The organism is Nocardia sp. NPDC005978 (assembly GCF_040614455.1).
In the GTDB taxonomy this organism is placed as follows: Bacteria; Actinomycetota; Actinomycetes; order Mycobacteriales; family Mycobacteriaceae; genus Nocardia.
On the sequence record NZ_JBEXUS010000064.1, the window covers coordinates 1 to 45722 of the forward strand.

Below are 45722 nucleotides of genomic sequence, written 5' to 3' on the forward strand. Positions count from 1 at the left end.
CAACCGCACTCCGCTGGTTCTCGTTATCCAGGCTGCTCTCCCTGCGGGGGCTGGGACCGCAGCGAGACCCCCGACCGATCCCCGCTGGTTCTCGCCATCCAGTCGTCTGTCAACGCAACCAGCTACCCATCCCGCCGATAACCCGAAACCCGGCAACGCATCCACAAATCTCGGTCCCGCCTATCAGCCCGGTAGCGCTGAGACCGCAATATCAACGACCCGCCGACGGCGATCAACGACTACCCACCCGAACCCGAGCCCCGCCACACACTCACTCCCAAGCGAACCGAGGCTGGTCGTAGTGGTCGACCCGAGTATGACGGTGCCGCAACACCACTTCACGAAACTGATAGAGGATCGCAGCGGTAGGCGCATGAAGATGCCCCCCGAGCAGAGGAAGCTTGATCGCCGGGTTGTCAGAGCCCGGAATATCCGTGAATCGAGGCTCGACGTCCAATTCAGACATCGGGATCCAGTGCAGCACAGCCACTTCGGCTGGGTCGGGAATAGGAACCGGGGAATTCTCGGCCCAAGCCACCACCGGCGTCATGATGTAGCCGGACCGGGTCGGATAGTCGTCGAGCAGCCCGAGAACCGCGGAGTCGGGAAGAAGCACACCGAGCTCCTCGTGCAGCTCACGCAGTGCCGCCGCTATCGCGTCCTCGCCGGGATCGAGTTTGCCGCCGGGCAGTGCGAATTGACCGGCGTGTGCGCGGAGACTCGGCGATCGCTCGGTCAGCCAGATTCCCTGTTGCCCGTCCTGCTCCACGATCGCGATCAACACTGCTGCGGGCCGCCGGCCATCCGCTGCGATGGACCGTCGCGGAAATGTGCGCAATGCTTCGCCCACTTCGGCTCGCAGCTGGTCAGCGGGCACATCGCTCCAGCGGTATCCGCAACTGTCCTCTTCGACCGGCACCAGCCGAACCTAATTCCCGCTGCCACTCACCGTCAACGCACGTCCCACTCCCGCGATTCATCGCGCACCAGTGCCGAACGTGGCGCACGACGATGGCACTCCGTGATGTGTGGCGATTCGCGGCACAACTCGCCCCGCCAGGGAGTCCGACCGCAGACACACGGCTGAGCCTGTACCCCTGCGCACCACACTGATTCGGCCCCGACGCGGCTACCTCCGGACAGTCCGTGCGAAGTCGCGTCAAGTGCGAACGGAGATCCGGGGGCGCGACGTGCCGGGGTGGTCGGTGCGGGGAGCGAAGGTTGGGGTGATGCTGGTGGGGCAACGGGACGGAATGCGGAGAGGGAGTGGCGGGATGTCGGTGGAGACTGTCGATGCGGTTGTGGTGGGGATGGGACCGGGTGGGGAGGATGTCGCCGCTCGGTTGGCCCGCGGTGGGTTGAATGTCGTGGGAGTCGAAGGACGGTTGGTGGGCGGTGAGTGTCCCTACTTCGCCTGTGTGCCCACCAAGATCATGGTTCGGGCGGCGGACGTGCTGGCCGAGGCCGGGCGGGTGAACGAGCTTGCGGGGGAAGCCGTTGTGAAGCCCGAGTGGGGGCCGGTGGCGGCTCGGATTCGGGATGAAGCCACTGATAATTGGGATGATTCGGCCGCGGTTGAGCGGTTCGAGAAGGCGGGTGGGACCTTCGTCCGGGGGTGGGGCAGGATTTCCGCGCCCGGGGAGGTGACCGTGGCGACCGAGCAGGGGGAGCGAGTTTTCCGGGCTCGGGCTGTCGTGCTCAATCCGGGAACGGCGCCGGCGGTGCCGCCGCTGCCGGGGCTGGCGGATACGCCCTATTGGACCAATCGCGAAGCCGTGCGGGTTACCGAATTGCCCGCATCGCTGATTGTGCTGGGTGGTGGGCCGGTCGGCTCCGAGTTCGCGCAATTGTTCGCGCGGTTCGGGGTTCGGGTCACCATCGTCGTGCCCAAAAGGCTGGTGCCGCAGGATGAACCGGAAGCGAGTGCACTGCTGGCGGAGGTATTCGAGGCCGAGGGCATCACCGTGCGCAGTGGTGCGCGCGCCGCGGGTGTCGAGTACGACGGGCATGAATTCACCGTCACTATGAGCGAAGGCGAACCGGTGCGGGGGGAGCGGTTGCTGGTCGCCACGGGACGGCGGACGGACTTCGCCGCGTTGGGCATCGGCGTGCTCGGGCTGGACGAACAAGCGAAGTCGATCGACGTCGATGAGCGCATGCGGGCTGCCGATGGGCTCTGGGTGATCGGCGATGTCGCCGGGCACGGGGCCTTTACACATATGTCGATGTATCAGGCGCGGATCGCGGCGGCCGATATTCTCGGTGAGTCCGGCGAGACCGCTCAGTATCGGGCGGTGCCGCGGGTGACCTTCACCGATCCCGAGGTCGGATCGGTCGGACTGACCGAAGAACAGGCGCGAGCGGCGGGTTTGACCGTCCGCGTCGGAAAGTACGACATCCCCGCCAGCACGCGCGGCTGGATTCACAAGGTCGGCAACGAGGGCTTCATCAAACTCGTCGAGGATGCCGATCGCGGTGTGCTCGTCGGCGCGACGTCCATGGGTCCCACCGGTGGTGAAGTGCTCTCCGCTCTCACGCTCGCCGTGCACGCTGAGGTCCCGACCAGCACTCTCCGCACCATGATCTACGCATATCCGACATTTCACCGCGCTATCGAAGCCGCACTCGATGCACTCCCGTCGAGTTAGGCATCAATTCGCAATCGTTGATGTTCAAGGGCAGGTAAAAGCGGGATCCTGAGATACATCGATGGTCCGAGGAAACTGGCGGTGGACATATGCGAATCTCGGAGATACTGCGTCGAAAAGGACCCGGCGTCATCACGATCGCACCCGATGCGAGCGTGCGCGAACTGCTGCGGGTACTGGCGGTACACAATGTGGGCGCGGTGGTGGTCTCCGCGGACGGTGTGGTCCTGACCGGCATAGCCTCCGAGCGCGATGTCGTGCGGCGACTACACCTCGCTGGTGCGGGGCTACTCGAGCAGCCGGTCTCGGCGATCATGACCGCCGTCGTGCACACCTGTTCCCCCGACGATCGCGTGGAAACGCTCAACGCGACCATGACCGAGCACCGCATTCGACATCTGCCGGTCGTGGCCGATGGCCGGATGGTCGGGGTGGTCAGCATCGGCGATGTGGTCAAGAACCAGATCTCCGAGTTGGAGAACGAACGCGAGCACCTGGTGCGCTACCTGCACGGATGAGTCACGGCAGTCCGTGCGCCGCCTCGGCGAGCGTACGGACTCCGGTGGCGATGTCGGCCGCGGCCGCGAAATCCAGGCGCAGTTCCAGATCCGCCGAGTCGGCCGGTCCGTCGTAATGCGTGATGCCACCACCGGTGATCACGTAGTGCAGTGTCGTCTCCCCGATGTGCACCGTGACGATTCCCTCCGGAAGCTGTTCGGCCACAGCGCGTCCCAGTGGCAGGGCGAACCAGTGCGCTCGCACGGCATCGGTGGCCCGGCGCTCGCCCAGCAGTGGTGCGCCCCACTGCGACAGCGCGTCGAGTGCCGGTCGCAGTGCCGCACCGGATTCGGTCAGCTCGTACAGCGCGGTCCCCGCGCGCGGCCCGACGCGCCGGCGCACGAGAATCTCGTCGCGCTCCAATTCCTTGAGCCGGGCCGCGAGCATATCGGTGCTGATACCCGGTAGATCCGCGAACAGATCGCTGTATCTGCGCGGGCCCGAACACAGTTCGCGAACCACCAGCAGACTCCAGCGGTCGCCCACGAGTTCGAGGGCGCGGCTGACCGCGCAGTAGTGGTCGTAGCTTCGACGTGGCACGCTTCCACTGTAACCACTCGCTTGGAAATTCCAAGTGCAAACTTGGAAAATCCAAGTAAGGTGTGTGACAAGCGCATCGAGAAGGGACGTCCATGCAGGTCAAGCAGTCGAGCAAGCTCGCGGGTGTGTCATATGAGATCCGCGGACCGGTCGCGGAGCATGCCGCGCGGCTCGAGGCCGAGGGTCATCACGTGGTGAAGCTCAATACCGGCAATCCGTTGCCCTTCGGCTTCGAGGCACCCGCGGATCTGCTGCAGGACATGGTCCGCAACCTGCCGGTTTCCAGCGGTTACTCCTCCTCGAAGGGACTGCTGTCCCCCCGCCGCGCGGTGGTGCAGTACTACCAGACCCTCGGGCTCGAGGGCGTGGACGTCGAAGACGTGTACCTGGGCAACGGCGTCTCCGAACTGATCATGATGGCCATGACCGCGCTGCTGGAGAACGGCGATGAAGTCCTCGTTCCCGCACCGGATTTCCCGCTCTGGACCGCGGCCACCGCGCTCAACGGCGGCCGGGCCGTGCACTACATCTGCGATGAGTCCTCGGACTGGTTCCCGGATGTGGCCGATATCGAATCCAAGATCACCGATCGGACGCGGGCGCTGGTGCTGATCAACCCGAACAATCCGACCGGCGCGGTGTACTCACCCGAGGTGCTGCGCGAGATCCTCGAGGTGGCCCGCCGCCACAATCTCGTGGTCTTCTCCGACGAGATCTACGACAAGATCCTGTACGACGGCCTGAACCACACCTGCACCGCGACCCTGGCCCCCGATCTGCTGGTGCTCACCTTCTCGGGTCTGTCCAAGTCCTACCGCGCGGCCGGTTTCCGCTCGGGCTGGCTCGTCGTATCCGGTCCCACCGAGCACGCTCAGAATTACCTCGAGGGCCTGACCATGCTCGCGGGCCTGCGCCTGTGCGCGAATGTCCCTGCCCAGCAGGCGATTCAGGCCGCACTCGGCGGGCACCAGAGCATCTTCGACCTCACCCGGCCCGGCGGCCGGCTGCACGAGCAGCGCGACCGCGCGTGGGAGGCGCTGAACGCCATTCCCGGTGTCTCGTGCGTGAAGCCCAAGGGTGCGCTGTACGCGTTCCCGCGCATCGACCGCTCGATGTACCCCATTCACAACGACGAGCAGTTCGTGCTCGACCTGCTGTTGCAGGAGAAGATCCACATCGTGCAGGGCACCGGCTTCAATTGGCCCGAGCCCGACCACTTCCGGATCGTCACCCTGCCGCACGCGGACGATCTCGAGGCGTTCATCGAACGCATCGGGCGGTTCCTGGCGACCTACCGTCAGTGACGGGCCACGGGCGTTCTCACCGCTCCCGGCCGAGCCCGCGTTCGCGGGACCGTTCCCGGCGGCGCACGCGCCAAGGGCCGTAGACGCGTTCGGGCTCAACGGCTCTGGTGGTCGCGGAGTTCATCTGCAACACCCGGAGTCCCGGATCGGCGGTGGGATCGTCCACCACCGATTCGACCCGGCGATCCGGGGGCGGGGCGGTGCGATAGCCGGCCGCGTTCACCGCCCGCATCGCCTGTTCCAGCACCTCCATCAGCTCGCGGCCCGCACTGCCGGAGAAATCGTTGGCCCATAATTTGCGCAGCTCGTCGGCGAATCGCAGGCGTAGTAGATACGCCTCGTGCGAATCCCTGACCAGCTCCGCCGCTCGAATGATCGCCCACAGATCCCCAGCGTCATAAGACATTGCACTACCCGCCTTCGCCGGCCGCTCCCTACACGGCCGACTCCCACCCTATGGGGTCGCACCGACAGGGCCGGAAAAAGATTTCGAGAAAAGTTTCCGAGATAGGTAGAAGACGCGAAACCGGCTCCGACCGATAGGTGACAACAGCTTCACCACATCGCGAGGAGCCCATCATGAGCACCACCGTCAACACCTTCTTCTGGTTCGATGCCAACGTCGGGGAGGCCGCCGATTTCTACGTCGCCGCGATTCCGAACTCTGCCGTCACCTCCTCCACCCCCGGCCCGGACGGCTCGCCGTTCGTGGTGACCCTCGAGCTCGCCGGGCACTCGATCACGCTGCTCAACGGCGGACCCGGCCACCCGCTCAACGATTCGGCGTCCGTGCAGGTCATCGTGGAGACCCAGGAGGAGGTCGATCGACTGTGGGACGCGCTGACCTCCGGCGGCGGCGAGCCCGGCCCCTGCGGCTGGCTGACCGACAAGTACGGGCTCAGCTGGCAGGTGGTCCCGTCCGCGCTGTTCACCCTGATGTCGGGTGAACCGGCTCGGAGCATGGCGGTCAACACGACGATGCGCACCATGTCCAAGCTCGATATCAAGACCTTGCAGGACGCGTACGACAACGCGTAACCGGATCGGGGCACGGTGGTCGGTGCGGGCGTGCTGCCCGCACCGCACCCGCCGGCGATCGGTGTCGCCGCCGGCTGTCGTTCGGCCGCGTTCTAGAGTGAACGATCGTGGGCCCCGGCGAACTCGAGAATTTGCGATCCGCGCTGTCGTGCGTGTACCTCAAGCTCGAGGCCGAGACGATCACGGAACCCGACGTCGTCGAGTTGCAGACGCGCGCCGAGGTTTTGGAGGGGGAGATCGGCGCGATTCTGGACGCGGAGGTCATCGAGCGCCTGGGGGAGCGCCCACGCGGTGCGCCGTCGCCTTCGAGCGATTCGGCTGACACATTGTTCTGAAATCGCTCGACGGGCCGAATTCGTTCGCCCGAGATCGATTTTCGTGCCCGGACGCGGACCCGCTCAGGCGGGCGAATCCTCGTCCAGCGCTTCGATGAGCGTGCCCAGCGAGGACAGCAGCGTCCGGCGCTGCTCGGGCTCGAGCCGATCCATGGCGGCCGCGAAGCGCTGGATCCGCGCCGAGGTCAGGCCCGTCACCAGATCGTGCGCCGCCGGGGTCGCCGAGAGCAGTTGGGCGCGGCCGTCTTCCGGATCCGCGTCCCGGGTGAGGTAGCCCGACTTCTCCAGACTGGTCACCACCCGCGACATCGTGGGCGCGCTGACGCGCTCGACACCGGCCAGATCGCTGAGCCGCATGGGCCCGGATCGAGCGAGGGAGGCCAGCGCGGACGCGGCGCCGGGGCTGAGCGCGCCCAGATCCCCGGAATGCCGCAGCAATCGCAGCAGACGGCCGATCGTGTGGTAGAGATCGGCGGCCTCGCCGAGCTGCTCGGTGTCCGCGGCACTGAGTTCGGTGTCGGCGATACCGGAATGCGCGGACAGCGTGGCCTCCTCGATCATGGGGTCAGATTCCCGCGCGGTCGGCTGCGCGGAGTTCGGCGGCTTCCGCGGGAGCGTTCCCGTTGCCGGCGAACCACGATGCCACCGCGCCGATCAGCATCATAAGTGCCGCGCCGAGGAAGACGACCACCAGTCCGGAGTGGAACGGGCCCGAGATCAGGTTGGGGAAGAACTCCTGACCGGTCAGGACTTCGGTCTGCACGCCCGGATGTTCGAGGGTGCCGCTCGGGCCGAGCAGTTCCTCGATCGGGTTGTACCCCAGGAACGCCGCGAACAGGCTGCCGACCGGGGGCAGGCCGCCCGCGTCGGCGGCGACCTCCGGGGACACGCCCTGCGCCTGGAGTCCGGAGTCGAGCGCGCCGGGCAGCGGCGAGGACAGGCCGACGACCATGAGGGAGAAGAAGATTCCCATGGACAGCGCCATACCGCCGTTGAGCAGTGTGGCGCGAATGCCCGAGGCCACACCGCGCTGGTCCGCGGGCACCGCGTTCATGACCGCGGCGGTGTTGGGCGAGGTGAACAGGCCCGAGCCCAGGCCGTTGAGCAGGATGATGCCCGCGAAGACCCAGTAGTTGAAGTTGACCGGGATCACGACCAGCAGCACGAAGGTCAGCGCCATCACCGACATGCCCAGCGTCGCGAACGAGCGCGCGCCGTAGCGGTCCGACAGCCAGCCCGAAACCGGTCCCGCCGCAAGGAATCCCAGGGTCAGCGGAAGCATGTAGATGCCCGCCCACAGCGGGGTGACCTCGTAGTCGAAGCCGTGCAGCGGCAGCCAGATGCCCTGCAACCACATGATGAGCATGAACTGCAGCCCGCCGCGCCCGATCGAGGCCATGAGCCCGGCGACGTTGCCCAATCCGAAAGCGCGCGAACGGAACAGCGAGAGCTGGAACATGGGCGCGTCGACCTTGCTCTCGATCACGCAGAACAGTGCCAGCAGCGCGAAACCGCCGAGCACGGAACCGATCACCCACGGATTGCCCCAGCCGGTGTTCGAATCCCCGTACGGCTGAATGCCGTAGGTGATGCCGGTGAGCAGGGCGGTCAGGCCGAGCGCGAAGGTGAGGGTGCCGGGCAGGTCCAGCTTTCCGGGCGTGCGCTGACCGATGTCGTGCAGCGCGCGGTACGACCAGATGGCGCCGACGATGGCGAACGGCACGCTCACCCAGAACACGGCCTTCCAGTGCCATTCCGAGAGCAGGCCGCCGATCACCAGTCCGAGGAACGAACCCGCCACCGCCGCAACCTGGTTGATGCCCAGTGCGAAGCCGCGGCGCTCGACCGGGAACGCGTCGGTGAGGATCGCCGCCGAGTTGGCCATCAGCATGGCGCCGCCGACGCCCTGCACCACGCGCCAGCCGATCAGCCACAGCGCGCCCGCGTCATGGGTGAACGGCACCAGCGACAGCGCGACCGCCGAGATCGCGAACACGACGAATCCGAGGTTGTAGATCCGCACGCGCCCGTACATGTCCCCGAGTCGCCCGAACAGCACCACGAGCACCGCGGATACCAGCAGGAAGCCCATGAGCAGCCACAGCAGGTAGCCCACGTTCCCCGGCGAGAGCGGATTCAGGTCCACGCCGCGGAAGATCGCGGGCAGCGAGATGATGACGATCGAGGAGTTGATGGTGACCATCAACATGCCCAGCGTGGTGTTGGCCAGCGCCACCCACTTGTACCGCGGATGGTCATGGTCCATCCGCCGCCGCCGGCGGATCGTCTGAACATCACCGGTGTCGAGCTCGGTGGTGGTGGCGGACACAACGCCTCCCGAAGAGATAGCAGTACGAACAACTCGTTCAATATAGTTGTTAGTTGCTAACTAACCAATTCGAACGGCGCACGACGTGGTGGCCCGGACCGCGAATGATCGGCGCGACCGGCCCCGATACCGGGGATGAGCTGCGAGCGGGGGATGATTCGGGGCATGGGATCGGTGACGGTGAGCGGCGGGTACGTGCGGCGGGCGGTGCTCGATCGCGACGGGGTGCCCTCGTTCGAGGCGTATCCGTTCGCGCTGCCGGTGGTGCGCGGTCTGGTCGAGCTGGAGCTGCACCCCCGGGTGACGTTTCTGGTGGGGGAGAACGGCAGCGGGAAGTCGACACTGCTCGAGGCGATCGCGACGGCCTGGGGGTTCAACCCGGAGGGCGGCACGCGGAACTTCAATTTCTCCACACGGGGATCACATTCGGAGTTGCACGAATACCTGCGGCTGGTGAAGGCCGTGCACAAGCCGCGGGACGGGTTCTTCCTGCGGGCGGAGAGCTTCTTCAACGTCGCCACGAACATCGAGGACATGGATCGGGAGCCCGCGAGCGCGCCACCGCTGATCGATTCCTACGGCGGGGTCTCGCTACACGAGCAGTCCCACGGCGAATCGTTCTTCTCGCTCATGCTGCATCGCTTCGGCGGGGACGGACTCTACGTGCTGGACGAGCCGGAGGCGGCGTTGTCGCCGAGCCGGCAGCTGGCGATGATCGCGCGGATGCACGAGCTGGTGCGGGCGCGCTCGCAGTTCCTGATCGCCACCCATTCGCCGATCCTGATGGCCTATCCCGACGCCTGGATCTATCAGATCGGCGAGGACGGGTTCGAGCGGGTGGAATACGAGGACACCGAGCACTACCGGGTGACGCGGTCGTTTCTGGAGAATCCCGGCAAGTATCTCGACGAACTGCTGGACTGAGGCGCGCCGGCGCCCGATCCGTTCGGGCGCTTGGCTTTTCGGCGATCAGGTGGTCTTGCGGATGATCAGCTCCGGGGTCAGCAGGGTGTTGGACGCCGTCTGATTCTCGCTCTGGATCAGCGAGCGCAGCAGTTCGGCGGCGCGCCGGCCGGAGTCGGCGAAATGCTGGCGGATGGTGGTGAGGTCGAGCGCTTCGGCCAGTGGGCCGTCGTCGAACCCCGCCACGGCGATATCGGCGGGGGCCCGGAGTCCGGCGTCACGCAGGCCCGCGAGGAAGCCCGCGGCCAGGACGTCGTGATGGGCGACCACGGCGGTCGGGCGGTCCGATCGGCTCGCCACCTCGGCGGCGAGTGCCCGCGCGGCGTCGAAAGTGTTGTGCGGCAAGGTCAGTTCCTCGACCGCGTGCGCGTCGCCGCCCAACGCGCGGATGAAACCGCGCCGGCGGAGTTGGCCGGGGGAGACGTAGTCCGTCGAGCGCTGGGGTTCGTGCAGATAGCCCAGGCGTTCGTGGCCATGATCGCGCAGGTGGGCGGCGATCAGATATCCGGCGTGCTCGTCGTTGAAGGCGACGGTGCTGAACGCGGGGTGCACCGAGTCCACCAGTACGGTGGGCGGCCCCCAGCGCCGCAGCCGGTCCGCGCCCTGCTCGCCGAGCGGCACGCCCATGATCAGCAGCCCGTCGACGTCCCCGCGCACGGGCAGCGTCTCGAGCAGCGGCGAACTCGCTTCGGCGGCCGACGGGCTGTCCAGCACCACGACCTCGACGTCGTCGGGGCCGAAGGTCTCGAGAATCCCGATCAGGCGGGTGCGGTAGGTCTCGTAGCTGCTGAAGGGCGCGAGTACCGCGATCCGGCCGGTGCGGCGCTTGGCACGCTCGGAAGCCGTTGCGCCCGGGCGGTAACCGAGTTCGCCGGCGATGCCGATGATGCGGTCGCGGGTGGCGGAACTGACACGGTCGGGGTGGTTGAGCGCGAGGGACACCGTGGAGATGCTGACACCGGCCGCCTGGGCTACCTGGTAGATCGTCACGCTCGAATTCCCCACGTTCTCACCCTAATCCATCGTCGACGTGCGGCCGGTACGACCGTTGACTATTGCGCCGATCACACTTTAAAGTACTTCGTAGAAGCACTTCGATGGAGGACTCGATGTCAGATTACCTGGCACGCGCCCGCGCCGCGGGCTGCGAGCCCGCCGTGTCGGACTGGCTCGCGACGGTGTACGCGACCAGGAGCTCACTGCCGCAGCCGCCGCCGGACGACTGGATCGGCCGGCGCACGGTCGCCCGCGAGATCTCGGACATCCTCGCGGCCCGGTTCACCGCGCCGGGTCCGGCCGCGTGCGAGGTCACCCGTCACCGCGTGCCCACCCGGGCCGGGCAGATCACCGTGGTCCACTACCGGCCGCCGACGGCGCGACCGCGCATGGCGCACCTGATCTTCCACGGGGGCGGGTTCGTGCTGGGCAGCGTGGACGAGGACATCAACAACCGGGTGTGCCGGACCCGCGCCCTGGCCGCGGGCGTGGACTTCTTCGATGTCGACTACCGGCTCGCGCCCGAGCACAAGTTCCCCGCCGCCCTTGAGGACTGCCTGGACGTTCTGCACTGGCTGCGCGCGAACGCGGCCGAATTCGGCTTCGAGACCGACCGGATCGGCGTCGGGGGCATCTCGGCGGGCGGCAATCTCGCCGCCATGGTCGCGGTGCACGCCCGCGACCTGGGCGTGCCGCTGGACCATCAGATTCTCGAGGTACCGGCCACGGACCTGCACATCGAGCGGGACGAATCCTTCCTCGCCTACGCCGAACTGAACGATCTGGGCGGGGATTTCACCGCACTGCGGGCGGCGTACCTCGGCGCGGATCACTCGCCGGTCGGCCCGGCGGCGCCCGCCGAGGTGGCGGACCTGTCGAATCTCGCACCCGCCCTGGTGATCACCGCCGAACTCGACCCCCTGCGCGACAGCGGGGAGGCGTACGCGGCGGCGCTGGCCGCGGCCGGGGTGCCCGTGCGGCACTGGCGCGCACCCGGTCATCTGCACGGCAGCGGGACGCTGACGCTCACCTCCCCGACCGCGCGCGCCTGGCAGGACCTAGCCGTCGAGTTCCTGCGCAGCCGCGCGATCCAGCCCGCATCGACCCATCCCTGATCGGAGCCACCATGCCCCTCGACGCCAATCTCGTTCGCGCACTGACCGAACTCGGTGTCCCGCTGCCCGAACCCACCGATGACCCGGTGAAACAGCGCACGCGCGCCTACGAATTCGAGGAGGCGGTGTTCCCGGCGCTCGGCCTGCCCGGACCGCGGGTGCCCATCCACGACCATGTCGTGCCCGTGCCGGGCTACCCGGATGTGCCGGTCCGGCTGTTCTACCCGCGGGAACCCGCCAGCGGTTCGGCGCTGCCGGTCTGCCTGTTCTTCTACGGCGGCGGCTTCAGCCAGGGCGGGCTGCATCATGCGGGCGTGGCGGCCCAATGTGCCCGGCGCGCCGCCGAAGCCGGGGTGATCGTCGCGGCGGTCTCGTACGCCCTCGCCCCCGAGCATCCCTATCCCACCGCCCTGGAACAGGGGTACGCGGCACTCGAGTGGGTGGTGCGCGAGGCGAGCGCGCTCGGGGCCGACGCGACGCGGATCGGGGTGTCGGGACAGTCCTCGGGCGGGAATCTCGCGGCCGCGCTGACCCTGCTCAATCGCGACCGCGGCGGGTACCCGCTGGCGCTGCAGATTCTCGAGGTGCCCTTCCTGGATCTGACCGACGACCCGGGCGAACGCGATCTCGGCGAGGTCACCGCGGAGCTGATCGCGGACCTGGCTCGGCTGCTGCGGTGGTATCTGCCGGAGGGCGCCGACCGTCGCGACCCGTACGTATCCCCGCTGCGGGCAACGGATTTCACCGGCCTGCCCCCGGCCTACATCGTCACCGCCGAATGCGATCCGATCCGCGGCGACGGCGAGCGCTACGCCGCCGCCCTCGCGAACGCCGGAATCCCGGCGTCGGCGCTACAGCTGATCGGCCTGCCGCACAACGGCGGACTGTTCGAGCGGGCCTCGCTCACCGCCCGCTCGGCGGGCCAGGCCATCGTCGCGGCGCTGCGCACCCTGCACGACTGAATCACCGGCTCGCACAACGGAAGACAATGATGTCCGACACCGACCTGACCGCGGCGACCAGCGTCGCCTTCCCGGGCAGGAAGCAATCCCCGCTGTTCCTGCCGACGCTGGTGCTGGCGTATTTCGGCGCGGCCCTGGCCGCGCTGTCGGCCGGGTTCGTCAGCATCCCGCTGCGTTTGGCCGCCCTGGCTCCCGAGCACAAGTCCCAGCTGCTGTCGCTGACGGTGGCCGCCGGCGGCATCGTGATCATGGTGGTCTCGGCGCCGCTCGGGCGGATCAGCGACGTCAGCACCGCGCGGGCGGGGATGCGACGGCCCTTCATCCTCGGCGGCGCGGTGGTCAGTACGCTCGGCATGCTCGTGCTGGCCTTCGCGCCCGGTGTTCTCGCGATTCTGCTCGGCTGGGCCATCGCGCAGGCCGGTTTCGGCGCGACCACCATGGCGCTGAACGCGCTACTGGCCGAACAGATTCCGTCGACCATCCGGGCGCGGGTGGCCGCGGCGTTCGGTATGAGCACCGGACTGGCTCCCGCAGTGGGCAGTTGGCTGGTGGGGGCGCTGCCGGGCGATCCCGCGTACTGGTTCGGCGTGCCCGCCGCGTTCGCGCTGGCCGCCAACGTCGCGATGTTCGCGGTGTTGCGCGACATCGTGCGCACCGAACCGGTGGCGCTGAGCCGGCGGAGTCTGCTGGGCAGCTACTGGATCAACCCGGTGCGACACCGGGACTTCGCGTGGGCGTGGGTGTGCCGCCTACTGGTCACGCTCGCCCTGGTTTCTGTGGCGACCTACCTGCTGTATCTGCTCACCGATCGCCTCGGGCTCTCCGAGGCCGAGGCGACCCGGGCCCAGGGCGCGGTGATCGGCGCGATGTTCGCGGCGAGCGTGGTCACCAGCGTGCTGTTCAGCTGGCTGTCCGACCGCACCGGCCGGCGCAAGCCGATCGTGTACTCCTCGGCGCTGTGCACCGCGTTCGGCCTGCTGGTGACCATGTTCGCGCACGATCTGACCGTGTTCACCGTCGGCGTGACCCTGGTGGGGATCGGGCAGGGCGCGTTCGCCTGCGTCGACGTGGCGATGATGACCGAGCTGCTGCCGGACTCCTCGGACGCGGGGACCGGGCTGGCGGTGATCGCGCTGTCCTATCAGCTGCCCCAACTGCTGCTGCCGGTGGTGGCGACGCCGCTGCTGGCCATCGGCGGATCCGGGCCGAACTACACCGCGCTCTTCCTGGGGTCGGTGCTCGCCGCCGTCCTCGGCGGACTCGCCGTGCTGCCGATCAAGTCCGTGCGCTGAGCGCGCGGCCCGAGCAATCTCTTTCTCGTAGCAAGGAATACACCATGGATGAGTCCGCTGATCGCCTGCCGCGCCGCCGCCGGGCCCTGTTGAGTGCCGCGCTGGGCGCGGGTATCGCGGTGGCCTGTGCGCCGGTGTCGGCGGCACCCGCTGCCGCGGCCGCGGTGATCACCGCCCAGCACTGGCTGACCCCGCGCACCGTGCAACTGACGGTCGCCACCGATGCGTTCGCCGCGCCCGTCCCGGTGGAGGTGACGTTCCCCGCCGGCTACGAACCGGGCGGTGCGCGCCGCTGGCCGGTCACCTACTACCTGGCCGGAACCGCGCACGACGAGGCCACCTTCCGGGCGATCTACGACGGGGAGACCATCACCGCCGACTACCCCTCCCTGGTGGTCTCCCCGCGCGGTGACGCCGGATTCTGGTCCGATTGGCTCGACGGCAGCGCGAAATACGAGACGTTCGTGATCGATCAGCTGATACCGCTCATCGACGCGAGCTTCGCCACCCACGCCGATCGCGCCCACCGCGCGATCATGGGGGAGTCCATGGGCGGCGCGGGCACCCTGCTACTCGCTGCGCGGCATCCCGACGAATTCGCCGCCGCCGCAAGCCTGTCCGGCGCGGCCGACACCAACATGCCCGACACCTGGAACGTGGTCTCGATCGCGCCGGCGCTGCAGGGCGCGGCTCCCGACGCCATCTACGGCCCGCGCGCGAGCCAGGAGATCCGCTGGCGCGGGCACAATCCCGCCGATCTGGCGAGCAACCTGGCCGGGGTCGACCTCCAGCTCTACACCGGCAACGGGGTTTACGACCCGGCGCACGGGGAGACACAGGTCGAAGCCTCGGTCGGGTGCGCGCTGGAGAGCGCGGCGATTCACGGACCGAGCGTGAGCACGCACGAGCGCATGCTGGAGTTGGGAATCGCACACGAGTGGGTCGAACTGCCCTGGGGTTGCCACGGTGTGGCGCTGTTCCAATACGAGATGCGAGCCGCCATAACGCGATTCGAGGAGCTGTTCGCCGACCCGGCGGCGGTCCCGGAGTCCTTCGACTACCGCTCGATCGAACCGGCCTTCGAGGTCTGGGGCTGGGACGTGCGCACCGATCCCGCCCGGGCGGCCCAGTTCCTGGATCTGCACGAGGTGAGCGCACGCGGGCTGCGGCTCACCGGCAGTGGCACGACCACGGTCACGACCCCGCCGCTGTTCGCCAAGCGAGCAGCGGTCACCGTCACGGTCGACGGAATCCGGTCCCTCGTGACCCCCGATGCCGAAGGCCGCGTGACGGTCTCGGTGGATCTGGGCCCTGCCGATCGGCAACAGCAGTACACGCCGGGCGCAGTGGCCAGCGCGCGCACCGCCGAGGTGTCGTTCGAAGGCTGAGAGCGGGAGTGCACTCGCGTCGGCGGGTGGAACGCTGGGCCGCCCCGTGCGCACGGCGACCTCGGCGGCCGCGTGCGGGCTGTTCGACGCGGCGTGCCCTCCGGGCGCGCGGGTACGCCGAGTATCGAGCACATGCCTACCGCACCACGGTTGTGGCCGCCGCCGGTTACAGATCCCGGGTGCTGCCGAACGCCGTCCGCAACGACGAACAACTCGTTCGGACGCCTGCCCGTCCCGCACCGATCGGTGTTGTCCCGCACAGGGTCAGCGCGGGTGCGGGAGACGAGCCATAGCTCACCGCCCGTCGAGCAGGGTGCGTGTGACCATCGCGGGGCGATTCAGGGCCGGCGGTGGGTGCGGGTTAGGGTGGGCGGCATGGTGACGCCCGAGGCGAATGAGATGGGGGCTCGCGGTCACGCCGCCGGCCCCCGCAACGACTGAGTACTTGAATCGCGTTCCGCGGCAACTTGCCGCGGGGCGATCGTGCGCACCTTCGGGTCCCGGCCGCGGTGACGAGACGTCTTCCTGTCGTTCTCTCACTTCGGAGTTCTCGATGCCTGTTTTCCTCTACCTGCTTGCCGTGGCGGTATTCGCCATGGGCACTTCCGAATTCATGCTCGCGGGCCTGGTGCCCGACATCGCCGCGACACTCGACGTGTCGATCGGTGCGGCGGGGCTGCTCACGTCGGCGTTCGCCGTCGGCATGGTTGTGGGCGCGCCGCTGATGGCCGCGCTCGCACGCCGTGCCCGCGCCCGGACGACACTGCTGTTCTTCGTATTGCTCTTCGCCGCGGCGCATCTCGTGGGTGCGCTCACGACGAGTTTCGGGGTGCTGCTGGGGACGCGTGTGATCGCGGCGCTGGCCAACGCCGGATTTCTCGCCGTCGCGTTGAGCACCGCCGCCGCACTGGTGGCCGCTGATCGGAAGGGCCGCGCGCTGGCGGTTCTACTGTCCGGCACCACACTGGCCACCGTCGCCGGGGCCCCGGGTGGCGCGCTGCTCGGGGCGTTGCTCGGCTACCGAGCTACGTTCTGGGCGATCGCGCTGCTCTGCGTGCCCGCCGCGTACGGCATCGTCCGGGGAATCCCCGCCGATGCGGGAGCCGCGGACAACGCGACCGCACCGTCCCTGCGCGACGAGATCGGCGAGTTGGCCCGGCCCGGACTGCTACTGGTCATCGTCCTCGGCGCGCTGGTCAATGCCGCGACCTTCGCCACGTTCACGTTCCTGGCCCCGATCGTCACCGGCACGGCCGGGCTGGGCGAACTGTGGGTTCCGGTGGCGCTGACGCTGTTCGGCCTGGGCTCGTTCGCCGGTGTCACCGTGGCCGGACGCATCTCGGATCGCCGGCCCGGCAAGGTGATCGCGTTCGGCGGCCCGGCGCTGCTGCTCGGCTGGATCGCACTGGGCGTCCTGGCCGCGCAGCCGGCGGCGCTGCTGAGTCTGGTGTTCGTCCAGGGGGCGCTGGCCTTCGCGGTCGGCAGCACCCTGATCGCGCGCGTGCTCTACGCGGCCGAGAACGCACCCACCATGGGCGGGTCGTACGCGACGGCCGCGCTCAACATCGGCGCCGCGGGTGGCCCCGCGGTGGCCGCGGCGACCCTCGGCGCGGGTGAACTCGGCCCCGTGTGGGTGAGCGGCCTCCTGATGGCGATAGCGCTCGTCATCGCGCTGCCGCTGCTGCGGGTCGTCGCGCCCCGAGCTGTTCCGGCGCCGCGCTGATCCCGAGCACGCACGCGTCCCCGATCCGGTTCCGGCACACCGGGACAACGTATCGGCGTCAGTTCCCGGACGGCGCGGCGCAGATGTTCACCGGCGGAACCCCGGCGAAACGGTCTGCGATGTAAGGCATTCCGGCGGCGAGGGCGGCCAGCCCGGCGGCAACGTGGTCGAGGCCGGCGTACTCGCGAACTTCCACCGGCGCCCCGCCGGCACAGAGGGTGCGTGCCAGGCTGCGCTGGTCCTCGGCCAGGGCGACCCCGTCCCCGATGCCGTCGCTGTTGCCGAAGGCGATGAGCATCGGGAACCGGGGCGTGCCGACGGTGCCCATGACGAGCGCGCCGGTCATGTCGGTCAGGGGCGAGAAGCGGTGGTAGTCGGCGTATTCGGGGGCGAAGAGCGACCGCATCTCGATCACCGGCAGCGCCTGCGCCTCGAGGGCGCACAGGTCGGCCGCACGCGCCATGATCTGTGTTCCGTACGGCGACAGGTAGGGCGTGAGGTCCACTTCGAAGCCCCGGCTGATGCCGGTGAGCACCAGCGGCAGCACTTTCGACCACACGGGCGTGCCGTCGATGTAGTCGATGGTGTGCAGGAAGTTCACCGGCAGTCCGCCTTCCACCGCGCCCACGATGCGCAGCTCCGGCGCGTACCGGGCCGCGAGTTCGGCGGCGAACTGGGTCGCGAGGCCGCCGCCGGAGAAGCCCAGCAGCGCAACGGGTGTGGCACCGGGGGCGACGTCCAGGACCTGTTCGGCCGCCCGGATGCCGTCGAGGGTGCCGTAGCCGGATTCGTGCCCCGCCCCGTAGTGCAGGCCGGTCCCTTCGTAATCCGCTGTCACCACGGAATATCCGGCCGCCAGGGCCGCGGTGAGCACCGCGTGGTCCAGCCCCGGCGGGCCGAAAGCCGTGGCGTAGGAAGGATTGCACCGCGAGCTGAGCGCGTCGTATGCCGCCTGATACGAGACCAGGCGGGGCGCGCCGCCGGCTCCGAGCGGGCGCACGATCAGCGCGGCGGTCACCGCCGGTCGGCCCAGCTGATCGGTGGTGCGATACAGCGCCTGGGTCGCGGCGCCGGGCAGGGCGGCGCTCACCTGCCGGGTGCGCAGGACGGCGCCGGGTGCCATGTCCGCGAGCGCGCCGTCGTATCGATAGAACGAATCCTCGGCGGGCAGCGGGGGCTGGACCGCGGGGGGCGGCTGGGCGGCGGCGACGGCCGAGGCGGTCAGGGGCAGCGCGGCCAGCAGCGCGCAGAGGGCGAGCTTTCGCATGAAGGGGAAGAGTCCTAGCGGTCGATCGAAGAGCTTCTACGAAGAACTTTAGACACCTCGCTCTCGATTTCGCGGCCGATTGCCGAAGCTCGGATCGAAGTCCGGCAAAGTCAGTAGAGACCGGTCGGTTCGGAGTTAGGCTGAGCGGGAGCTGAGCACGTATCCAGCGGACCCGGACGGAGCGCGTTATGGGATACCGGCGGAGTTTGGGGGCATTGTTGCTGGCCGCGGGGCTGGCGGCCGCGGCGGGATGCGGGACGTCGAGCGAGTCGGCCGCCGAGCCCGATTACGCGGCGACACTGCGGCCGATCATCGAGAAACTGATGCGGGACAACGCTATTCCCGGGGCTGCGGTGGTGATCCGATCACCGTCGGACGGCGATTGGACCGCCACGTTCGGTACCGGGACGATCGGCGAGAACGACCCGATCACCGTGGACGATCACTATCGCATCGGCAGCAATACCAAGACGATGACCGTGACCGTGCTCCTGCAACTGGCGCAGGAGGGCAAACTCGCACTGGACGATCCGATCGCGAAATACGTGCCCGACGTGCCCGGCGGCGATCGGATCACCCTCGCCCAATTGGCCGAGATGCGCAGCGGGCTGTACAGCTACACCTTCGATCCGGACTTCAACGCCGCACTGGACGCGGACCCGCGCCGGGTCTGGACGCCGCGGCAACTGCTGGACATCGCCTTCGCGCACCCGGCCAATTTCGAGCCCGGCGCGCGCTTCGAATACTCCAACACCAACACCATCCTGCTCGGGCTGGTCATCGAGCAGGTGACGAAAACCGCTGTGGCGGAGAGTTTCCGAACCCGCATCTTCGAACCGCTGAACCTGCGGAACACCAGTTTCCCGGCCGCGAACGACGACGCGATCCCGGATCCGCACCCGCGGGGCTATGCCTTCGGCACCAATGTCTCGACCATCGACACCTACGCGCTGCCGCCGGATCAGCAGGCGGCCGCCGTCGCCGGAACGCTGCTGCCCACCGATCAGACCGTCGCGAGCCCGTCCTGGGCGTGGACCGCGGGCGCGGCGATCGGCACCGTCGACGACATGGCCACCTATGTGAAAGCGCTCGCCGACGGCGGACTGCTCGACGCGCGCATGCAGCAGACCCGGCTCGACAGCATCGAGCCGATCGACCCCGCCAATCCCGGTGTCGCGGGCTACGGCTTGGGCATCGTCCGGTTCGGCGAACACCTGCTCGGCCACGACGGGCAGATTCCGGGCTTCATGACGTTCATGGGTCACGACCCCGACGCCGATCGCACCATCGTGATCGCCACGAATCTGGCGGCGGTGCCTGCCGGGGAAGGTTCGGCGCTCGTTCTGGTCAAGGGCATCCTGCCGACGTTCTACGGCGCGAACGCGGTCGGTGGCCACGATCCGGCGCGTCCCTCGCCGGGCCCGAGCGGGTCGTCGGAGCCCGTGCCCACGACGCGTTAGGCAGGGGCGGTTCGCCACGGCGACACGAGGAACCCCGTTCGGCGCATCGCTTCGCGCCCCGGGGTCCGGGTCGACGAGGGCCGAACCGACCCGCTCACCGGGCACTCGTGCCCCGAGTTATCGGGGCGGTCGAGGACGAACACGCAGCCGGGCCGGGATGTCGCGGACGACTTCGTGGGTGATCAGGGCGTCCGGCGGGCTCGCTCACAGTAGGGTTCGCACTCGGAACAGGACCGTGAGGAGAACAGATGCCCGCCGGGTGGATTCGAGTCGTGCTGAGTGTGTCGCTGCTGGCCGCGGGAGCGGTCGCGGCGGCGCCGGCCGCGAGCGCGACGGGGCCCGAGGCCGCACCGGGGCTGGAACGGTACTACGGGCAGGAACTGCGGTGGCGGGGGTGTGACGACGCGCAGCTGGACCAGGCCGGGGCGCAGTGTGCGAATGTGGTTGTGCCGCTGGACTACAGCAAGCCCGACGGGCGCACGCTGACGCTGGCGCTCTCGCGGATCGCGGCGACCGACCCCGGGCAGCGGCGCGGCATCCTCATGTCCAATCCGGGCGGGCCGGGCGGCACCGGCCTGCGATACATGGTGACCACGCAGCAGAACTTCTCGGCCGAGGTGCGAGCGCGGTACGACCTGATCGGGATGGACCCCCGGGGCATCGGGCGCTCGGACAAGGTCGGCTGCGCGCTGCCGGTGCCCAGCATCCTGTTCTCGGCCGGGTTCGACCTGTTCGGGTACGCGCGCGACACCGCCCTCGCCAGCGCCTTGGCCACCGCGTGCGTCGCGCCCGATCCGGACAAGATCCGGAACATCAACACCCGCAACACCGCTCGCGACATGGACATCGTGCGCAGCGCGTTCGGCGAGCAGAAGTTCAGCTACTTCGGTGCGTCCTACGGGACCTACCTCGGATCGGTGTACACGCAGATGTTCCCGGACCGGGTGGACCGGGTCGTGCTGGACAGCGCCGTGGATCCGGACATGATCTGGATCGGGCACTACCAGCACATGGGACCCGCCAACGAATACGCGCTCGACGACTGGGCCGCGTGGGCGGCCGGGCATGACGACGAGTATCGGTTCGGCGCGACCGCCCCCGCGGTGCGGGCCTTCGTCGCCGACACGATTCGCCGGGCCGGAGCGCATCCGGTGTTCAACACCAGCTTCCTGGTCGACGAGCACACCGTGCCGCTCATGGTGTTCGCGCTGCTGTCCAATCCGCAGTTCAACGCGCGCCTGGCCACGGTGGTGCGCATGATCTCCGACGGCGCCGAGGGCAAGCCCATCGATCTGGACGATCTCAAGGCCAAGGTCACCGCCGCGGTGCCGCTCGAGGCCGCGAGCCTGGCGGCGGTGCTGTGCGGGGACCGCGCCGCTCCCCGCGATCCCGCCTGGTACCTGGCCAACATCGAGCGCACCCGCGCCACCCAGCCGATATTCGGGGCGTTCGCGAACAACATCAGCGCGTGCGCGTACTGGCCGGATCCGGTCGAGCCGCCCACCGAGATCGGCAACGCCCATCCCGCGCTCATCTTGGCCTCGACCCATGACACCCGCACCGTGTACGAGGAAGGCGTTGCGCTGCACCGCCGTTTGACCGGGTCACGACTGGTGACGCTGGCGGACACCAGGATTCACGGCGCGTTCCGGGTGGGTTTGAGCCCGTGTGTCACCGACGCGGTCAACACCTATCTCGCCGACGGCGTCCTGCCCGCCGAGGACATCACCTGCGCGGCGGATCCGAGCTACTTCCCGCGGTAGCGGCGGGCCACCCGGCCACGGCGACGGCGGCATCCGGACGGATGCCGCAACGGTCCGGCGCCGGGTGGGCGAAACGACATGGGTGCGACTGTCGCCGGGCCGCCGTACGCTCTCGCCCCATGGGTCTAGCGATATCAGTTCATTCCTACGCTTACGCGCTGTCGGAGGGGGACCTCGAGTACGCCGAGGATCTGCGGCGGGACCTCGCCGCGATCAATCGGGTGCTGGCCGAGAACGACCTGCCCGCGCACGAGGAACCGGAAACACGGGGTGCGGCGACCGGGCGCGAGCATATGGGCAGCTTTCCGTACAGCTTTCTGCACTACCTGCGCCGGGCCTACGCGCACGCGTACACCAACCCCTCCGAGCCGCTGACGCCCGTCGCCGCCGGCGAGCCTCCCACCGAGGACGAGCTGGTCGACGATCTGCTGTACATGTTCGACTGCCATCTCATCAGCCATTCCGATGCCGAAGGCTGCTACGTTCCCATCGATTTCGACCATGTGCTGGCCGCGGAGGCCGCCGATATCGCGCTGCCCGGCGGCATCCTCGGGTCGTCGGTGGCGCTGCTGCGCGAATTGACCTACCTCGCGCCCTATCTCGGCATCGAACTTCGGGACGGGGTGCTCACCGACGAGGTGGCGGCGACAATGGCCCGGACGGAAGACGACGATCCCTTCGCTCGCGAACGCGAAGTGTGGCTGACGCTCTTCGAGAGCGCGCGGGTCTCGGTCGCGAACAACACACTGATCTCCTTCGGCTGACGGTCCGGTTCGAGAGGTTGTTCGGCCGACGCCACGAAGGCCGGGGCGCGGATCATGGCCCGAACCGCCCGGTGACGAGCGGTTCGGATAGCGGTGACCCAGCTCGTGTGGGAGCCCGGCGCCCGTGGCGTGGTCGTCGCCGATGGTCTGTCAGTCGGACCACAGGCGAGTGTCGCGTGCCTTCACCTGTGCGGCGACACGGGCGACAGCGTCGACGGCGCGCAGTGCGGGCAGCCGCCGCCCGTCCCGCAGGCGGATCGACACCTCGCCGGCGGCGGCCTCCTGCGCGCCGAGGATGAATTGATAGGGCGCGAGCCGGGTTTCGCGCACCCGGGCCGCCAGGCTGCCGTCGCTCACCACCCGCACCCGCAGGTCGGCGCGCAGGCAGTCGTCGCGAAGTGCGGCGGCGGCCGAGTCCTGGGCTTCGGACACCGGCAGCACTACGACCTGCACCGGGGCGAGCCACGCCGGGAAGGCGCCGCCGTGCTGTTCGATCAGGTGCGCGACCGCGCGCTCCACACTGCCGATGATGCTGCGGTGCACCATGACCGGCCGGTGGCGGTCACCGTCCGCGCCGACGTAGTGCAGGCCGAACCGCTCGGGCTGATGGAAGTCGACCTGCACGGTGGACAGGGTCGACTCCCGCCCGGCGTGATCGGTGACCTGGATGTCGATCTTCGGGCCGTAGAACGCGGCCTCGCCCTCGACCGCGTCGTAGGGCACCTCGGCCCGGTCGAGCACCTGTCGCAGAATCTCGGTCGCCCGCAGCCACATCTCCGGCGCGGCAACGTATTTGCTACCGGCACCCGGCAGGGAGAGTCGATAGCGCGCGTCGGCGATTCCCATGTCGCGGTAGGCGGCGGCGATCAACGCGAGCGCGGCGGCTGCCTCGTCGGCGACCTGGTCGAGAGTGCAGAAGATGTGCGCGTCGTTGAGATGGATACAGCGCACCCGGGTCAGCCCGCCGAGCACGCCCGACAGCTCCGAGCGGTACATCACGCCGAGTTCGGCCATCCGCAAGGGCAATTCGCGGTAGCTGTGGGACCGGGAGCGGTACATCAGCGCGTGATGCGGGCACAGGCTCGGGCGCAACACGACCTGCTCGTCGCCGATGTCCATCGGCGGATACATGTCGTCGGCGTAGTGCGCCAGGTGCCCGGATATCTCGTAGAGTTCGCGCTTCCCGAGAACGGGGGAGTACACGTGCTGATATCCGGCCCGCCGTTCGACGACCCGGATGTAGTCCTCGAGGCTCTGCCGCACGATCGCGCCATCCGGGAGCCAGTACGGCAGTCCCGCCCCGATGAGCGGGTCGGTGTCGAAGAGGCCGAGATCCCGGCCCAGTTTCCGATGGTCGTACACGAGTGTCGTCCTTCCGTTGACGGGCGGAGACGACACGAGAAAGCCCCGGGCGTCCGCCCGGGGCTTGATCAGAGATGCATCAGCGCGCCGGGTGCTCCGGCGTCGTGGTGACGAGTACGCGCTGCATGTCGGCGAAGGTATCTCGCAAACGCCCGCCCGGCAACCGATTTCCGTGGGACCGGTCCGAATATCGATCGATAGCGTCCGGGGATGGCCAGCGTGATGGCCGTTCGGGGGCGGCGATATCGCCGATCGTGGTCACCGCCGGGGCCTACGCGGTGCTGGTGACTCGAGCGCGGCGACGGGACTCGGAGGCGGGGTGGTCGGGCCCTGGCAGGAGAGGTGGGATCCGGGGGCGTTGCGGGCGCAGGCCCGGACCGAGGTGCATGCGGAGCAGGCCGCACCGGATCCCGCTCCGGTGTTCAGCTCCTGAGCTTGCCCGGGGCGGGCGGATTCTCCTGTGCCGCGGCAGCATAGCGGCGGGCGAGGTCCGCGAAAGCCGTTCGGAGGGCCGGGGGGTCGATGACCTCGATGGCCGTGTCGAACCTGCCGAGAGACGCGGCCAGGGCGGGCCAGGACCAGGAGCCCAGGGTCACGCGGGTGCGGGTGGGGGTCACGGGCTCGGCGGTGCCGTCGTGGAGGAAGGGGGTGATGGCGGACAGGGGGAGGTCGAGGATCGCTTCGCCGGTGCAGGGCCAGGCCGGGGCGGTGGCGTCGGGGGAGCCGCGGAATTTCGCGTTCACGAAGGTGGCGGGGTCGGGGGCGGGGAGGTCGCGCGGGGTGAAGCGGGGGCCGGTGGGGATGCGCGGGGTCATGCGGTCGGCGCGGAAGGTGCGCCAGTCGGCGCGGTCCAGGTCCCAGGCCAGCAGATACCAGCGGCCGGCGCGGACCACGAGGTGGTGGGGCTCCACGCGGCGGGGCGGGGAATCGGGTTGCGGCCCGGCCGATTCGGACGCGTAGTCGAAGCGCAGCACCTCGCGGGCGCGCACCGCCGCGCTGAGGGCGAGCAGGACATCGGAGCTCACCCGATCGCGCGGATCGCCGCCCGGGCGTTCGACGGTCGCGAAGCGCAGGGCGTCCATCCGGGCGCGCAGGCGCGCGGGCATCACCTGCCGGACGGTCTGCAACGCGCGCAGGGCCGCTTCGGAGATATCCGCGCCGCCCAGGGTCGCGGTCCGCAGCGCCACGGCCACGGCGACCGCCTGCTCGTCGTCGAACAGCAGGGGCGGCAGCTCCGCGCCCGCTTCCAGGCGATAACCGCCGTCCGGACCCTTCGCCGTCGCGATGGGATATCCGAGTTCGCGGAGCCGGTCGATATCGCGGCGCACGGTGCGCGGACTGATGTCGAGCCGCTCGGCCAGCAGCGCGCCGGGCCAGTCGCGCCGGGCCTGCAACAGCGAGAGCAGGGCCAGCAGGCGTCCGGAAGTCTTCGGCATGTTTTCATACTGCCTCGAGTAGCGGACACATCCTGGCCTCTTCTCTCGAGAGAGTGGTGTTTCGGACCAGCCGATACGAGAGCAAGGAGTCGATCATGACCATCCAGACCACCACGCACCTGAACTTCCGCGGCGAGGCCCGGGCGGCCCTGGAGTTCTACCGCTCGGTGTTCGGCGGCGACCTCACGGTCATCACCTACCGCGACGCGAACGCGGTGACCACCGAATCCGCGGCCGACCAGATCATGTGGGGACAGGTGCTCTCGGACAACGGCTTCCACGTCATGGCCTATGACGTACCCGAGGCGACCCCGTACGACGCCGGTGTGAATCCGGTGTTCGTCTCGGTGCGGGGGGAGACCGTCGAGGAGATCACCGAGTACTGGAAGGGCCTGTCCGAGCGCGCCACGGTCCTCGCCCCGCTGGCCCCGTCGGGCTGGGCGCCCGCCTACGGGATGCTGCGTGACCGCTTCGGGGTCACCTGGGTGCTGGACGTGGCGGTCGAATACCACGGGTGAACCCCGGACACACCGGACGCACACCCGGGCCGCCCGATCGGCCCGGGGTCGTTTTCAGGGGAAGCTGGGGGTCTGGAAGTCCTGGGCCTCGGCGAAAGCGGCCAGATCGACCTGGCGGCGGGCGTTGGAGATGCCGGTCACCACGCAGGTGCCCAGGGGGCCGGTGCGGTCGTAGATAGTGGCGGTCGCGATCGCGATGCCGTCGCCCGCCACCTGGTCCTGGGCGAGGATACCCAGCTCGGGGCCCAGGGGCAGGCGGGCCAGGGTCACGGTCAGATCGCTGTTGATGTAGCCGACGCCCTCGGTGCCCCAGTTGCAGACCAGGTTCGTGGCGTCGCCGACGAAAGCAGCGCGCTGGAAAGGGGAGATGGGCTCGCCCTCGACCAGAGCGGGCAGGTTGTGCCAGGCCGACTTTCGTTCACTGTTCTGGCCGGAGGCGAAGTCGCCGGTCCAGTCCAGATCACCGGATTTGAACAGCGGCGGCGAGCCTTCGGGCGCGGTCAGCGGCTGTTCGGGTTGCGGCAGGTGCCGCGTCGCCTGCCACACCTGCCCGGGCGGCTGATCGCCGGCCGCCACGTACATGACCGTCGCCCGGGCGCGCACCTGATCCTGCTGAATGATGGCGGCGTCGATGACGCGCACCCGGCGGCCGTCGCGCACCACCTCGCTGTACATGCGGATCGGCTCGTTCAGCACCGGGCGGAACAGGTCGACGGTGAAGCGTGCGGGAATGAAATCGTCTCCGGGACAATGCCATTCCAGTTCGCGGGCGAGCAGACCGCACACCGCGGTGCCGCCGAGCTGGTTCGGCGACCACGGACTGATGGACATCTCGGTCGCCACATAGTGATCATCGACCAAAGTGAAAAATGCGACCACGCGTCCCGAACCCTTCTCGCCATCAAGATCTCTTGCATTAGAGCATGTTTCACAATTCACCGAACACCGGGCCGGGCTATACCGGAGGTATGGACTCCGTTCACGCGCCGCGGAACGCCTTGTCCCCGACCCGCTCGGGATCGGTGATGTGCGCCAGGAACAGCCGTGCGGCGGGGGTCGGGGTCCGAGTGGTCACCGCGTGCCAGGGCCGGGTGAGCGGGGTGCCCTCGATGTCCAGCACCTCGAGCCTGCCCTCACTCAGGTCCGATTCGATGGCGTCGGTGTGAATGAGCGTGATACCGAGCCCTTCTCGGGCCGCGGCCAGCGCGGCGCCGTGCGTGCCCAGGGTCAGGGTGGGCGGGCGGATCTGGAGCCGGTCGAACAGCGCGAGCGTGGTGTCGCGGGTACCCGAGCCCGCGCCACGCAGTAGCCAGGTGGCTTCGGTGACGTCGGGCCAGCGGCCGGGCGCGCCGACCACCACCAGCTGACAGGGGCGGCGGGCGCGGGTGACGAGCGTGCCGTCGCGGGGCGGGCGACCGGCGACCACGAGATCGGTTTCGTGGTGGTTCAATTCGAGAAACAATACATCGCGCGGCTGGATCGAGAGGCCGAGTTCGATATCGGGATAGCGATTGCGAAACGACGCCAGCAGCCGCAGCAGCACGTACTCGCCGGCCGTGGCGACCACCCCGATTCGGAGCCGGCCGGTTTCGGCCTCGCGCACCGCGGCATGCGCCTCCTTCATCAGGCCCAGAATGCTGCGGCAATAATCCGCGTATACCCGCCCGGCCTCGGTCAACGCGATTCCGCGGCCGGATTTCGCGATCAGTTTCGCGTCCAGTTGTTTCTCGATGTGCGCCACCGCGGCCGACGCGGCCGCCTCGGTGATGTGCAGCTGCGCGGCGGCCCGGCGGATGCTGCTGTGCCGGGCGACGGCGAGAAAGGTTTCCATGCGGACCGCACTCACCGTACCCATCTTCAGACGGTAGCAAACTTGACGAAATGGTTGAGCGAGACGAGGAACAATCGCATTGTCCGTCCGGAAATCGGCCGTCATCCTTGGAATCGGAAGCGCCCCAGCACCGTTCGCAGGAGGAAACGATGGCCGGAACTGACGATCAGAACGGTGAACGCGGTCGCTGGGATCCGGGTGTGAACACCTATGCGTCCATGGGTTATTACGCACCGGACTATCAGCCCAAGGATACCGACATCCTCGCGGTCTTCCGGGTCACCCCGCAGCCCGGGGTGGATCCGATCGAGGCGTGCGCGGCCGTCGCGGGCGAATCCTCCACGGCCACCTGGACCGTGGTGTGGACCGACCGGCTCACCGCGCACGACCGCTACCAGGCCAAGTGCTACCGGGTGGAGGACGTGCCGGGCCGGCCGGGGGAGTACTTCGGCTACGTCGCCTACGATCTGGATCTCTTCGAAGAGGGTTCGATCACCAATCTCACCTCGTCGGTGATCGGCAATGTCTTCGGATTCAAACCGCTGCAGGCCCTGCGGCTCGAAGATATGCGTATTCCGGTGGCGTATGTCAAGACCTTTCAGGGCGCTCCGCACGGAATCGTCATGGAGCGCGAGTATCTGAATAAGTACGGCCGGCCACTGCTCGGCGCGACGGTGAAACCGAAATTGGGTCTTTCCGCGCGAAACTACGGTCGCGTGGTGTACGAAGCCTGCAAGGGCGGGCTCGATTTCACCAAGGACGACGAGAACATCAACTCGCAGCCGTTCATGCGCTGGCGCGATCGCTTCCTGTTCGCCATGGAGGGCGTCAATCGCGCGACCGCCGAAACGGGCGAGCTCAAAGGCCATTACATGAATGTCACCGCGGCCGACATGGAGGACATGTACGAACGCGCGGAGTTTGCCAAGTCCATCGGCAGCATGATCATCATGATGGATCTGACGGTCGGCTACACGGCCATGCAGTCCATGTCCAAGTGGGCGCGGCGCAACGGCATGCTGCTGCATCTGCACCGGGCCGGGCACTCCACCTTCACCCGGCAGAAGACGCACGGCGTGAGTTTCCGGGTGCTGGCCAAGTGGTGCCGGCTCATCGGGGTCGATCACGTGCACGCCGGCACCGTCATCGGCAAGCTCGAGGGCGACCCGTACACGGTCAAGGGCTTCTACGACACGTTGCGCGACAACCACGTTCCCGCGAATCCGCGCAACGGCATCTTCTTCGACCAGGACTGGGCCAGCCTGCCGGGCGTCATGCCGGTGGCCTCGGGCGGCATCCACGCCGGGCAGATGCATCAACTGCTGGACCTGTTCGGTGACGACGTGGTGCTGCAGTTCGGCGGCGGCACCATCGGCCACCCGATGGGCATCGCGGCGGGCGCGGAAGCCAATCGCGTTGCGCTGGAAGCGGTCGTGAAGCTCCGCAACGAGGGCCGCGATCTGCTGAAAGAGGGCCCCGAAGCGCTGCGCCGGGCCGCCGAGACCTGCAAGCCGCTCGAGGCGGCGCTGCAGGTCTGGGGTGACGTGACCTTCGAGTACACCTCCACCGATGCCCCCGACGCCGTACCCACCAGCTCACGCTGACGCCGAAAGACGAGGAACCGCAATGCAACTGCGTCACGGCACGTTTTCTCACCTGCCCGACTTCACCGACGCCGAGATCGCCGCGCAGGTGCGCTACGCCCTGCTCAACAATTGGCCGGTCTCCATCGAATACACCGACGATCCGCACCCGCGCAATGTGTACTGGGAGATGTGGGGTCTGCCGCTGTTCGATCTCGACGAGCCCGACGGCGTACTCGCCGAGATCAATACCTGCCGAGCCACGTTCCCGCGGCACTACATTCGCGTCACCGCCTATGACGCCACGTACGGCCGCCAGACCACCGCACTGAGCTTCCTGGTGCAGCGCCCGGCCCACGAACCCGGCTTCCGGCTCGATCGCACCGACGCCAGCGACCGGCGCCAGCGGTACAGCTACCACGCGTACGCGCTGGACGACAGGCCCGGCGAACGCTACAGCGGCTGAACCGTTTTCCGAGCGAGAGGTTCGAAGTGAGCAAGGAGTATCCCGTGGCACCGAGCGCCCGGCAACCTGCGGCCGGGCCCGCGGCGAACGGGTTTCAGATGCATCGGCCCGGGGCCACGAGCCCCGCGCCGGTGCGCGGTGCGGCCGCCGACGGCCCCCGACCCGAGGACACGGCGGCCGACCACCCGCTCGCCGAGGACGCCCTGCTCGATCTGTCCGCCGATATGGCGGGCAAGGACGTCGAGGACACCCTGACCAGGCTCGACGCCGAACTGATCGGCCTGGCCAACGTCAAGCGCCGGGTGCGGGAGATCGCGGCGCTGCTGCTGATCGACCGCGCCCGTCAGCGCTTCGGCCTGCAGGCCACCCGCCCGACCATGCACATGAGCTTCACCGGCGGGCCGGGCACGGGCAAGACCACGGTGGCGCTGCGCATGGCTCAGATGCTGCACGCCCTGGGCTACATCCGTAAACCCAAGGTGCACACCGTTACCCGCGACGACCTGGTCGGCCAGTTCATCGGTCACACCGCGCCCAAGACCAAGGAGGCCCTGGCCAAGGCCGCCGGGGGCGTGCTGTTCATCGACGAGGCGTACTACCTGTTCCGGCCGGAGAACGAACGCGATTACGGGCAGGAGGTCATCGAAATCCTGCTGCAGGAGATGGAGAACGAGCGCACCAGCCTCGTGGTGATCTTCGCCGGCTACCCGGATCGCATGGAGGTCTTCTTCTCCGCCAACCCCGGCCTGTCCTCGCGGGTGGCCCACCACATCGAGTTCCCCGACTACACCCACGACGAGCTCCTGCGCATCGCCCAGCTCATGGTGACGCAGGAGAATTTCAGCCTCGACGACGCCGGGGTGGAGGCGTTCTCGCGCTATCTCGAACTGCGCATGACCCGCCCGCGCTTCGCCAACGCCCGCAGCGTGCGCAATGCCATCGACCGCTGCCGGCTGCGCCAGGCCAAACGCCTGGTGGAGCTGCACCGGCCGCTGAGCCGCACCGACCTGATCACGCTGACCGACAACGACGTCTACGGCAGCAGCGTGTTCACGGAAACCTCCGTATCGGAGGGCGCCCCCCAGTGAGGAAATGAGCAGGCGTATGCCCGAAGGATTGAAGACTCTCACCCGGTACACCATCGAGTCCGAGCATCGCCATCCCGGATCGTCCGGGGAATTCTCGGCGCTGGTGAACGTGCTGGCCACCGCGACCAAGATGATCGCCAACCAGGTGACCAGGGGCGCCATCGTGGGGTCGCTGGGCGGCACGGGCGCGGACAAGGCGCCGCGCGCGGTGCATCGCCAGCTCGACGCGATTGCGCACGACATCATGGTGGGAGAGAGTCAGTGGACCGGGCCGCTGTCGGCGCTGGTCTCCGAGCAGATGAGCGGGTTCCACGCGGTGCCGACCGAGTATCGGCGGGGGAAGTATCTGCTGGCCTTCGATCCGCTCGATGGATCGAGCAACATCGACGTGAACCTGCCCGTCGGAACGATTTTCAGCGTGCTGCGCGCGCCGGAGGACGGACGTGCGGCCACCGGCGAGGACTTCCTGCAACCGGGGGTGCAGCAGGTCTGCGCGGGATTCACGCTCTACGGGCCGGCGACGATGCTGGTGCTCACCACCGGGAACGGGGTGGACGGATTCACCCTCGATCGTGAGGTCGGGGCGTTCGTGCTCACCCATCCGGGCATGCGAATACCCGAGGACACTTCGGGTTTCGCGATCAACGCGGCCAACGAGCGGTTCTGGCAGCGACCGGTGCGGCGGTACGTGCACGAATGCCTACAGGGGCAGGACGGACCGCGCGGACGCGATTTCAACATGCGGTGGGTGGCCTCGCTGGTCGCGGACACCTTCCACATTCTGACCCGCGGGGGCATGTATCTGTACCCGCGCGACACCCGCCATCCGGATCGTCCGGGGCGGGTGTCGCTGTTGTACGGGGCCAATCCGATCGCGTTCATCGTCGAACAGGCGGGCGGGGCGGCGACCACCGGGCACGAACGGGTGCTGGACGTGAAGCCGGGGGAGCTGCACGAACGGGTGCCGTTCATCTTCGGCTCGCGCAACGAGGTCGAGCGGATCGTGCGCTATCACGCCGAACCCGACGGCGGGCCGAGCTTCGACGCCTCGCTGTTCGGGTCGCGGTCGCTGTTCCGGTCGGCCGGGCGCTGAGGCGTCGCGAAATCAGTTGTCCGGCAATCGAGGAGGTGCCATGTCGGTCAAACATCCGGTGGTCGCGATCACCGGGTCGTCCGGTGCGGGAACGACCAGCGTCACGCGGACCTTCCAGGAGATATTCCGGCGCGAGGGAATCAACGCGGCCATCGTGGAGGGAGACTCGTTCCACCGCTTCAACCGCAACGAGATGCAGCTGGCCATGGCCGAGGCCGAAGCCAGTCGCAATCTGACGTTCTCGCATTTCGGGCCGGAGGCGAATCTGCTGGGGGAGCTCGAGATGCTGTTCCGCGACTACGGCGAGACCGGGGTCGGGAATGTGCGGCGGTATCTGCACAACGACCGCGAGGCAAAGCCGTTCGGGCAGCCGGCGGGCACGTTCACGCCCTGGGAGGAACTCTCGCCGGGCAGTGATCTGCTGTTCTACGAGGGTTTGCACGGGGCGGCGGTGACCGACGGCATCGACGTGGGCAACTACACGGATCTGCTGGTCGGGGTGGTGCCGATCGTGAATCTGGAGTGGATTCAGAAGGTGCACCGCGACAAGAACGAACGCGGGTACTCGAGCGAGGCCATCATCGATACGATCCTGCGGCGCATGCCCGACTACGTGAAGCACATCTGCCCGCAGTTCTCGCGGACGTATGTGAATTTTCAGCGGGTGCCGACGGTGGATACCTCGAATCCTTTTACCGCGCGCACGATTCCGACCGCGGACGAGAGTTTCGTGGTGATCCGCTTCGCCGATCCGAAGGTGATCGACTTCCCGTATCTGCTGTCGATGCTGCACGATTCGTTCATGTCCCGGCCCAACAGCATCGTGGTGCCGGGCGGGAAGATGGACCTGGCCATGCAGTTGATCTTCACGCCGCTGATCCTGCGGCTGATGGACAAGCGGCCCAAGCGAATGCGGTGAAACGAATCCGGCGGCCGTCCCTGTTCGGGACGGCCGCCGGACCGTGTCGCGCTGGGATCAGACCGCGGCCGGAACATCCTTGGCCGCCTTGCGGACCTGGAACGAGCTGATGATCTCCATGATGCCGATGAAGATCAGCCACCAGCCCACCACCAGGGTCAGGGTCAGCAGCGAGGTGAACGGCGCCGCGATCAGCCAGCCGCCACCGATGACCAGCACGATGCCGAAGAAGATCGTCCAGCCGCGGCCCGGCATGCCGTCACCGGAGATGCCGGTGATCAGCGAGCTGACGCCGCGGAAGATCCAGCTGATGCCGATCCAGATGGCCAGCAGCAGGACCGCGGTGGCCTCGCCGCGTTCGGTCCAGTCGTGGAAGCACAGGAAGCCCAGGATCAGCGACAGGATCGCGCTGATGAAGGACAGGATTCTCATGCCGGCGCTGAGGTGCAGACCGAAGGCCGCGATCAGCTGGAAGACGCCGGACAGGATCAGGTAGATGCCGAACAGCACGCCCGCGATGAGCAGCGTCTTGCCCGGCCAGGCAAGGATCAGAATTCCCAGCGCCACCGAGAGGATGCCGGTGACCAGGATCGACTGCCAGGCGCCCCGGGCCAGCGCGTGGACCGGCCCTTCAATAACTTCCTCTTTGCTGGTTGTCATATTCGGGACAATATGCCCAGTTCATCCTATTTGCGGTGAATTAGCGCGGTGTGGTGCACGGTTGTGACTTGGGTCAATCCACTTCCGCGTGCCGTTTGAGTTCGCGCTTGACCCAGCGGATATCGGCGCGCCAGGTATAGGCGGCCACCAATGCCGAACCGGCAACGGCGGTATCGAGCATGTATTCGCCCTGCACGGGCACGCTGATCAGGCCGCCGATGAGCGCGCCGAGCGCGAACGAGCCGTATTGCACGGCGTAGCCGAGCCACTCGCGCGGGCCGCCGTCCCCGGCCAGGTGCCGTTCCACGCCCTGCGCGAGTTTCACCAGCGTGCCGGTCACGTAACTGACCGGAATGGAGACCTCGCCGTTCTTCACGAACGAGGTGTTCAGCGCACCCATCGCGAAGGCCACGATCAGAATCGGAGTCAGGCCGATGCTGCGTTCGCCGATGAAATGCTCACTGACCGCGGCCACCAATAGCGCGGCGGTAGCCAGCACGGTCGCGCCGTGCGGGTGGTTCTCCCAGACGTGCCGACGGAACAGCGAGGCCACGAACACGCCGGTGACGAAGCAGGCGATGAGCAGTGCGGCGCCGACGGCCAGGGTGGCGTCACCGGAAAAGAAGCCGAGAATGGCGCGTTCGGTGTTGCCGGTCATGAACGTGACGAAATATCCGGCCGAGTGCATGTACGCCGCCGCGCCGATGAAACCGGCCAGCGCGGACAGCACGGCGGACAGGCGCATCTCCAGATTCCAGAAGGGTGCGAGAGCTTCGCCGCGGCTCGAAGTCATGGCAAAAGGCTAGCAACCTTTTCCTGAGAACTTCCGGCGTGCGAAAGACGGCTGCTGACCGCGCGCCGCACGTGGGGTACAGTGCTTATGTTAACCACAATTCACATCTGGTTGAGCAGTAGAGCGCTAGGAGTAGCCATGACTTCCGCCGTCATCGTCGACGTGGTCCGGACCCCGACCGGAAAGGGGAAAGCCGGTGGTGGACTGTCGGAAGTGCACCCGGCGACACTGCTGTCCGGGGTGCTGGAAGCGCTCGTCGCGCGTACCGGGATCGATCCGGCGATTATCGATGATGTGATCGGTGGTTGCGTCACCCAGAGTGGCGAGCAGGCGTTCAACATCTCGCGCACGGCGGCGCTGGCGGCCGGATTCCCGGAATCTGTGCCGGCCACCACAGTCGACCGGCAGTGTGGCTCGAGCCAGCAGGCCGCGCACTTCGCCGCCCAGGGCGTGCTCGCCGGGGCGTACGACGTGGCCGTCGCCTGCGGCGTGGAATCCATGTCGCGGGTACCCATGTTCTCCAATGCCCAGGGGGCGGACGCGAATCGCGGTCCGCTCGCGCAGCGGTACCCGAACGGTCTGATCCAGCAGGGGATCGCGGCCGAGGTGATCGCCGCGCGCTGGAAGTTCGACCGGGGCGTGCTCGACGAATTCGCCGCGCGCTCACACCGGCTCGCGGCGGCCACCGCGGCGGCGGGCGGGTTCGACCACGAGATCGTCTCCGCCGGAACGATTTCCGCCGACGAGACGATCCGCCCGAGCACCTCGGCGGAGGGGCTGGCCGGATTGAAGCCGGCGTTCGCGGACGCGGAGTTCAAGGCCCGGTTCCCCGAGATCGAATGGTCGATCACCCCGGGCAACTCGTCCCCGCTCAGCGACGGCGCGTCCGCCGCGCTGATCATGAGCGAGCAGAAGGCGACCGAGCTCCGCCTGCGCCCGCGCGCCCGGTTCCATTCCTTCTCCGTGGTGGGCGATGATCCGCTGCTCATGCTGACGGCGGTTATTCCCGCCACCCGCAAGGTGCTGGCCCGCACGGGGCTCACGATCGACGATATCGACGTGTACGAGGTGAACGAGGCGTTCGCGCCCGTGCCGCTGGTCTGGGCGCACGAGCTCGGCGCGGATCCGGCCAAGCTCAATCCGCGCGGCGGGGCCATCGCGCTGGGGCATCCGCTGGGAGCTTCGGGCACCCGGATTCTCGCGACCATGCTGAATCACCTGGAGCAGACCGGTGGGCGCTACGGGCTCATGACGATGTGCGAGGCGGGCGGGCTGGCCAACGCCACCATCATCGAAAGGCTCTGAGCGCGACTCGCCCTGGGCCGCGATCTCGGCCGACGCAGGCGGGCGTTGTGTAGGCGCGCTCTCGCAGCGTCCGGCCGGGCTGATCAACCGGCGCTTTTCATCCAGCTCGGAAACCACTGCACGACAGTGGTTTCCGAGCTTTTCCAATTCGGCCGCGTAGCTGGATTCCGGTCGGGTCGGGTGTGCTGGGTGCCGAAGCGGGCACCCACCATCGACGCGGACGACGGTGGAGGATGCGGTTCGAACCGGGTGTCCGGCGCGGGAAGTCGGTGATTGCTCGTAGCGTGGTGCGGGTCATGAGTCGGGTGGAAGGTGGTTGAGCGTGGTCGCGGTGACCCGGGGACAGGTATTCGCGTGGCGGATGCGGCGGCAGTTCATCGGTGCGGACGCAGCGGTCGATGCCGTCGCGGTCGCCGAGCGGCTCGGTGGCGTGCAGGCGCAGGTGGCGTCCGCGGCGGAAATGGCCGTGGCGCTGCGCGGTAGCGCGGGGGAGCCGGGCGGGGTCGGGGCCGGACTGCGGGCGGGGTCGCTGGTCAAGACCTGGGCGATGCGTGGGACATTGCATGCGCTGACACCGGATTTCGCGGCGGGGGCGCTGTCGCTGATGGCGTCGGCTCGCACCTGGGAGAAGGGGTCCTGGGTCAAGACCTTCGGTGCGACACCGGACGACGTGGCCGCCCTCGTGGTCGCGGTCGGGGAGATCCTCGGGGATGCGGTCCTCACGCGTGAGGAGTTGGTGTCGTCCATTGTCGCCGAACGCCGTTTCCAGCCGCTCGAGGACCACTTGCGTTCGGGGTGGGGCGCTCTACTCAAACCACTCGCCTGGCAGGGGGCGCTGTGCCACGGGCCCGTGGACGGCACCACCGTGACCTTCACCCATCCGGCGCGGCTGATTTCGGGGTGGAAGGGCATCCCCGATCCGGATGTGGCCGCGCCCGAGGTGATCCGGACGTACCTGGGCGCTTATGGTCCCGCGACGCCCGGAGCGTTCGATGCCTGGCTGAGCCGGGGCAGCATCCGCAAGCCGGTGCTTCGGCGCTGGTTCGCCGAGCTGGGTGACGAGCTCACCGAAGTCGAGGTGGAGGGGCGGCGCAGGTATCTGCGCACCGAGCATGTCGACGAGTTGGTCGCGATCGAGCCGGAGGCATCGGTCCGGTTGCTCGGGTCGTTCGACCAATATGTGCTGGGTCCGGGGACCAACGACACCGCGCTGCTTCCGGCCGAACATCGCGCGAAGGTCAGCCGGGCCGCGGGCTGGATTTCGCCGCTGGTGCTGGTGGATGGGCGCATCGCCGGTACGTGGGCCGTCGCCGAGGGGGATGTGGTCGTGAGCATGTTCGACGGCGCCGCACCGTCCGCGCGCGAGTTGAAGCGCGAAGCGGCGCGGGTCGCCCGCGCCACGGGTGTTGCGGCGCTGACCGTGCGCGCCGAATGACCGACCGGGCGTGCCGAAGCCGCGGTGCGTTCCGATCGCGACGAATGCAAGTCGCGGGGTGTTAACCCTGCTCGGGTAGCGTCGCGCCCGAGGGGGGCATGGTGGGTGGAATCGTTGTCATCGGGGGCGGTATCGCGGGGCTCGCGACCGCGCTCTTCCTGGCGCGGCGCGGGCACCCGGTGACGGTGCTGGAACGGGAAAGCCGAAGCGCCGGCGCCGATCTGGAAGCGGACTTCCTGGAGTGGCATCGGCCTGGCGTGCCGCAGGCCGTACAACCGCACAACCTGCACGCGCCCGTGCGCGCCCTGCTGCGGGCCGAAGCGCCCGATGTGTACGCGACCATGCTCGCCCTGGGGGCCGAGGAATGGAACGACTTCGAGCAGCTCGCCGCGGTGCCGCCGCAACCGGGCGATTCGGAGCTGGTCACCCTGCGGGCGCGGCGCATCGTGGTGGAGCGCGCGCTGGCGAGCGCGGTCCGGGATCAGCCGGAAATCACGATGGCACAGGGTGATCCGGCGACCGGTCTCACGCTCGAGTATTCCGGTCCGGTGCCCCGGGTCACCGGCGTGCGCCGCGGTTCCGGTGAACTCGCCGCCGATCTCGTGATCGACGCGGCGGGCCGGCGTTCCCCGGTTCCGCGCTGGCTGACCGCCGCGGGCACCCGCCCCGCAGTCATCGACAGCCACCCCACCCGCATCGCCTACTTCTGCCGCTGGCACCGGCTCCGTCCCGGCGCGCCGCGCAGACCATCCTCCACAGCCACCGGCGGAGCCACACCCTTCGCTCTGGGCGGCGTATTCCCCAGTGACAACGGGGTTTTCGCAACCCACCTGGTGGTCTCGACCACGGATCCGACCCGGGCGGCGCTGCGGGACCCGGCGGTCTTCGAGTCCCTGTCGCGCACTTTCCCCGGCAGTGCGGACTGGCTCGCCCTCCCGCACGATCCGATCAGTCCCGTACTGGTGATGGCGGGCCTGGACAACCGGCGCACCGCCCTGGTCGACGAACACGGCCCGATCGTCACCGGCCTGCTCCTCGTTGGCGACAGCGCGATCCACACCAATCCCACTCTCGGCCTGGGCATTCCCTTCGCGCTTCGAGCCGCGGTCTGGATCGCCACCCACGCCGGCCACGCCGCCGACGGCACACTCACCCTCGATCACCACCGCTGGATGACCGAGACCCTCGGCCCCTGGTTCGACCATCAGGTGCGCGGCGACAAGACCACCGAAAACAACCTGGCCCTCCCGCCCGCCCCGACCGAATCCCCCCGCGCCGAGTTCTCCCCACTCGCCGCGCTGCCGTGGTGCGCGCTCGACGATCCCCACGTCCTGCGCGCCCGGCTGCGGGTCCGCCACCTGCTCGACCACCCCGACAGTCTCCTGACCAATCTGGATGTCGCACACCGGGTTGCGCTCTGGCTCCTGGACCACCCGGATTTCGTGCCGCCGTCCCAAGGCCCGAGTCGCGCCCGGTGGGAGGAACTGACCGCCACGGCCACGTTCGGCCGCCAACCGAACCGCCGTTGACGACCTCGAACCACCGACCCGCCGCTGCGTCCGACGAGCGGTCCGGCCCGACACTTCCGTCACGAACGCACTGACGCCACCACCGGACTCCTGGTGACCAGCCGGCGTCACCACACCGATCGAACTCTTCCGGAGTTCAACCTCCGACCGGACGATACGCCCGCGGCCAATTCCACTTGCGCGAGTTTCCCTGATCGGTACCGATAGCGAGATGATCGGCTGGAGGTGCTGTCCCGGTTGCGGTTTGGCGATGCCGGCGGAACGCGGCGACGTCGCGCGCGGAGTGGACGCGTCGCCCGCGTGCGCTGCCGTCTTCGCCGAAGTCTGCGGATTCGGCCTGCAGCGTCACCCGCTGGACCGCTTCCAGCAGCTGGCGACCGACACCTACATCGCCCAGCACGGCCGGGAAGGCGACAACCCTCGCCTCGTGCACGCACTGACCGGGCTTTATCTGGCGATCGAACACGGTCGCACCGCCTCGGAAGTGCTCTCGGCGCAGCACGCACTCGGCCGACCCGCCTCACCGCCGCTGACCCGTCCCCGCACGGTCCCCACGATGACGGTCATCGACGTCGCCGAACGCGGGTTGATGGTCAACTTCGTCATCGGTCACGCCGAGTCGCTGTACGAATGGGCCGATAGCGTCTGGGCCGCTTGGGAACCGCACCATGCCGACGTTGCCGCAATCACCCGAGAGCACCTCGGCGGATTCATCACCGTGCCTCAGCGCATCTGCTTCGGCTTTCGCGCCTGATCCCGGGCGGGAGCCGGGCTAGCGGGCGGGGTTCGGGAGGAGGTCCGGGGTGCGGGCGCCGGGGCCGAGGGTTGGGCGGATGTCCCGGGGGGTCAGGGGGGCCGCGCAGTGGGAGCAGGTGGGGGTGACCGTCATCTTGTGGCCGCAGGTCTTGTGGATCGCCTCGACGGGGGGACCGTCGGGGGCCGACCAGGTGTCGCCCCATTCGCGCATCGCGTTGACGACCGTCCAGAGGGTGCGGCCCTTTTCCGTCAGTTTGTAGTCGTGGCGGGGCGGGTTCTCCTGGTAGGGCTCGCGGGTCAGGACGCCCTGGTCGACCAGGTGTTCCAGGCGCTGGGTCAGGACGTTGCGAGCTATGCCCAGGCGGGAGCGGAAGTCGTCGAAGCGGGTCACGCCGAAGAGGGCGTCTCGGACTATGAGCAGGGTCCACCAGTCGCCCACGACCTCCAGGCATTGGGCGATGGAGCAGTTCATGTCCTCGAAGCTCGTTCGGCGCATGGGAACAGCATAGTCGGTTGCTTCAAAGAACTCACTGGCCTATGGTTCGTTGCATGATGCAACTCACTGGCCCGCCGGGCCGTCTGCTCGATGGGGAGAGATCGTGAACAACGCTGTGGAACAACAGGATCGGCAGGCGAAGCAGGGCAGGACCGTGCTCGGCATCGTGGCCATCGGCGTGCTGCTGTCGAGCCTGGACCTGTTCATCGTCAACGTGGCATTGCCGGAGATCGCGGTGGACTTCGCCGGGGCGGAGATCTCCGGGCTGTCCTGGGTGCTGAACGCCTACGCCATCGTCTTCGCCGCGCTGCTGGTGCCCGCGGGCAGGCTGGGGGACCGGAACGGGAACAAGAACGTCTTCCTGCTCGGGCTCGGCATCTTCGTGCTCGGCTCGGCGCTGTGCGCGGTGGCCTGGAATACCGGTGCGCTCGTGGGCTTTCGAGTACTCCAGGCGGTGGGCGGCGCCCTGCTGACCCCCGCCTCACTCGGACTCGTCCTGGCCGCGACCCCGCCCGAACGCCGGGCCGCGGCGGTCCGGCTGTGGGTGGCCTTCGGCGGCCTCGGCGCCGCGCTCGGACCCGTGCTGGGTGGATTGCTGGTCGAAGTGCAGTGGCGCTGGGTGTTCCTGGTGAACGTGCCCATCGGCATCGCCGCGCTGATCGTCGGATGGCGACTGCTGCCCAACCCCGCGGGTACGGGCGGCCGGCTCCCCGACGGGTTCGGCGCCCTCGCGCTGGTCGGATCGGTCGCCGCGCTGATTCTCGCGCTGGTCAAGGGCGAGGACTGGGGCTGGGCGTCGCCGGCGACGATCGGCGGGTTCGTGGCGGCGGTCGTGCTGGCGATCGCATTCGCGATCTCCTCGCGCCGGCATCACAGCCCGGTGCTCGATCCCGCGCTCCTGCGCCTGCCGAACTTCGGTCTCATGATCGGCAATTCACTGCTGTTCAACGTCGCCTTCGCGGGCATGCTGCTCTCGGCGGTGCTGTGGGCCCAGAACGTCTGGGGCTGGTCGGCATTGCAGTCCGGCCTCGCCATCGCGCCCGGCCCCCTCATGGTGCCCCCGGTGGCGATACTGGCCGGGCGACTCATCGCACGCTGGGGCCCGGGCCCGGTCATCGCCGCCGGCGGCGTGACGTTCGCGGCCGGAATCCTGTGGTGGACAGCGGCGGTCACGCTGGAACCGAACTTCGCGGGCGGACTGCTCGGCGGCATGGTGCTGACCGGCGTCGGGGTCGGACTCACACTCCCGACCAGCTTCGCGGCGGGCACCGCGGGGCTCCCGCCGCAGCGCTTCGCCACCGGTTCCGCCGTCCTGAGCATGGCCCGCCAGATCGGATTGGCCATCGGCGTCGCGGTTTTCGTCGCGGTGGTGGGCGCGCCCGAGGGCGCGGACGCGACACTGCAGGCCTTCCAGCGCGGCTGGTACGTCGTCGCGGGCGCGGCGGTGGCGGCGGGGCTGATCGGTCTCGCGGCCCGGCTGCCGCGACCCACTGATGCTCCGGCACAACCGGTTTCGACGGTCGCCGCGAAGGGCTGACACGACACCGAGCAGTAGTGCGCCGTCATCCCCGCGGGGGTGGCGGCGCACCCGCGCATCCGCCCGGGGAGGGGTAAATCCAGCGGCTCTCTCAGGGCAGGGATCAGGGGTTCTCCGGATTCCGCCGAGGCCGCCGGTTTCCTACCGTCGAAGCATGCGATCTCTCTGGGCGATTCCGGTGCTGGCGTTGGTGGCGGGATGCTCGACCGTGGCCACCGACAGTCCGCCCACCGCCCTGACCACCACCCCGTCGGTGGTCGCGGTGAGCCGCGTCGAGCAGATCCGCGCCGACATCGACGCCCTCGTGCGCACCGGGCTCGCCGGCGCCATCGCCACCCTCACCGAGAACGGCCAGACCCTCACCCTCACCGCCGGGGTCGCCGATCGCGCCACCGGCGAGCCGATTCCGCTGTCGCCGCACCAGGAGGTCCGGGTCGGCAGCATCTCGAAAACCTTCGTGGCCGCGATCGTCCTGCAACTGGCCGCGGAGGGCCGTGTGCGACTGGACGAGCCGATCGACACCTACCTGCCCGGCCTGCTGACCGGCAACGGCATCGACGCCCACGCCATCACCGTGCGGCAGATACTCCAGCATCGCAGCGGCCTCCCGGAATTCGCGGACGCGCCGGAGATCGACGAATACCGCGCCGGCGTCGAGGGACGCGTCTTCACCCCGGCGGAGGAGATCCGGATCGCGCTCCGCAATCCCGCGCGGTTCGCCCCGGGCGCGCGGTTCGAGTACACGAACACCAACTACACCGTGGCCGCCATGCTGATCGAGAAGGTCACCGGCCGCGCCTACACCGACGAGCTGACCGGACGCATCACCGTGCCGACCCAGTTGACCGGCACCTACCTGCCGAACCCGGGCGAGCTGGACATCCGCGGCCCGCACCCGCACGGCTACGCGACCATCGACGGGGTGCGCACCGACGTGACCCGGTCCGAGCCGTCCGTACCGTGGGCGGCCGGCGCGCTCGTATCGACCGGGGCCGATCTCAATCGCTTCTATCTCGATCTGCTGGCGGGGAAGGTCGTGGCTCCCGCGCAGCTGGAGCAGATGCTCGCGGGCGAGCCGCAGGAACCGGGCGGCTCGATGTGGTACGGCCTCGGCATAGGCGGCACCGAACTCGACTGCGGCGCGCAGTATTTCGGCCGCACCGGCGGCATCGCCGGCTATGTCACCGTCGCCGGCGCCTCCCGCGACGGCCGGGCGGTGACCATCACCCTGACCGAATCCCCGGAACGGGAACCGGATGTGCAGGCTCTGGTCAGTCACGCCCTGTGCCCGTAAGGTACTACTAGATGTAGTAGACAACGCGAGTTCGACGACAACTGCGCGAAACAGGGGGCGGGGCAATGACATACGAACAGGTCTGCGTGGTCGGCGGCGGTCCGGCGGGAATGATGGCGGGCCTGCTGCTCGCCCGGGCGGGGGTGCGGGTCACCGTCGTGGAGAAGCACGCGGACTTCCTGCGCGACTTCCGCGGCGACACCGTGCACCCCTCGACCCTGCGACTGCTGGACGAGCTCGGACTGGGGGAGCGCTTCGCCCGGCTCCCGCATCGCAAACTCGAGCAGATGCGCATGCGCATCGCGGGCGACACCCTCGTGGTCGCGGATTTCCGCCGCCTGCCCGGCCGTCATCGCTACATAGCCATGGTGCCGCAGTGGGATTTCCTGGACCTGCTCGCCGAGGCGGCATCGGCCGAACCCACCTTCACCCTGCGCATGGCCACCGAATTCACCGGCCTGCGCGTCGAATCCGGCCGCATCACCGGCGCACACCTGCGAAACCCCGACGGCAGCACCGAAACCCTGGACACCGCGCTGGTGCTGGCCTGTGACGGGCGCGATTCCGCCGCCCGCGCCGCCGCCGGACTCCGGCAGGACATGTTCGAGGTCCCCATGGACGTGTGGTGGCTGCGCGTGCCCACCGCCGCCGACACCGCCGGAACAGCACAGGTTTTCGCGCGCTTCGACGCCGGGCGCGCGGCGGTGACCCTGGATCGCGGCGACTATTACCAGACCTCCTACCTCATCCCGAAGGGCTCCGACGCCAAGCTGCGCGCCCGCGACATCCGGTGGCTGCGCGACGAACTGGCGGACCTCTTCGACTGGACCCCCGAGGCCCTGGCGGCCGTGCGCTCCTGGGACGACGTCAAACTCCTCGAGGTGACCATGGGCCGGCTGCCGACCTGGCACGCCCCCGGTCTGCTCTGCCTGGGCGACGCCGCGCACACCATGTCCCCGGTCGGCGGGGTCGGGGTGAACCTGGCCATCCAGGACGCGGTGGCCGCCGCCCGCATCCTGGCAGCCCCGCTGCTGTCCGGCCGTCTCACCTCCGCCGACCTGGCCAAAGTGCAACGCCGCCGCCACTTTCCGACAGCGATGACCCAGAAATCCCAGCTGAACGAACACGAACTCCTGCTCGAACCCGCCCTGGACGGCACCCTCACCGGCGCACCCACCCCGCTGCGCATCATCGATCGGTTCCCTGTGCTGGCCGGAATCTCCGCCTATGTCGGCGGCATCGGACTCCGGCCCGAAAGGGCGCCCGCCTTCGCCCGGCCGTGATCGCGAGAGCCATCGCCGAGGCAGATCCGTCGCCGCGTACACGAACCGCGTCGGCGACGTGCGCACCCACGCGAGTCCCTGCCCGGCACCGCCCTCGGACTCTGGCCGCCGTCGAGCTGCGCCGACTTCCGCTCGGACGGGTCGGCCACGGTCGTAGCCCCGCCCGGCGCGCCGATAGGGTGCGGGGATGCGGACCGAACGAGAGCAGCGGCTGATCGACACCGTGGCCTGGGTGTTGATCCGGGACGGGCGAATTCTGTGCGGGCGGCCCGCCGGGAAGGACGAGTTCTATATCCCCGGCGGGAAAAGGGAAGGGGCCGAGACGGATCTGGAGACCCTCGTCCGGGAGATCCGCGAGGAGCTGACCGTCGAGGTGCTGCCCGGAACCGTGGCGCACGCTGGCACCTACGAAGCCCCGATCCCCGGCGCGCTGGTCCGCATGGCCTGCTATACGGCCGACTACACGGGCACGATCGCGGTCAGCAGCGAGATCGAGGAGATCGACTGGTTCGACTACTCGGACCGGCCCCGGGTGCCCCCGGTCGACCAGCTCCTGTTCGACGATCTGGTGGCCGCGGGGCTGCTGAATCGCTGAAAACAGAATCCGGTTACTAGAACATGTTGTTGACAGGTACCGGTGGGTAGTCATCGAGAGACTGGTCTGAATGTAGAACATGTTCTAGTGTGATGGGCAGAACATTCCAGTGCCGGGAAGTTAGAGGAGCCCCCACCACATGCGTACCGAGATCTGCGATCGCCTGGGCATCGATGTCCCCATCTTCGCGTTCACCCATTGCCGCGATGTGGCCGCCGCGGTCAGCAATGCCGGCGGGCTCGGCGTGCTCGGCGCGGTCGGTTTCACCGCCGAGCAGCTCGAGGTCGAACTGGCCTGGCTCGATGAGCATGTACAGGGCGTCTACGGCGTGGACCTGGTCATCCCGTCGAAGTACGAGGGCAAGGGCGTCGAGAACCTGACCCCCGAGGAGTTGGAAGCCCAACTCGCCAAGCTCGTTCCGCAGGGCCACCGCGATTTCGCGCAGAAGATCCTCGAGGACCACAACGTTCCGCAGCTGCCCGAGGGCGAGCGGCACAACCAGCTGCTGGGCTGGACCGCCACCACGGTCGCCCCGCAGATCGAGGTCATTCTCAAGCACCCCAAGGCCAAGCTGGTCGCCAACGCGCTGGGCACCCCGCCCGATGACGTCATCAAGACCATCCAGGATTCCGGCCGCCTGATCGGCGCGCTGTGCGGCTCGGTCAAGCACGCCATGAACCACAAGAACGCGGGCCTGGACTTCGTGGTCATGCAGGGCACCGAGGGCGGCGGCCACTGCGGCGAGATCGCCTCGATGGTGCTGTGGCCGCAGGTCGTGGACGCCATCGGCGACATGCCCGCGCTGGCCGCGGGCGGCATCGGCAACGGCCGTCAGGTCGCCGCCGCGCTGGCCATGGGCGCGCAGGGCGCGTGGACCGGCTCGCTGTGGCTGACCGTGGAGGAGGCCAACGTGCCGCCCGCCCAGATGCAGACCTACATCGACGCCACCAGCTCGGACACCGTGCGCTCGCGGTCCTGGACGGGCAAGCCCTGCCGCATGCTCAAGAACGACTGGACCGAGGCGTGGGACCGCGAGGACACCCCGGCTCCGCTGGGCATGCCGCTGCAGATGATGGTCGCCCTCGACGGCGTCAAGCGCGGCCACCGCTACCCCGAGGCCGCCAAGGACGTGAACTTCAACCCGGTCGGCCAGGTCGTCGGCCAGATGAACAAGGTCGAGCGGTCGACCGAGGTCGTGCAGCGCCTGATCCAGGAGTACCTGGATTCGTGCGAGCGGCTGAACAAGCTCAACAACGCCTGACGTAGCTCACGCACGAACGGCCCGGTCGCCTTGCGCG

43 protein-coding genes are annotated in these 45722 nt (G+C 68.6%); 29 read left to right on the forward strand and 14 right to left on the reverse strand.

Annotated features, from left to right (window positions below; genetic code table 11):
• Window positions 1-271: 271 nt before the first annotated feature.
• Entirely contained in the window at window positions 272-850 is a 579-nt protein-coding gene (locus tag ABZ319_RS25640; protein ID WP_354989070.1) for a CoA pyrophosphatase, read from the reverse strand.
• A 379-nt stretch (window positions 851-1229) separates the two neighbouring features.
• On the opposite strand from ABZ319_RS25640, the gene ABZ319_RS25645 reads away from it, so the two are divergent.
• Both ABZ319_RS25645 and ABZ319_RS25650 read left to right on the forward strand, forming a co-directional pair.
• Entirely contained in the window at window positions 1230-2648 is a 1419-nt protein-coding gene (locus ABZ319_RS25645; RefSeq protein WP_354989029.1) for an NAD(P)/FAD-dependent oxidoreductase, read from the forward strand.
• A gap of 89 nt (window positions 2649-2737) precedes the next feature.
• Entirely contained in the window at window positions 2738-3166 is a 429-nt protein-coding gene (locus ABZ319_RS25650) for a CBS domain-containing protein (RefSeq protein ID WP_354989030.1), read from the forward strand.
• 1 nt (window position 3167) lies between these two features.
• On the opposite strand, the gene ABZ319_RS25655 is transcribed toward ABZ319_RS25650, so the two are convergent.
• Entirely contained in the window at window positions 3168-3746 is a 579-nt protein-coding gene (locus ABZ319_RS25655) for a helix-turn-helix domain-containing protein (RefSeq protein ID WP_354989031.1), read from the reverse strand.
• 92 nt (window positions 3747-3838) lie between these two features.
• On the opposite strand from ABZ319_RS25655, the gene ABZ319_RS25660 reads away from it, so the two are divergent.
• Window positions 3839-5050 (forward strand): pyridoxal phosphate-dependent aminotransferase, encoded by a 1212-nt coding sequence (locus tag ABZ319_RS25660; RefSeq protein WP_354989032.1) that lies wholly within the window; start codon window positions 3839-3841, stop codon window positions 5048-5050.
• A 16-nt stretch (window positions 5051-5066) separates the two neighbouring features.
• Here ABZ319_RS25660 and ABZ319_RS25665 read toward each other — a convergent pair whose 3' ends face one another.
• Window positions 5067-5456: a hypothetical protein gene (locus ABZ319_RS25665; RefSeq protein ID WP_354989033.1), complete on the reverse strand. Its 390-nt coding sequence runs from the start codon at window positions 5454-5456 to the stop codon at window positions 5067-5069.
• A 173-nt stretch (window positions 5457-5629) separates the two neighbouring features.
• Between ABZ319_RS25665 and ABZ319_RS25670 the strand changes: the two genes are divergently transcribed.
• Both ABZ319_RS25670 and ABZ319_RS25675 read left to right on the forward strand, forming a co-directional pair.
• On the forward strand, window positions 5630-6088 hold the full coding sequence (locus ABZ319_RS25670) for a VOC family protein (RefSeq protein ID WP_354989034.1): 459 nt from the start codon (window positions 5630-5632) through the stop codon (window positions 6086-6088).
• Between the two features lie 107 nt (window positions 6089-6195).
• Window positions 6196-6423: a hypothetical protein gene (locus ABZ319_RS25675; protein WP_354989035.1), complete on the forward strand. Its 228-nt coding sequence runs from the start codon at window positions 6196-6198 to the stop codon at window positions 6421-6423.
• 63 nt (window positions 6424-6486) lie between these two features.
• Here ABZ319_RS25675 and ABZ319_RS25680 read toward each other — a convergent pair whose 3' ends face one another.
• Window positions 6487-6984 carry a MarR family transcriptional regulator gene (locus tag ABZ319_RS25680; protein ID WP_354989036.1) on the reverse strand — a complete coding sequence of 166 codons (498 nt, stop codon included), beginning with the start codon at window positions 6982-6984 and terminating at the stop codon, window positions 6487-6489.
• Between the two features lie 4 nt (window positions 6985-6988).
• Entirely contained in the window at window positions 6989-8689 is a 1701-nt protein-coding gene (locus ABZ319_RS25685) for an MFS transporter (RefSeq protein ID WP_354989071.1), read from the reverse strand.
• A gap of 228 nt (window positions 8690-8917) precedes the next feature.
• Between ABZ319_RS25685 and ABZ319_RS25690 the strand changes: the two genes are divergently transcribed.
• Entirely contained in the window at window positions 8918-9676 is a 759-nt protein-coding gene (locus tag ABZ319_RS25690) for an AAA family ATPase (RefSeq protein ID WP_354989037.1), read from the forward strand.
• A 45-nt stretch (window positions 9677-9721) separates the two neighbouring features.
• Here the strand turns inward: ABZ319_RS25690 and ABZ319_RS25695 are convergent, their stop codons facing one another.
• Window positions 9722-10720 carry a LacI family DNA-binding transcriptional regulator gene (locus ABZ319_RS25695; RefSeq protein ID WP_354989038.1) on the reverse strand — a complete coding sequence of 333 codons (999 nt, stop codon included), beginning with the start codon at window positions 10718-10720 and terminating at the stop codon, window positions 9722-9724.
• A 104-nt stretch (window positions 10721-10824) separates the two neighbouring features.
• On the opposite strand from ABZ319_RS25695, the gene ABZ319_RS25700 reads away from it, so the two are divergent.
• The 5 genes from ABZ319_RS25700 to ABZ319_RS25720 all read left to right on the forward strand — a co-directional run bounded on the left by ABZ319_RS25700 (window position 10825) and on the right by ABZ319_RS25720 (window position 17191).
• Window positions 10825-11826 carry an alpha/beta hydrolase gene (locus ABZ319_RS25700; RefSeq protein ID WP_354989039.1) on the forward strand — a complete coding sequence of 334 codons (1002 nt, stop codon included), beginning with the start codon at window positions 10825-10827 and terminating at the stop codon, window positions 11824-11826.
• Window positions 11827-11837: 11 nt separating this feature from the next.
• On the forward strand, window positions 11838-12788 hold the full coding sequence (locus ABZ319_RS25705) for an alpha/beta hydrolase (RefSeq protein WP_354989040.1): 951 nt from the start codon (window positions 11838-11840) through the stop codon (window positions 12786-12788).
• 29 nt (window positions 12789-12817) lie between these two features.
• Window positions 12818-14080, forward strand: a complete 1263-nt coding sequence (locus tag ABZ319_RS25710; RefSeq protein ID WP_354989041.1) for an MFS transporter — start codon at window positions 12818-12820, stop codon at window positions 14078-14080.
• Between the two features lie 44 nt (window positions 14081-14124).
• Window positions 14125-15468 carry an alpha/beta hydrolase-fold protein gene (locus tag ABZ319_RS25715; protein WP_354989042.1) on the forward strand — a complete coding sequence of 448 codons (1344 nt, stop codon included), beginning with the start codon at window positions 14125-14127 and terminating at the stop codon, window positions 15466-15468.
• A gap of 553 nt (window positions 15469-16021) precedes the next feature.
• Window positions 16022-17191, forward strand: coding sequence for a Cmx/CmrA family chloramphenicol efflux MFS transporter (locus ABZ319_RS25720; RefSeq protein WP_354989043.1), 1170 nt, complete (start codon window positions 16022-16024; stop codon window positions 17189-17191).
• Between the two features lie 58 nt (window positions 17192-17249).
• Here ABZ319_RS25720 and ABZ319_RS25725 read toward each other — a convergent pair whose 3' ends face one another.
• Complete coding sequence (locus tag ABZ319_RS25725) at window positions 17250-18458, reverse strand: lipase family protein (protein WP_354989044.1); 1209 nt, start codon at window positions 18456-18458, stop codon at window positions 17250-17252.
• Window positions 18459-18646: 188 nt separating this feature from the next.
• On the opposite strand from ABZ319_RS25725, the gene ABZ319_RS25730 reads away from it, so the two are divergent.
• The 3 genes from ABZ319_RS25730 to ABZ319_RS25740 all read left to right on the forward strand — a co-directional run bounded on the left by ABZ319_RS25730 (window position 18647) and on the right by ABZ319_RS25740 (window position 22445).
• A complete protein-coding gene (locus ABZ319_RS25730) occupies window positions 18647-19918 on the forward strand; it encodes a serine hydrolase domain-containing protein (RefSeq protein WP_354989045.1) in 1272 nt (423 codons plus the stop codon).
• A gap of 248 nt (window positions 19919-20166) precedes the next feature.
• Window positions 20167-21681 carry an alpha/beta hydrolase gene (locus ABZ319_RS25735; RefSeq protein WP_354989046.1) on the forward strand — a complete coding sequence of 505 codons (1515 nt, stop codon included), beginning with the start codon at window positions 20167-20169 and terminating at the stop codon, window positions 21679-21681.
• Between the two features lie 119 nt (window positions 21682-21800).
• The gene (locus tag ABZ319_RS25740; protein ID WP_354989047.1) at window positions 21801-22445 is read left to right on the forward strand and encodes a hypothetical protein; all 645 of its coding nucleotides are present in this window, start codon (window positions 21801-21803) and stop codon (window positions 22443-22445) included.
• Between the two features lie 150 nt (window positions 22446-22595).
• Here the strand turns inward: ABZ319_RS25740 and thrS are convergent, their stop codons facing one another.
• Both thrS and ABZ319_RS25750 read right to left on the reverse strand, forming a co-directional pair.
• Entirely contained in the window at window positions 22596-23807 is a 1212-nt protein-coding gene (gene thrS, locus ABZ319_RS25745) for a threonine--tRNA ligase (protein WP_354989048.1), read from the reverse strand.
• Window positions 23808-24229: 422 nt separating this feature from the next.
• Window positions 24230-25243, reverse strand: a complete 1014-nt coding sequence (locus tag ABZ319_RS25750) for a WYL domain-containing protein (protein WP_354989049.1) — start codon at window positions 25241-25243, stop codon at window positions 24230-24232.
• 95 nt (window positions 25244-25338) lie between these two features.
• Here ABZ319_RS25750 and ABZ319_RS25755 point away from each other — a divergent pair, with 95 nt between their 5' ends.
• Entirely contained in the window at window positions 25339-25761 is a 423-nt protein-coding gene (locus ABZ319_RS25755) for a VOC family protein (RefSeq protein ID WP_354989050.1), read from the forward strand.
• Window positions 25762-25815: 54 nt separating this feature from the next.
• On the opposite strand, the gene ABZ319_RS25760 is transcribed toward ABZ319_RS25755, so the two are convergent.
• Entirely contained in the window at window positions 25816-26640 is an 825-nt protein-coding gene (locus ABZ319_RS25760; protein ID WP_354989051.1) for an acyl-CoA thioesterase domain-containing protein, read from the reverse strand.
• 100 nt (window positions 26641-26740) lie between these two features.
• The gene (locus tag ABZ319_RS25765) at window positions 26741-27616 is read right to left on the reverse strand and encodes a LysR substrate-binding domain-containing protein (protein WP_354989052.1); all 876 of its coding nucleotides are present in this window, start codon (window positions 27614-27616) and stop codon (window positions 26741-26743) included.
• 125 nt (window positions 27617-27741) lie between these two features.
• Between ABZ319_RS25765 and ABZ319_RS25770 the strand changes: the two genes are divergently transcribed.
• From ABZ319_RS25770 to ABZ319_RS25790, 5 genes are read left to right on the forward strand one after another with little or no spacing between them, the layout of a single operon-like run.
• A complete protein-coding gene (locus ABZ319_RS25770) occupies window positions 27742-29196 on the forward strand; it encodes a form I ribulose bisphosphate carboxylase large subunit (RefSeq protein WP_354989053.1) in 1455 nt (484 codons plus the stop codon).
• 22 nt (window positions 29197-29218) lie between these two features.
• The gene (locus tag ABZ319_RS25775; protein ID WP_354989054.1) at window positions 29219-29641 is read left to right on the forward strand and encodes a ribulose bisphosphate carboxylase small subunit; all 423 of its coding nucleotides are present in this window, start codon (window positions 29219-29221) and stop codon (window positions 29639-29641) included.
• A 44-nt stretch (window positions 29642-29685) separates the two neighbouring features.
• Entirely contained in the window at window positions 29686-30729 is a 1044-nt protein-coding gene (locus ABZ319_RS25780) for an AAA family ATPase (protein ID WP_354989055.1), read from the forward strand.
• A 16-nt stretch (window positions 30730-30745) separates the two neighbouring features.
• Entirely contained in the window at window positions 30746-31822 is a 1077-nt protein-coding gene (locus ABZ319_RS25785; protein WP_354989056.1) for a class 1 fructose-bisphosphatase, read from the forward strand.
• A gap of 40 nt (window positions 31823-31862) precedes the next feature.
• Entirely contained in the window at window positions 31863-32741 is an 879-nt protein-coding gene (locus tag ABZ319_RS25790) for a phosphoribulokinase (RefSeq protein ID WP_354989057.1), read from the forward strand.
• A gap of 57 nt (window positions 32742-32798) precedes the next feature.
• On the opposite strand, the gene ABZ319_RS25795 is transcribed toward ABZ319_RS25790, so the two are convergent.
• Together ABZ319_RS25795 and ABZ319_RS25800 are read right to left on the reverse strand one after the other, a co-directional pair.
• Window positions 32799-33401, reverse strand: coding sequence for an HdeD family acid-resistance protein (locus ABZ319_RS25795; RefSeq protein ID WP_354989058.1), 603 nt, complete (start codon window positions 33399-33401; stop codon window positions 32799-32801).
• 73 nt (window positions 33402-33474) lie between these two features.
• Window positions 33475-34194, reverse strand: a complete 720-nt coding sequence (locus ABZ319_RS25800; protein ID WP_354989059.1) for a YoaK family protein — start codon at window positions 34192-34194, stop codon at window positions 33475-33477.
• A 138-nt stretch (window positions 34195-34332) separates the two neighbouring features.
• Between ABZ319_RS25800 and ABZ319_RS25805 the strand changes: the two genes are divergently transcribed.
• From ABZ319_RS25805 to ABZ319_RS25820, 4 genes are all read left to right on the forward strand, one after another.
• Window positions 34333-35499 carry a thiolase family protein gene (locus ABZ319_RS25805; protein ID WP_354989060.1) on the forward strand — a complete coding sequence of 389 codons (1167 nt, stop codon included), beginning with the start codon at window positions 34333-34335 and terminating at the stop codon, window positions 35497-35499.
• A gap of 322 nt (window positions 35500-35821) precedes the next feature.
• Window positions 35822-36934, forward strand: coding sequence for a winged helix DNA-binding domain-containing protein (locus tag ABZ319_RS25810; protein WP_354989061.1), 1113 nt, complete (start codon window positions 35822-35824; stop codon window positions 36932-36934).
• Between the two features lie 101 nt (window positions 36935-37035).
• Window positions 37036-38463 carry an FAD-dependent oxidoreductase gene (locus ABZ319_RS25815; RefSeq protein WP_354989062.1) on the forward strand — a complete coding sequence of 476 codons (1428 nt, stop codon included), beginning with the start codon at window positions 37036-37038 and terminating at the stop codon, window positions 38461-38463.
• A 211-nt stretch (window positions 38464-38674) separates the two neighbouring features.
• Window positions 38675-39217 carry a DUF5946 family protein gene (locus ABZ319_RS25820; RefSeq protein WP_354989063.1) on the forward strand — a complete coding sequence of 181 codons (543 nt, stop codon included), beginning with the start codon at window positions 38675-38677 and terminating at the stop codon, window positions 39215-39217.
• 18 nt (window positions 39218-39235) lie between these two features.
• Here the strand turns inward: ABZ319_RS25820 and ABZ319_RS25825 are convergent, their stop codons facing one another.
• Window positions 39236-39715 (reverse strand): helix-turn-helix domain-containing protein, encoded by a 480-nt coding sequence (locus tag ABZ319_RS25825; RefSeq protein WP_354989064.1) that lies wholly within the window; start codon window positions 39713-39715, stop codon window positions 39236-39238.
• A 103-nt stretch (window positions 39716-39818) separates the two neighbouring features.
• On the opposite strand from ABZ319_RS25825, the gene ABZ319_RS25830 reads away from it, so the two are divergent.
• The 5 genes from ABZ319_RS25830 to ABZ319_RS25850 all read left to right on the forward strand — a co-directional run bounded on the left by ABZ319_RS25830 (window position 39819) and on the right by ABZ319_RS25850 (window position 45685).
• A complete protein-coding gene (locus ABZ319_RS25830; protein ID WP_354989065.1) occupies window positions 39819-41252 on the forward strand; it encodes an MFS transporter in 1434 nt (477 codons plus the stop codon).
• Between the two features lie 154 nt (window positions 41253-41406).
• Window positions 41407-42546 carry a serine hydrolase domain-containing protein gene (locus tag ABZ319_RS25835; RefSeq protein WP_354989066.1) on the forward strand — a complete coding sequence of 380 codons (1140 nt, stop codon included), beginning with the start codon at window positions 41407-41409 and terminating at the stop codon, window positions 42544-42546.
• 65 nt (window positions 42547-42611) lie between these two features.
• Window positions 42612-43829 (forward strand): FAD-dependent oxidoreductase, encoded by a 1218-nt coding sequence (locus ABZ319_RS25840; protein ID WP_354989067.1) that lies wholly within the window; start codon window positions 42612-42614, stop codon window positions 43827-43829.
• A gap of 187 nt (window positions 43830-44016) precedes the next feature.
• A complete protein-coding gene (locus ABZ319_RS25845; protein ID WP_354989068.1) occupies window positions 44017-44424 on the forward strand; it encodes an NUDIX domain-containing protein in 408 nt (135 codons plus the stop codon).
• A 139-nt stretch (window positions 44425-44563) separates the two neighbouring features.
• Entirely contained in the window at window positions 44564-45685 is a 1122-nt protein-coding gene (locus ABZ319_RS25850) for a nitronate monooxygenase family protein (RefSeq protein WP_354989069.1), read from the forward strand.
• The last annotated feature ends 37 nt before the right edge of the window (window positions 45686-45722 follow it).

Excerpts from the sequence above, each read along its gene's own strand:
- ABZ319_RS25735 (WP_354989046.1), top strand. The coding sequence starts at position 20,167 with ATGCCCGCCGGGTGGATTCGAGTCGTGCTGAGTGTGTCGCTGCTGGCC.
- ABZ319_RS25700 (WP_354989039.1), top strand. The coding sequence starts at position 10,825 with ATGTCAGATTACCTGGCACGCGCCCGCGCCGCGGGCTGCGAGCCCGCC.
- ABZ319_RS25680 (WP_354989036.1), bottom strand. The coding sequence starts at position 6,984 with ATGATCGAGGAGGCCACGCTGTCCGCGCATTCCGGTATCGCCGACACC.
- ABZ319_RS25835 (WP_354989066.1), top strand. The coding sequence starts at position 41,407 with ATGCGATCTCTCTGGGCGATTCCGGTGCTGGCGTTGGTGGCGGGATGC.
- ABZ319_RS25805 (WP_354989060.1), top strand. The coding sequence starts at position 34,333 with ATGACTTCCGCCGTCATCGTCGACGTGGTCCGGACCCCGACCGGAAAG.
- ABZ319_RS25730 (WP_354989045.1), top strand. The coding sequence starts at position 18,647 with ATGGGATACCGGCGGAGTTTGGGGGCATTGTTGCTGGCCGCGGGGCTG.
- ABZ319_RS25665 (WP_354989033.1), bottom strand. The coding sequence starts at position 5,456 with ATGTCTTATGACGCTGGGGATCTGTGGGCGATCATTCGAGCGGCGGAG.
- ABZ319_RS25845 (WP_354989068.1), top strand. The coding sequence starts at position 44,017 with ATGCGGACCGAACGAGAGCAGCGGCTGATCGACACCGTGGCCTGGGTG.
- ABZ319_RS25820 (WP_354989063.1), top strand. The coding sequence starts at position 38,675 with ATGATCGGCTGGAGGTGCTGTCCCGGTTGCGGTTTGGCGATGCCGGCG.
- ABZ319_RS25755 (WP_354989050.1), top strand. The coding sequence starts at position 25,339 with ATGACCATCCAGACCACCACGCACCTGAACTTCCGCGGCGAGGCCCGG.
- ABZ319_RS25850 (WP_354989069.1), top strand. The coding sequence starts at position 44,564 with ATGCGTACCGAGATCTGCGATCGCCTGGGCATCGATGTCCCCATCTTC.
- ABZ319_RS25840 (WP_354989067.1), top strand. The coding sequence starts at position 42,612 with ATGACATACGAACAGGTCTGCGTGGTCGGCGGCGGTCCGGCGGGAATG.
- ABZ319_RS25710 (WP_354989041.1), top strand. The coding sequence starts at position 12,818 with ATGTCCGACACCGACCTGACCGCGGCGACCAGCGTCGCCTTCCCGGGC.
- ABZ319_RS25705 (WP_354989040.1), top strand. The coding sequence starts at position 11,838 with ATGCCCCTCGACGCCAATCTCGTTCGCGCACTGACCGAACTCGGTGTC.
- ABZ319_RS25645 (WP_354989029.1), top strand. The coding sequence starts at position 1,230 with ATGCTGGTGGGGCAACGGGACGGAATGCGGAGAGGGAGTGGCGGGATG.
- ABZ319_RS25785 (WP_354989056.1), top strand. The coding sequence starts at position 30,746 with ATGCCCGAAGGATTGAAGACTCTCACCCGGTACACCATCGAGTCCGAG.
- ABZ319_RS25725 (WP_354989044.1), bottom strand. The coding sequence starts at position 18,458 with ATGCGAAAGCTCGCCCTCTGCGCGCTGCTGGCCGCGCTGCCCCTGACC.
- ABZ319_RS25795 (WP_354989058.1), bottom strand. The coding sequence starts at position 33,401 with ATGACAACCAGCAAAGAGGAAGTTATTGAAGGGCCGGTCCACGCGCTG.
- ABZ319_RS25790 (WP_354989057.1), top strand. The coding sequence starts at position 31,863 with ATGTCGGTCAAACATCCGGTGGTCGCGATCACCGGGTCGTCCGGTGCG.
- ABZ319_RS25770 (WP_354989053.1), top strand. The coding sequence starts at position 27,742 with ATGGCCGGAACTGACGATCAGAACGGTGAACGCGGTCGCTGGGATCCG.
- ABZ319_RS25685 (WP_354989071.1), bottom strand. The coding sequence starts at position 8,689 with ATGGACCATGACCATCCGCGGTACAAGTGGGTGGCGCTGGCCAACACC.
- ABZ319_RS25650 (WP_354989030.1), top strand. The coding sequence starts at position 2,738 with ATGCGAATCTCGGAGATACTGCGTCGAAAAGGACCCGGCGTCATCACG.
- ABZ319_RS25775 (WP_354989054.1), top strand. The coding sequence starts at position 29,219 with ATGCAACTGCGTCACGGCACGTTTTCTCACCTGCCCGACTTCACCGAC.
- ABZ319_RS25750 (WP_354989049.1), bottom strand. The coding sequence starts at position 25,243 with ATGCCGAAGACTTCCGGACGCCTGCTGGCCCTGCTCTCGCTGTTGCAG.
- ABZ319_RS25690 (WP_354989037.1), top strand. The coding sequence starts at position 8,918 with ATGGGATCGGTGACGGTGAGCGGCGGGTACGTGCGGCGGGCGGTGCTC.
- ABZ319_RS25720 (WP_354989043.1), top strand. The coding sequence starts at position 16,022 with ATGCCTGTTTTCCTCTACCTGCTTGCCGTGGCGGTATTCGCCATGGGC.
- ABZ319_RS25660 (WP_354989032.1), top strand. The coding sequence starts at position 3,839 with ATGCAGGTCAAGCAGTCGAGCAAGCTCGCGGGTGTGTCATATGAGATC.
- ABZ319_RS25670 (WP_354989034.1), top strand. The coding sequence starts at position 5,630 with ATGAGCACCACCGTCAACACCTTCTTCTGGTTCGATGCCAACGTCGGG.
- ABZ319_RS25740 (WP_354989047.1), top strand. The coding sequence starts at position 21,801 with ATGGGTCTAGCGATATCAGTTCATTCCTACGCTTACGCGCTGTCGGAG.
- ABZ319_RS25800 (WP_354989059.1), bottom strand. The coding sequence starts at position 34,194 with ATGACTTCGAGCCGCGGCGAAGCTCTCGCACCCTTCTGGAATCTGGAG.
- ABZ319_RS25765 (WP_354989052.1), bottom strand. The coding sequence starts at position 27,616 with ATGGGTACGGTGAGTGCGGTCCGCATGGAAACCTTTCTCGCCGTCGCC.
- ABZ319_RS25825 (WP_354989064.1), bottom strand. The coding sequence starts at position 39,715 with ATGCGCCGAACGAGCTTCGAGGACATGAACTGCTCCATCGCCCAATGC.
- ABZ319_RS25715 (WP_354989042.1), top strand. The coding sequence starts at position 14,125 with ATGGATGAGTCCGCTGATCGCCTGCCGCGCCGCCGCCGGGCCCTGTTG.